Raw genomic sequence first — 57,671 nt, forward strand, 5'->3', positions numbered from 1 at the left:
TCGTCAGCTAACTTGCTGGCGATTATTAATGATATTTTAGATTTTTCGAAGTTAGACGCTGGAAAAATGGTGATTGAAAACATTCCTTTTTCAATGCGAGAAGCCGTTGAGGATACATTAACATTATTGGCACCTACCTCTCATAAAAAAAATATCGAGTTATCTTTACGTGTTAACCCGCAATTACCTGATGCGCTTATTGGTGATGCGATGAGAATTAAGCAGGTATTAATCAATCTAACCAGCAACGCAATGAAGTTCACCGACAAAGGCTCTGTTGATATAGATGTCGACAGCGAGCGTATTGAAAATAATATCGCTATTTTAAAAGTAACGATAAAAGATACAGGGATTGGCATGAGTAACGAGCAGCAAAAAACTATTTTTGACGCTTTTGGTCAAGCAGATAAGAGTGTTACTCGTCTTTATGGTGGCACGGGGCTTGGCTTGGTTATTTCTCAACGCTTGGTTAATGAAATGAACGGTAATATGGGCTTTTCCACAGAGCAAGGCCAAGGTTCAACCTTTTGGTTTACTTTCCGTTGTGAAGTTAACCCTATTTCTCTTGGTAATATTTTTGATAACCATGAGCTTTCTGGAAAAAGTGTGCTTTATTTTGAACCTCATACGCATAGTCGTATTGCGACCAGTGAAATTCTTACCGATTGGGACTTGGACGTTCATCCTGCTCAAAACTTAGCGCAAGTAAACGATTTGCTTAGCGAAAAGTCACACTTTGATTTTGCCCTTATTAGTCATGATATCACGCCAACAGCGTTAGTAGAGTTGAAGGAACTTATCGCAACACTTTCAACCAACGTGACTCAAATTCATTTAGCAATAAACAGTAACTCTCCTAATTTACAAGAAGCACTGATTGCGAGTGGGGCCAAAAGTTGTTTAAGTAAGCCTATCACACCAGAACGATTAAATAAGGTCTTACTCCCTCAAAACCACCTACTTGGTAACACTACATCAACCACTGAAGAAAATAAGATCCCTATAAAAATATTGGCAGTTGATGACAACGAAGCTAATTTAAAACTCATTAATGAACTTTTGCTTGAACAAGTTAACGAAGTAACCACCGTTTTAAACGGTCAAGAAGCCGTAAACATTTGTAAAAATGAAAAATTTTCAATGATATTTATGGATATTCAAATGCCAATAATGGACGGGATTTCAGCCCTAAAAAGTATTAAAGCGATGACGTTTAATGACAATACTCCCATCATTGCAGTAACGGCTCATGCCCTTAAAGAAGAAAAAGATAAACTGTTAAAGCTTGGCTTTGACTCTTACATGACTAAACCCATTGACGAAGCGATGCTGCGCCATTGTATTTATGAATATTGTGATTTAACACAGCCACCACATGTTACAACAATAAAAAATAACAGCCTAAATCGTACTCATTTACATAAAAACATAAATGAGACTAAAAAATCAACGATTGAGCCAGCACATAATAATAATAAAGTGATTGACTGGCCTTTAGCATTAAAGCGAGCAGGCAATAAAGAAGAGCTCGCCAAAGAAATGCTCAAAGGTTTAGTACAAAGCCTACCTGAAACTAAACTGAATATTTCTGAAGCGCTTACTTCACAAGATGTAGAACAATTAAAGATACTCATTCATAAGCTCAATGGTGCTTGTTGTTATTCAGGAGTACCAAGCCTAGGACGTGTCGTTCATCAGATTGAAACAGAGCTCAAAAGTGATGTCACCATTGATGATTTAGAGCCTGAATTTTTTGAGTTTTTTGAACATATCGATAATGTAATAAATCAAGCGCCTGAAATATTTAATCATTCAACAAAAAACAAGCACTAGATACACTTTATTATTATAGATAATCAGTTAATGATCATTAACTGATATAGCTTTAGCCATTTTTAGAACTTAGATAATTTACTGAATACTTGATCAAAGCAGTAACTGGGCAATATCTTGCACTAAACTTTTATTAGGTCTTTCAATGATCCGTCCTAATTCCTCTTTTTTAATTTCATCTCGGTAAATGATAATAGTGGGTGTGTATTTGATATTATTATTTATTGCCAAGTCCTGAGGATCTGTTTTTTGATAATCAAGCGCAATAAGTGTTACGTTAATATGCTTATTTGCTTTTAATAGTTTAAGTAATTTAGGCACTTCCCGCTCACTGTCATGGCACCAAGTCGCAAAATAAATATCTATTTTTAGCGTTTTAGGCCACTGAGCAATAAGTTCTTGCTCTTGCTCGCTGACTGAAAATGCCTCAAAATTTGTCTCAAATACGCTAAAATCGTTCAACAGTTTAGCTTCACTGACCACACCCAATGCAAAATCATCGGCTTGCGCTGATAACGATAATAGGCTAATAAAAGCGGTTGATAACATTGTTAATAATAATTTTTTCATAGCGACTCTTGTTGGTTTGTATCAGTATATACAAAACTGTAAACGTCAAAATCGTTTAGTGTTTCTTTAATTCGTTAGCTTTTAATAACATGGCTTTGCTTTCTTGTAAAAAGATATCGGCATAATCACCAAACCAATCAGATACTTGTGAAAACATAGTAACAAAAGCATCTTTATCACCCATTTCAACATCTTCTAACAGTTCTAAAAACCGATAAGCGAAACGTTTCATCATCGCGACATTATCGTGATTTGAAAAAATTATATCGGTATAAAGCACTGGGTCTTGTGCAAACAAACGCCCAACCATAATCAACTCTAGACGATAGATAGGCGAACTCATTTCAACAAGTTGTGAAATATCAGCTCCTTCTGTCATCAAATGATAGCCATAAGCGATCGTTGAAAAATGTCGCATCACTTGCACCATCGACATTGCCTGATCGTGTGCTAAAGCATCTACGGGGTAAATTTTTGCCCCCCAGACCTGAAATTGTTTCAGCAACCAATTATATTGTTCAGGTAAGCGCCCTTCACAAGTAATAATGGTTTGTTTAATTAGCCCTGAAACATCGGGTCCAAACATCGGGTGTAAGCCAACAACAGGCCCTTTATGAACTTTCATCATTTCATAAAGAGGCATTTCTTTTACACTGGTCACATCGGCTAAGATACATTTTTTTGATAAAAAAGATAATTTTTGGATAATCATTGATGTTAACCGAATAGGTACGGCAACAATAACAACGCCTGCTCCAGCAAGAATATTATCGCTATTTGACCAATCTTCCTGTTCGAGTATTTCTACCTGATAACCAGAGCGCTCAAATAAGTCGACAAATACTTTACCTAACTGACCACTACCACCAATAACAACAATTTTACCACACTCAATATTAACACATTGATAACCACTCGCATCTTGGCTAATGTAAGAGTCACTCATTAATCGCCTTAAAATATCTTCGATTAATTCAGGAGACACCCCTGCTTCCATCGCTTGTTGTCTGCGCATAGATAACAATTTAGCTTCCCGCTCAGGTGCATAAATAGGCATACCTACTTTGCTTTTAAGCGCTCCAACTTTGGTCGTGACTCTCCTGCGTTTTGCTAATAGCTCGACTAATTGAGTATCTATTTCATCAATTTCATTTCTCAGTTGATCTAACTGAGGAGCTATACTTTTATTATCCATTGGTTTACTCATTTACTTTTAGTGGCCGTTGCCTTCACTTCGGTTTACATTAAACGGTTTTTTAAGGCATCATTAAGTTTATTGGTCGCATTGGCTAGTAAAAGCGCGGTATCGTTAAAATCAATACATGCATCAGTGACTGAAATACCATATTTCAATGACTCTTTTGGACCACTCGTACTCTGGTTACCCGCATGAATATTACTTTCTAACATTATACCTATTATTGACTTATTACCTTCAACGATTTGATCAAAGACATTTTCTGCCACTAAGGGCTGACGGCGATAATCTTTGCTTGAGTTGCCATGTGAGCAATCAATAACGATACCAGGCTCTAAGCCATGAACACTCAATTCTTTCTCACACAACCCGACATTAACAGCATCATAATTAGGTTTTTTGCCACCCCGCAAAATAACATGGCCGTCAGGGTTGCCTGATGTTTTAATCAATGACACTTGCCCTTGACGATTAATCCCCATAAAACGATGTGGAGATGCTGCTGACTGCAAAGCATTAATAGCAACATCTAAACTACCATTCGTGCCATTTTTAAAGCCGATAGGCATAGAGAGCCCTGAAGCCATCTCCCTGTGTGTTTGTGACTCAGTTGTTCTAGCACCAATCGCTGACCAACTAAATAATTCAGCTAAATATTGGGGGCTAATAGGGTCAAGTGCTTCGGTCGCTAATGGCAGGCCTAACTCAGTTAAATAAATCAATAATTCTCGAGCTTTACGTAAACCGGTTTCAACATCAAAAGTGCCGTCCATATGTGGATCGTTTATCAACCCTTTCCAACCTACAGTCGTGCGGGGTTTTTCAAAATATACACGCATAACAATGTAAAGGTTATCTTGATGCTTATCGTGAAGCGTTTTTAATTTTTGTGCGTATTCTTTAGCAGCTTCAAGGTCATGTACTGAACAAGGGCCTGAAATGACTAATAAACGATGATCTTTTTTATGAATAATATTCGCGATAACTTTTCGGGCAGCTTTAACAAAATTCCGTCCGGTTTCTGATAAAGGTAATTCGTCTCTAAGCTGATCAGGTGTGATCAGTACATCTTCAGAATTAACGTGAATATCATTAAGTGTTTTCACATGAGAATTTTTACTTGATAAAGAGTGAGACATTGTATTTTCCATTTATCGCAAGATTATTTATTAAGGTAAATATAGAACAAAAGACTAAGTGTGACTTAGCAAAAGAAGGGAATGTAATAATATCTTTTTTGTTGGATTTGCATAATAATTTTACCGACTGTAATTATGTAAAGTTAAGTTTACTATGTTTGTATAGAATATCTTACAGATTATTTTTTTGAAGGTACAGGTTTTTTAGTGTTTTTATTCTAGCTTATTTAATTTTTGTGCATAAAACCGCCTCTAATAGCTACCATAGCGTTCATCCGAAACATAAAAAGCGCCCTAAGGCGCTTTTTATGTTGACAGTAAAGACTACACTGATGGTTTAGCCAGTATGAACAATTCGGTTACTGATTAAATGATCAACTACCGCTGGGTCTGCTAATGTTGACGTATCACCAAGAGTATCAATATCATTTTCAGCAATTTTACGTAAGATACGACGCATAATTTTACCCGATCGTGTTTTTGGTAAACCCGGTGCAGACTGAATGTAATCAGGTTTGGCAAAACGACCTAGCTCTTTAGCAACAAATTCTGTTAAGTCTTTAAGCAATTCTGGAGACTCGCTCGCATTGCCCATTAAAGTCACGTAAGCATAAACGCCTTGCCCTTTAATCTCATGTGGATAACCCACAACAGCAGCTTCTGCAACAGCAGGATGAAGAACTAATGCACTTTCGATTTCAGCGGTGCCTAAGCGATGACCCGAAACGTTAAGTACATCATCAACACGCCCCGTTATCCAGTAGAACCCATCTTCATCACGACGCGCGCCATCACCAGTAAAATAATTACCTGGATATTGGCTTAAATAGGTTTGATAGAAACGGTCATGATCACCATAAACGGTACGTAGCTGACCAGGCCAACTGCCTGTTATCATTAACAAACCTTGATCAGCACCTTCGAGAGCATTACCTTCTTTATCAAACAATGCCGGCTGTACACCAAAAAATGGCTTACCGGCTGCACCCGGTTTCATATCAACGGCACCAGGTAATGAAGTAATTAAGATACCACCCGTTTCTGTTTGCCACCAAGTGTCAACAATTGGACAATTAGATTTACCGACAATTTCATAATACCAATGCCAAGCTTCAGGATTAATAGGTTCGCCAACAGTACCTAATATACGTAATGATGAAAGGTCTGATTGGTGAACTAAATCATCACCAACGCTCATTAAAGCCCGAATAGCGGTAGGTGCAGTGTAGAAGATATTCACTTTATGTTTTTCACAAACCTGCCAAAATCGTCCTGCATCAGGGTATGTTGGCACACCTTCAAAAACCAGTGTAGTGGCGCCATTAGCTAATGGGCCATAGAAAATATAAGAGTGGCCTGTGATCCAGCCAGCATCCGCGGTACACCAATAAATTTCACCATCTTTATAATCAAAAACATATTTATGGGTCATAGCAGCATAAAGAGAATACCCACCACAAGTATGTAAAACACCTTTTGGCGTACCTGTTGAGCCAGAGGTGTAAAGGATAAACAATGGATCTTCCGCATCCATCACTTCCGGCTCACAAACGGCTAATTGCTTGGCAACTTCGTCTTCATAATTAACATCAATCTTGTCATTCCAAGCAACATCACCACCTGTTCGGGCAACAACAATAACAGTATGTACATTAGGGCACTCTGCAACAGCGTCATCAACGTTTACTTTTAAAGGAATAACACGACCACCACGTAAACTTTCATCGGCGGTAATAACCACTTGGCAATCAGCATCAGCGACACGAGAACGAATGGCTTCAGTTGAAAAACCACCAAAGACAACAGAATGAACTGCGCCAATTCGAGCACACGCTAACATTGCATAACCAACTTCAGGGATCATCGGCATATATATACAAACACGATCACCTTTTTTAACACCTCGTGCTTTGAGTAAGTTTGCAAAACGGCAGACATGATCATGTAATTCTTGGTACGTAATTTTTTTGTCTTCGTTGGGATCATCGCCTTCCCAAATAATAGCCGTATCGTTTGCTTTAGTCGCTAAGTGACGGTCAATACAATTATAACTTACGTTTAATTTACCACCAGAAAACCACTTAATATCAGCCGTTTTCAAGTCAACATCACTGACACTGTCCCACGGTTTATACCAATCAAGAAATTTATCAGCTTGTTCAGCCCAGAATATGTCCGGTTGCTCAATTGATTGCTTATACATCGCATCATAAGTTGCACTATCGATATGCGTGTGTACCTTGGCTTGCTCTAAAACTGGATAACAGCTTTTCAATTTTTTCATCTTGAGTCCTTCATTGCTGACTTGACGTTGCTAACATTATTATTACTTAAATGGTCTTAAAATCCATATAAGCGGTAATAGATTTTGAGTTTTACTTTTAAAACAGTGAACAACATCATATAGGAAGTTAATTAGTGCGACTACTCAACTAAAGTCGAATACGACTGATTAATTTCATATTAAGCTGGAAAAAATTATTGTCCTTGCAATACATTAACACTGAAAACACCCAATGACAACGCTGTCATTAGTCAACTAAAAAAAAGCAAAAAAATTTGCACTTTATTATAAAATATAAACGGTAGTGATTATGGGTTAACGAATAGTAATTTCTGGTGAACCGTTAATTTCACCACCTTCTGTTATAATAACGGTGCCGTTATTATTCGATAGCACAGCGATACTTCGCCCCTCTTCATTACGTATAAAGAGTAATTCATAACCAAACTTACCTAAGCTACCCGCAGAAAATTTTTGAGCGAGTGATAACTTTTCCCACCAGACTGAATGCTCAGGAGATTTTTTTCTTCTCTCAGTAAAGGGTTGCTTTTCTAAACGCATAACATACCCGCCAATTAAGTAAAGACTGACTACATTCTCGTAATATAGGCTTGAACAATTGTCACACCTACTCTTAGTATAGGACAGATAGATCACCAAGGGACTTTTATTAGTTAACTAAGTAGAAAGTACCACAAACGCTGTGGCAAACAACGCTTCATCAGAGAGTGATATATGCCAAGTTTTAGCGCCTAATGCTGTAGCTAGTACTTCTGCTCGATCATATAAGTGCAGTTGAGGCTGGCCTGATGCTAATGATTTTATTTCAAAATGTTGAAATGAGACTCCATTGGCTATCCCCGTACCTAAGGCTTTTGATGCAGCTTCTTTTCCTGCCCAGCGTTTTGCTAAATAAAACACAGGATTTTTTAATGAGTGATATTTTTCATACTCTGCCGGCGTAAGTACGCGAAGCGCTAAACGGTCACGTACGTTAATGGCCATATTTTCTATACGGCTTATTTCAATAATATCAGTACCTATACCGACAACAGACATAATGAATCTCTTTTATAAAGCTTTCTTGTAAGCGCCACATTAACATTTATAAATACTTAGTTACGTTAAATAAGGCAGCAATGTGACACATCCTGCCTTCGATATACTCTAGCGTGAACTTCGAGCTTCTAACATTAACTGTTTCATATCACGAACAGCTCTATCTAATCCGTCAATAACGGCTCGCGCAATAATAGCATGGCCAATATTTAGCTCTATTATCTCTTCGATTGCCGCAATAGGTTTTACATTAAAGTAGTTTAAACCATGTCCAGCATTAACTTTTAAACCATTGGCATGCGCGTATTTAATGCCTTCAATTAAACGGTTCAGTTCAATTTTTTGTTCTTGTTCATTTTCAGCATCAGCATAATGCCCAGTATGAATTTCAATATAAGGGGCTTTACTTGCAATGGCTGCATCGATTTGATTTTTATCTGCATCAATAAATAAACTTGTTTCAATACCTGCTGCAGATAACTGAGTAACTGCACGGGTAATTTTATCTAAATTAGCCACGACATCTAAGCCACCTTCGGTTGTAAGTTCTTCACGTTTTTCAGGAACAAGACAACAAAATACTGGCTTAACTTCACAAGCAATTGCTAACATTTCATCAGTGAGTGCCATTTCTAAATTCATGCGTGTATGCAAAGTTTGCTTTAGCACGTGAATATCTCTGTCTTGGATGTGACGACGGTCTTCACGTAAATGTACCGTAATACCATCAGCACCAGCATGCTCTGCAACTGATGCAGCATAAACAGGATCAGGGTAATTTGTGCCCCTCACTTCTCGTAAGGTAGCAATATGGTCGACATTTACGCCTAATAAAAGTTCGCTCATTGTTTTTATCTCTTAAATTTATGAATTTTTTGTAAATAATTTCCGGCTATTTAACGGTTTACCATCGAGTAAATGGTTAATAATTTGCCGCATCAGTCCTTTATACGTTTGCATGACTTCTTTAGATGATAAATCTTCTTGTGCAATCGCTTTTAAATGCATTGAATTATAACCCGTTTGAACCAGCTTAGTGATTGCAGGCACAAACCCCTTCTCTGGAAGGTAATAATAATGACTATTATTTTCTGAAAATAGGGGTGAATAATCAATAGTCATTCCTAATTCTTCTAATAATCTATTTTCGAAGTGTCTCAATATAAATTCAATGGGACGTTGTTTAGATAGTTGCTTAATACTTTCTTGATATTGACAGTAAAGTTCATCGTAGGGGATATGTTCTCCCAATAAACGCACTTGTAGCTCGTTAAGGTAGAAACCACTGTAGAGGTAATTACCGCTGAGTTGATATGATTTCCTTGCTGGTTCAACCCGCTGTAAATACTTCAGATTACCTTTCCCTTTCAATACAATTTTTAGCGGAGAGAAAGGTTGCAGTAACGCTTTTTTATTAGATTTTAACGAATGACCTAAGTAAGAAATTGCAGAGATTTTCCCTTGATGGGATGTTAAGAATTCAAGCAATATTTGATTTTCACGATAGGGCCGTGAATGTAATAAAAATGCACTTTGCTCAAATTCTTCCATTATTTAGGGTCCAAAAGGCAGGTTAGCAACTAGCCAGAGTATTCATCCCCATAACCCAAGCTACGTAAAGCACGTTCATCATCTGCCCAACCTGATTTCACTTTTACCCAGGTTTCGAGAAAAACTTTCTGTTCAAAAAGTGCTTCCATATCACGACGAGCTTCTTGACCAATTGTTTTAAGGCGCTCTCCTTTGTTACCTATAACCATGCGCTTTTGGCTTTTTCGTTCCACTAAAATGAGCGCATTGATATGGATAATACCTTTTTCGTCCATTTTAAATTGTTCAACTTCAACCGTTGTTGAATAAGGCAGTTCATCACCCGTGAAACGGATAAGCTTCTCACGAATGATTTCAGACGCCATAAATCGACTCGAGCGGTCAGTAACGTAGTCATCCGGAAACCAAAAATCACCTTCAGGAAGTGAGTCAAGGCAAAGCTGACGAATAGTATCAACGTTATCACCTTTCGCTGCAGAAATAGGCACGATATCACTAAAGTTGTGCTTCTCGCCTAATTTTTGCAAGTGGGGCAACAACGATTCTTTATCTTGCACGTTATCTATTTTATTAATGACTAAAATACAACGAGCGCCTGATTTTTTGATTTTACTGAGTACAAGTTCATCATCTGTTGTCCAATGTGTCCCTTCAACAAGAAACACAACTAATTCAACTTCGGCAATTGAACTGCTGGCTGCACGATTCATTAAGCGATTAATCGCGCGTTTTTCATCTGAATGTAGCCCTGGAGTATCAACTAATACCGCTTGCTTATTTTTTTCGGTTAAAATACCTAAAATTCGATGGCGAGTCGTTTGTGGTTTACGTGAGGTAATACTAATTTTTTGACCTAACAAGCTGTTAAGCAATGTTGATTTACCAACATTAGGACGACCAACAATAGCAATTAAGCCACAATGTTTATTTTCACTTGTCATGATGATTTCGCTGAGTTATTTTTTATCAAAAATGAGCGCGAGTACTTGTTGCGCTGCGGCTTGTTCGGCTTTTCGGCGACTAGTGCCTTTAGTGATAACTTCAGTACTTATCACACTAGTTGTACATCGCACAGTAAATTGCTGGTTGTGAGACTGCCCACTTGTATGAATAACTTCATAAAGTGGCAAGGCAATTTTCCGTGCTTGTAAGTATTCTTGTAACCGTGTTTTAGGGTCTTTTTGCTCGTTACCTGGCTTAATGATATTTAAGCGTTCAGCAAACCAACTCAGCACTAACGCTTTAGCAGTATCGTTATCTGAATCTAAATATACGGCACCAATAATAGCTTCAACAGCATCTTCTAAAATTGAGTCTCGGCGGTGTCCACCACTCTTTAATTCACCAGGACCTAAAATTAAGTATTCACCTAAATTAAAGCCTCGTCCAATTTCGGCTAATGTTACACCACGAACCAGGCTAGAACGCATGCGAGTGAGGTCACCTTCATCATGAGAAGGGAATTGCTGATAAAGTACTTCAGCAATGACAAAGCCAAGGATAGAATCACCCAAAAACTCTAAACGTTCATTGTGCGTACCTTTTGCACTGCGATGCGTTAATGCTTGTAATAATAAATCAGTATTGTTGAAGGTATACCCTAAATTTTTACTGAGTCTTGTGATTGCAATTGCTGAGCTTTTCACCATTAATTAATCCAGCCTAAACGTGAGAAGCGCACATTAGTCGGCACCCATTTAGGTAAAAAACTGCTTTGGTCACGATCAAAGTCAAAACTCATCCAAATAGCGATAGCTTCGCCAACAAGATTTTCTTCCGGTACAAAACCCCAAAAACGTCCATCGAGACTATTATCGCGATTGTCACCCATCACATAAAAATGCCCCGCGGGTACTACAAATTCATCTTGCTGTGTACCTGATTGCTTATAATAATATTGAGTACGCGGCAGTATTTGGTTATCAATTAAAATATCATGGCTTTTGTTTGGCATATCAGACGTATAACGACTAAGTCCATACGAACCATCTGGTGACTCAGTTTCTTTTTTAAAAGTATGTACTACTTGTTCAAAGTCTGGACATTTAGCATCACTTTCTTGACAAGCAGATTTGATATAGATTGATTTATTACGATAAATAATTCTATCGCCTGGTAAACCAATGACACGCTTTATGTAGTCGATTTTTGGATCTTCTGGATATTTAAAAACAACAACATCACCACGTTCAGGTAAACCTATTTCAATAAATTTATTACGTACCACAGGATCACGTAAACCATAGTTAAATTTATTCACTAAAATAAAGTCGCCATCTAATAGCGTTGGCATCATAGAACCAGACGGTATTTGAAACGGTTCCCATAAGAATGAGCGTAAGATCAAAACAAAAGCGATTACCGGAAATATTTGCACAGCCGTATCAACAATTGTTGAAGGCTCGGCTAACTTAGCGGCAACGTCATCTGGCAGTGCTTCTTGGCATTGCGCTTGAGCGTTCGCTAATTTTAATTGACGCTGAGGGGCTAGATAAAACTTATCTGCTAACCATACAATGCCGGTGATCCCAGTAATAATAACCAGGAATATTGAAAAATAAACAGCCATAATTTCCTTACTAACTTTCTAATTTAAGTACCGCTAAAAACGCTTCTTGAGGTACTTCAACGTTACCCACTTGCTTCATACGTTTTTTACCATCTTTCTGCTTCTGCAGTAGCTTTTTCTTACGAGAAATATCACCACCATAACATTTTGCAGTAACATTCTTACGTAATTGCTTAACTGTCGTACGGGCAATGACGTTATTGCCAATCGCGGCTTGAATGGCAATATCAAACATTTGACGATGAATAAGTTCTTTTAGTTTATCCACTAACATACGGCCACGAGCAACTGAATTACCTCTATGGGTAATCATTGCGAGTGCATCAACACGATCACCATTGATCATTACATCAACGCGCACCATATCTGCAGGTTCAAAGCGAACAAAGTTATAATCAAGCGAGGCATAACCACGGCTGGTGGATTTCAATTTATCAAAGAAATCCATTACCACTTCTGCCATTGGTAACTCATACCTTACAGCCACTTGATTACCGTGATAAATGATATCTTTTTGAACGCCACGCTTTTCAATACATAAAGTAATAACATTACCTAAATGTTCTTGTGGCACTAAAATATTGGCTTCAACAATAGGTTCACGAATTTCATCAATATTATTAACGGCGGGTAAATCACCCGGGTTATCAATTGATAACACTTTGCCATCAGTACACAAAATTTCATAATTAACCGTTGGTGCAGTTGTTATTAAATCAAGATCATATTCACGCGCTAAACGTTCTTGCACAATCTCCATGTGTAACATACCAAGAAAACCAATTCTGAAACCAAAACCAAGTGCTGATGAATTCTCTGGTTCAAAAAATAATGATGCATCGTTTAAGCTTAATTTGTTCAATGCATCACGGAAATTTTCGAAATCCTCAGAACTTATAGGAAATATACCCGCATAAACTTGCGGTTGAACTTTTTTGAAACCAGCAAGTGCGGTAGTCGCTTCCTTCTTACTGATTGTGATGGTGTCACCCACTGGCGCACCATGAATTTCTTTAATGCCAGCGATAATGAAGCCTACTTCGCCGGTTTTTAAAATACCTGTTTCAACTTGCTTAGGTGTAAATATACCGACTTTATCAATTTGGTGAACTTGTCCTGTCGACATGACCACCATTTTATCGCCTTTTTTGACTTCACCGTTCATAACACGAACGAGTGAAACAACACCTTGGTAATTATCAAACCATGAATCAACGATCAATGCTTGTAAATTGCCTTTAGGGTCACCTGTTGGCGCAGGAATATTTTCAACAATAGTTTCTAATACATCTTCAATACCTATGCCTGTTTTTGCAGAACACTGCACAGCACCCGTAGCATCAATACCAATAATATCTTCAATTTCTTCACTAACGCGATCAGGATCGGCTTGTGGTAAATCGATTTTATTCAAAATAGGGAGAACTTCTAAATCCATCTCAAGCGCGGTATAACAATTGGCAACCGTCTGTGCTTCAACACCTTGACCGGCATCGACAACAAGCAAGGCACCTTCACAAGAAGCTAATGAGCGCGAAACTTCGTAAGAGAAATCAACATGGCCAGGCGTGTCGATAAAGTTAAGCTGATAAGTTTCCCCATTTTTAGCTTTATAATCAAGCGTAACACTTTGCGCTTTAATGGTAATGCCACGTTCACGCTCAATGTCCATTGAGTCTAGGACTTGTGCTTCCATTTCACGTTCTTGTAAGCCACCACAATGTTGGATCAAGCGATCAGAAAGTGTAGATTTACCGTGATCGATATGGGCGATAATTGAAAAGTTACGTATATTTTTCATAAATGGAAGTTCAAATAATGCTGTGGTTAATTCAATAGTGGCACGATTTTATCTAATTTAGCGCTCTGCGGCTATCTTTATGTTGTGTTAACTTGTGTATATGCTCGTTCCATTTCAAGATACGGCTTTCAGTCAGTCGTTAAAGGCATAAATACTCGGCAGTAATTGAAGATAATAACGATCGTATTGTCGACATTAATTAACGAGAGAGTGCCCTTTTATCGCCTTACACATTAGGCTAGAACAGATACACTCGTTTTAGTCAGTAATTTCGACAATATTTATTGATGAATGATTTATTCGAAGAATGCGTGGGATTAATAAATTACAATATTTACCACGCTTTTGCTGATATTTTGCTAAAGAAAAACCGATATAACCACCGAAAGCACCTAATGCTATTGCCAGTAATTCGTGACCGAATATTTCATTTTCAACAAACCATTGCCCAAGGGAAGATGCTATAACTAGCCCGAGCAAAGGCCATAAATAGACTTGCCAAGCGGTTAATAATAAATGTTTATCCGATAAACCTAAAACGACTGTATCGCCAATTTTTACCGGTAAATCAGTCTCTAGTTCTAAAGTAAGTTTGGGTTGTGGAAAGGCTTTAGCCACCTGCCCACTTCCGCAGTTATCAACTTGTTTACAGCCACTGCAACTTGATTTTATTTGGCTTTCAACCGTGACTTTACTTTTAATGGTTCGATCAGCACTTTTATTTTCCGCTGAATCTATTGACACAACGGTAGCATTTTCTTCAATCATGGTTTTGGCGGTTTTATCGTAATAGAGTCTGCAATAGCTTTTGCCGTTGTAGAAGGAATTTTTCCAACAACACTGACTTCAATACCTTCATTCACTTGGTTTAATGCCAACGTTGCTCCGTCCATAGCAAAATCAGCATTACGTTGCTTTTCTTGACTACCATTAACGTAAATTGAAATATCGACAAGGCCGTCACTCAATAGCATAAACTCAACTGGCTGTTTCGTGAGTGATATTTTATGACGATTAGTATTAATTTGAGTAAAACCTTCCGGCAACCAATTAACATTCCATTGCAACTCTTGCTGTTGATACTCTTGCGGAATATCAACTAAAACTGGTAGTTCAGTATCATTTAACTGTAATACACTTTCAGATGGCTTATCCGTTATCTCTAAATGTGTGAATTGAATTTGCTCTAATTGTTGCCCTTGTTTAGTAACAATAGACAATTTTAATAGCATACTCGATTGCTGATCTAACCACAGCCAATAAGCATAACGATGAGCATTTTTTGCTTCTATTCTGATCAGTTGTGCGGGTCGGCCTAAAACTCGGCTGCGGCCAACAGAAATAAAATCATATATGTTTTCTAACTGAGAAATATCGCCCGCTAAAATAGCAGGAATAGGCCCACTAATTTGTTGAGAGGTCACCGAATAAGGAGGAAGCTCTGGCTCAATGTAACTAACGGTATTGCCTTTACGAAGAATATCGCGACGCGGGCCATTGAGTAGAGAAAGTATTTCGAGTTCAGTGCCGGTATCATCTACACCATGAAACCAATGATATGGCTGTGCTTGATTGTTTTTGACGACAACAAAAGAAGTGCTAAAATTCAGTTTATTTAATGCGTTAGATAAACGTTCAAGCCAAGCTTTTGCTGGCTCACTTTCTTCACCAACCGCTGAAAAGCTTATACTTAACAGTAGTAAAACATAACTTAATAATTTCATTTATTACTTTCATTTACCTTTTTATCAACAATAGAATGAGTTTCATTTTGATCATCAGTGTTAGTATCATTAACAGCCAATGAACTTAATTTAACCTGTTGCTGATGATCAGAGAATAAAGCATGAAAACGACGCTGTTGATCAATAAAAGCTTGTTTCTGTGAAGCCCTATCAGGCTCTTGAAAGTTAAGGCTTACCGGTTCAGCAGTGCCAGCCATAGGAATAGTTTTTACTATTTGGCTCGGTAAAATAGTTTCATTATTTTGAGCAACATTACTTTGTACACCTAAAACCATTAAACCTGCAGCTGAAGCGGCAATCGCTAGTTGGCCAAAAGGTTTCGCAAACGCGACAACTTTTGCCTTTAATTTCAACGCGAAAACGTTATTATTTTTCGGCGCTAAAATGGTTGGCTCTGCTGCAATAGCTTGTGCTATTTCTGCAGACAAATCGAGTTGTAAAACATCTGGAGTGTCGTTGCGTAATACATCTCCAATTAAATGATAACGATCCCAAGTAGTCGACAAATGTTCATCGTTGATAATATCATCAAACGCGTTGTCATCATGTTGAAAATCATCAACACAAGACGACACTGTCTCAAACTTATTTTCACTCATATATACACCTTAAAAATTAACACTAACATTCGTGTGAATTAAATTAATTTTATCTTTAATACAACAAAGCTAACATTAATAACTAGTTTTGTAGTAGTGGCCTAATTTTTTTATCTACCGCGTCTCGAGCTCTAAATATTCTCGAACGCACAGTCCCAACCGGACAATCCATGATATGTGCTATTTCTTCATAACTTAACCCTTCTAGCTCTCGAAGGTTAATTGCTGTGCGCAAATCATTGGGTAACTGTTCAATGGTATCAAAAATAACTTTTTTGATTTCATTGGTTAATAATAACTTTTCAGGAGAAGCGTTTTCTCGTAAAGCTTCACCTGAGTCATAAATTTCTGCATCCTCAACTTCTATATCAGAACCTGGTGGTTTTCGATTGCTAGCAACCATATGGTTTTTTGCGCAATTAACGGCTATTCGATAAAGCCAGGTATAAAAAGCACTGTCCCCTCTAAAGTTAGGTAAAGCTCTATAAGCTTTAATAAATGCTTCTTGAACTATATCCGGTACATCACTGTGATTCTTTACATAACGCGACACTAAATTTGCTACTTTATGCTGATACTTTGTCACCAAAAGGTTAAAAGCAGCCTTATCTCCGCGCTGTACTCGTTCAACCAGTTTTTGGTCAACGTTTATTTCGCTCATTTGAGCCAATACTCCTAATTATCACTTACTTCTAAAATCCGGTTCAACATTTGGCTCATGGCAAACACATCAAGTAGGACTGCACTTATTTGAAAAAGTTCGAAAAAAGATCAAAATAATTCGTAAAACGATAAGAATTTATTCTTTTTTCGACATACACCCCGTTTTATCTGTTCCCACAGGTGAATAACCGTTAAGATTCCTGCTATATATATAGAATACATCAAAATCAGAATTTTATGAACAAACAACATAACTGCGACGTATTAATTATTGGTAGTGGTGCCGCGGGTTTAACACTTGCGTTACATTTAGCGAATAATGCCGATATTATTGTATTAAGCAAGGCGTTAGTTAATGAAGGTTCTACCTTTTACGCCCAAGGGGGTATCGCTGCTGTTTTTGATGAAAATGATAGTGTGGCAGATCACGTTAGCGACACGTTAATTGCCGGTGCTGGCTTATGCGACCAAGACATAGTGCAGTATACCGCTGAGAATGCCCGTGTATGTTTAGAATGGCTTATTGGGCAAGGTGTTAACTTTGACCAAGAAGAAGATGATCAAGGTGAATTACGTTATCACTTAACCCGTGAAGGTGGGCACAGTCATCGCAGAATTCTTCATTCTGCTGACGCGACCGGTCAAGCTATTCAAACCACATTAGTGGATCAAGTTAAAAATCACCCGCGTATTAGGATTTTTGAACGCTACAATGCTGTTGATCTAGTCTGTGAAACACCAATTGATGACAACAATCAACAAAAGCGATGTATTGGTGCTTATATCTGGAATCGAAATAATGAATGTGTAGAGCGTATTTTTGCTAAGAAAACAATTTTAGCAACGGGTGGAGCAAGTAAGGTTTATCAATATACTTCAAACCCCGATGTTGCCAGCGGTGACGGGATAGCGATGGCGTGGCGAGCAGGTTGTCGTGTCGCTAATATGGAGTTTAATCAATTCCACCCCACTTGTTTATTTCATCCTGATGCTGGAAATTTTTTATTGACGGAAGCATTACGTGGTGAAGGTGCTATTTTACGCCGTCCTGATGGTAGTCGATTTATGCCAAGTTTCGATGAGCGAGCTGAGCTTGCCCCGCGTGATATTGTTGCTCGCGCCATTGATTTTGAAATGAAGCGCCTTGGCGCTGATTGCATGTATCTAGATATTAGCCACAAATCTGCTGATTTTATTAAACAACATTTTCCTAATATTTATGAGAAAACTCAATCTTTAGGTATCGACATTACCAAACAGCCTATGCCCGTTGTACCTGCTGCCCATTACACTTGTGGTGGTGTGATGATCGACAAGCAAGGGAAAACGGATGTTGATAGCTTATATGCTATTGGGGAAGTTGCTTATACCGGTTTACACGGTGCTAATCGCATGGCAAGTAATTCATTATTAGAATGTTTAGTCTTTGCCCGCGCAGCAGCTTTAGATATAGAACAGAAAATAGATCTTCAGCAAAGTATTGTCGTATTACCTGCCTGGGACGAAAGTCGTGTAACAAATTCCGACGAAGAAGTTGTTATACAACATAACTGGCATGAACTACGATTATTTATGTGGGACTATGTCGGGATTGTTAGAACAACAAAACGTTTAGAAAGAGCATTGCACCGTGTTGAATTATTACAAAGAGAAATCGATGAATATTATCAAAATTTTCGGGTCAGTAATAATTTATTAGAATTAAGAAATTTAGTACAAGTTGCTGAATTAATTATTCGGTGTGCAATGGAACGTAAAGAAAGTCGTGGCTTACATTACACACTCGACTATCCTGAATTAAGGCAAGCAGCGACCTCAACCATTTTAACCCCCTAATATCAGGTATTAGCTATCCGCGTTATTACTTAACTTAATAATAACGCGGCATAATCTTGCATATTGCTTGGCTGACAAACTCTTTTGAGCAATAAAATAGCTGGGTAAGCTTAGTTTTACTAGCCACTTTTTTAAGGGAGATTGTTGAAGCAGATAAGCATTTTCAGATGAACGACTTTCAAAGACCAACCAACATCCCCAAAAACCTATTCGACTTTCAGAACTTAATTGCCTTTTATCGTCAACCGAGAAATGACACTCCCCCCTTATATTAAGAGTAAAACTAGCGGGTTGAGTATAAATAATACGCATAAAGTTTATTTTATTATGCGTATCTATAACATCTATATTAAACTTTAACTCGCTTGAGGATGCACTGCACCATGGCGTTAAGTTCTTTGTCTTCACAGACCTTATGCCCCATAAACCAAGCAAATAACTCAGGGTCTTGCTCTTCCAATAAACGTTCGAAAGTTTGCTTGTCTTTTTCTGACAGCAAATCATAAGCCTCTTCAACGAAAGGCATAAAAAGTATATCTAATTCAAGCATTCCACGACGGCAAGCCCATCTTAAACGCGGTTTATTATCGGTTAGTGACATACAACACCCTGTAAAATAAAATATGCACTTATTCTAGCAAAGTCATTTGCCATTACAAAATTGTTTATCCGATCCAGAGAAATAAACTAACGAATCTCACCAGCACCTTGAATTTTCCAAGAAAGTCCTCATTAATTAACCTAACAATAAAACAACAATGCTAACTTAATTATGACAACCTCTGTTGAAAATACCCTACCTAGTTACGATAACCTCCCTGATGCTTGTGCCATTAGTTTAGCTGAATATGGTGCAATTGCTTTGCATGGAGCAGAACAAAGTAAATATTTACAAGGACAAGTCACTTGTGATGTAAACACGCTTGCAGATGATAACTTATTATTAGGGGGTCATTGTGACGCTAAAGGAAAGGTACTTTCTGTTTTTCGTTTAATTAATCGTCAACAAACACATTTATTATTGCAACCGACAGCAAGTATTAGTAAGTCACTCGTTGAATTGAAAAAATTTGGCGTATTTGCCAAAGTCACTATTGAGCAAACAGCAGGTTTAGCGTTTTATGCGGTTGCCGGAAAAAACGCAACTGAGGTTTTGCATCAGCAATTTGTTGAATTACCTAATAGCTTAACCCCCGTTTTGCAGGTTGGCAGTACCACGATTGTGTATTTAGCGGGCAAGCTAAAACGTTATCTTATTATTGATGAAGCGAAGATTGCAGAGAAAATAATCAGTGATTTTTCATTAGCTATTTACCCACATGCGCTGTGGAATTTAATCGAAATTAACGAAGGTTTTCCTTTACTCGCTCCAGAAACAGTTTCTTCATATGTACCTCAAATGTTGAATTTACAAGCGATTCACGGCATAAGTTTTACTAAAGGCTGTTACTTAGGACAAGAAACTGTTGCGCGTATGCAATATTTAGGGAAAAACAAACGCGCTTTATTTTCGTTAAAAAGCCCTTCAGCCAATAATGAGTTAATAACCTTGCAAGCAGGTGATATTATTGAGCAACAGTTAGGTGAAAACTGGCGTAAAGCAGGTGACCTTCTAGCCAGTTATATCAGTGGTGATGGTATTTATTATCTGCAGGCTGTTTTAGCCAGTGATATCGATAGCACCACAAACTTACGAATTAAAAACCATGAAAACTCTGCTCTAAGCTTGGTTGAATTACCCTATAAATTAGTGGAATAGTCGCTAGTTATATTTATTTAAAATTTAGGATATATAATGAAAATTTCAGAAAATAAAGTTGTCGTTTTACACTATGCCGTATCCGACAGCGAAGATACACTCATCGACAGCTCTTATGACCACAGCCCTTTATCTATTATTCACGGTACAGGTTATCTCATTCCAGGCTTAGAAGATGCCTTAACAGATCATGTTGTTGATGATAAATTCGAAGTCGCAGTAAGTGCTGAAAATGCTTATGGTGATCGCCATGATGAGTTTGTGCAAACCGTACCCAAAAGTATGTTTGAAAGCGTTGAAGATTTAGCGGTTGGTTCACAACTACGCGCTACAACCGACGATGGCGAGCAAACTGTTATTGTTATTGATGTAACAGATGATGAAATAACCGTTGACGGAAACCATCCATTAGCGGGTATTGATTTAAAGTTTGATGTTGAAATTTTAGAAGTCCGTGATGCTACAGAAGATGAATTGAAACATGGACACGTCCATGGTGAAGGCGGTTGTGGCCACAGCCACGACTAATCACCATAAAGAATGAGTTCGAAAAATAAAAAAGCGAAATATAAGTACATTATATTTCGCTTTATTAATTCATTATTTGCTGCTAATTCTTCATGACACTGATCACTTTTTCACGTACTTCTTGATAACGAATATTTTCGCAACAGCCAAAGCCGGGTAACTGTTTTATTTTATTACGGCTAAAAAGCGGCACGGTTAATCCGGTTAAAAATCGGCACATCGTTTCTAAAGATAATACACCTTTGTACTTGGTCGACATATGTTCGATAAGTGTCGTTAGCATGTCAACTATCACGGCGTCATCTGGCAAAGTACTTTTTTGTGAATAGCTTAGCTTAGCAAAGTTTCCTCGGCATACCGAACAATGCCCACAATGTTCAGGGGTGTTTTTATCATTAAAGTACAAGGATAAATTTCGACTCAGGCAAGACGCTAATTCAAAGAAGCGCACTAGTGTCGCAATACGTTTTATTTCTTTTTCTTCTTTATCAACAAAATAATCATGCAATGACTTAGCAAGGTTTTCAGCCGACAATAACCTTTTATTGACACTAAATACTTCAGTAATTTTTTTTGTTTCCAAGGTGATCAATTGTTTCTCTTGTAGGTATTCCAAAGCAACAATCACTCGACCACGATCACAGCCATAATGCTGAAATAACGCATCAAAATCTGGCTCTCCCCATACTTTCTTAAAGCCACTGTAGCTAAAAATAGTCGCAAGGAAGTCTTTGCGCTCACCTTCAAAACAATTTAATACATCATCTTTATTGGTGGTAAATTTATATTTGAAATCAGCGAAATATGAAAACAACGGTTTAATAACGCCCTGTAGCTCTAACTGAACAAGTAATGTTCTCATCGGTAGTTGGCGAATATTACTGATATTTGACAACGACAAGCCTTGTAATTCCCAGCGTTCATTAAGGCATTCTTGTTGAATATTGTTTATGACACATTCGATACCACTCAGTTCAGGTGTGTCACCAAAAACAAAATTTTCAACGGTATTTAACCCATCTAAATTTGCCAAAGTAATACAATTTGACGCTAAACCATCACGTCCTGCACGGCCAATTTCCTGACTGTAATTTTCAATTGATTTTGGTAAATCATAATGAATAACAAAGCGGATATCTGCTTTATCTATACCCATGCCAAAAGCAATAGTCGCCACGATGATTTGTACTTTTCCCGACATAAAGTCTTCTTGGATCTTCTGCCGTTTTTCGCTAATAAACCCAGCGTGATAAGGTTGAGCATTCAAACCTTGCTGTGACAAAAAGCTTGCTACATACTCAGCGCTTTGTTGTAGAGTCACATAAACAATACCACAACCGGTTTGCGCGTTGATGTTCGTTAGCAATTGTTGATTTTTATCTTTGCTTGAAACCGCTAACACTGTTAAATCTAAGTTGTTTCGATAAAAACCCGTTTGCACAATATGCTCGGGTAAAATGTCGAATTTAGATGCCATGTCCTTTTTTACTTTTTTTGTCGCTGTAGCGGTTAATAAAAGTACCAGCGGAATATTCAGTTCTTGGCGATAGTTAGGTAGTTTTAAATAATCGGGGCGAAAGTTATGACCCCATTCAGAGATACAATGCGCCTCATCGACAACCAACATTGAAACATTAACGGAATCAATAAATTGGCGAAAACGTTCATTTTTAAAACGCTCGACTGACACCATAAGAATCTTTATTTTACCGCTGCGAGTATCCGCCATCACTTGCTGATTTTGCACAGGCGTTAATGTCGAATCAATACTTGCCGCCGCTATACCTTTCGTCTCTAAAAAGGCTAATTGGTCTTTCATTAGCGCCAGCAAAGGAGAAACAACAATAGTTAAGTGAGGAAGTTCTATAGCCGCTAACTGATAACATAATGATTTACCTGAGCCAGTCGGAAATATTGCAAGAGAAGATTGGCCATTGAGGAGCTGTTCAATCGTTTGTTGCTGCCCATCACGAAAGGCATCAAAGCCAAAGGTTTGCTTGAGTGAGTTAACAAGAGGTGACACAAGAAGTACCTATTAAATAAATGAGTTAAAAAAACGAGTACCAACAGACAATTGAAAATCACTGTTGATACTCGTTTTATAATACCAGAGTTATTTAAAAGGTTTTAATCACTTTAACTTTATCACTAACTTTAGCAGCATCAATATAACCAATGGCATCAGGGTTAGCCGCAACAAAACTTAAAACCTCAGCATCGTTGTCAAATTCTGCTAAAGGTTTGGCCTTACCAGAGAAAATTTGCTTAGCCCAATAAGATTTAACTTGGTAGCTAGTCTTTTTCAACACTTTACTTTCAAACTCTTCTCGAGCCGCACTTTCATCCTTTAAATTTGCTGCCATAACAGAAGCACCGTTAGCAAATTTCTTATTTTTACCTAAAAAAATCCGAGAGATGTCTCTGTCGGTCAGCGCACTAGAATTAGCCGGGTTAACAATAACAGCAATATCGGCAGAAGCCGTTAAACTAAAGCCTATTGAAAGTAAGATCGCAGTGACTTTTATATATTTCATCATCAATCCCCTAAAAAACAGTAACAAGTGAAGTGCGGAATAAACCAGCATCATTGACACCATTAAGGTCATCATTAAAACCGGTATATTCAAACTTTAATGACGCTGAGCTATGAAAATCCCAACGTAAACCAACAGTAACATAGCTTGAGTCATTTTTTTGATCAGTTATAGTCTTTTGTGTTGGCAATTTTAAAGCGTCAAGAGGAGTTCCTGACGGTATAACGCTAGTAAAATCGTTCGCCGCAGTGTCTTCATCAACACCGTAAGTAATGTGTACTAAGTAATTATCAAAGCGCTTACCTAGCATCACATAATAAGACTCTTCTTCACCTAATATCGTATTATCTATTTTAAGCGTTGTATATTCGCCAACAACTAAGATGCCTTCATAGTCAATTTGAAAGCCAAGTTCAGTGAACGTTGCTTTGTCTTCAAAAATACTAGTATTGCCTGCAAAGGTTGGGTAACCATTTTCACTCCAAAGCTTAGCAAGTCCATCTAATTCAGTTAAAGGTATTGATACATCAGCATTAAAATAAGCCGCTCTTAAGGTTAACCAATCTCTGTTAAAGGTAGCAGCGCCACCTAAGATATTATCCATGCTAGGCTTTGTTTTTTCACCAAAGACTTCGATTTCATCGGAGTTATTACCCGCAATAAAATGGTAAGTCGTATCAAATTCTCCAAGAGTACTACTGTATATACCGCTAAGACCGTCAAAGGTATTAAAAATTAAATCGTAAACACCTTTTGGTGGTGTTATCCACGGATAAGCATACGAAACATCTAAAAAGTCTGAGTACATAAAGAAAGGTGCTCGTTGACGCCCAGCCAAAACCCTAAAGTTATCGTTTACGTTATAGCTAACGTAGGCCCATTCAAATTCAGTATCCCAATCATTATCACCGCGAGAAACAATTTGTGCAGTAATATCAAGACCTTCACCTATATTACTTGATGCTTGAATTGCCAGTAATGAACCATTTTTAAAGTCAAAAGTATCATTAAAGCCATACAGTTTTTCATCACTCGATGTAGTGATACCACCTGTTATTGAAGCGAAGCCACTTAAATTGATATCTGCTTGAGCCGTATAGGAAATAAAGCTACTAGCAATCGCTAGTACCGCTATTTTACTTTTCATATTATTCACCTTAGAGTTTATGTTCTTATGTTCTTATGTTCTTACTGTATTGTTAAAATAAAGTTGCTTTAATAAAAGCTAACCCAATGAAGTATAGATGAATATTATAAAAGTGTCATACAAGAAAAGCAAAAGGATAACAGATAAAGAAAAAAATAAAATACCAGCCACTTTTGAGTAAAAATAACTTTTTAAATTGAGGCATATGTCGTTAAAATCAACATATTTCATACGTATGTATAAAATATGTTAAGTTAACTGAACATTTAAATACTGATTATATCTCTGCAGCGATTACCGATATTTCAATGAGTAATGCATTTCGTGCCATACCAGCTTCGACACAAGCTCTTGCCGGAGCAAAACCCTCGGGGATCCAGTTATCCCAAATGTTATTCATTTTTGAAAAGTCACTCATATCTTTTATGTAAATTGTTGCCGATAAAATATGCTTTTTATCACTACCTGCTTGCTCTAGTAATTCATCAACCTTCTCTAACATTGAATGTGTTTGTTCTTCAATGCCAAAGCTCGCATCTTTGCAAACTTGCCCGCATAAATAAATGACACCGTTATGTTTAACAATACGGCTCATTCTTGTTTTTGTTTCTTGTCTGATAATAGTCATTTTTATTCAGTAATTATTGATTTTGTTAAAGTATATACTCTACCTACAGCAGAATGTAGCTTCGATACAGATATCATGAATAAACTTTCACCGATGAATATTCAAATAACTCTTATTCGTTGAATCTTGCAATTAAACATTCACAAACAGGGTAATTAAAGATAAAGTCTTTAATAGATGTAATACTTATTAAAAAGGAATACTGATGAACATTAATCAGTGGGTTGATGAATTATTTGAAGTTTTCGATGAAGACAAAGATGGCGCGATTAGTCGTAGTGAGTTTGTTGAACTGATTGAATGCCTTTTACAAGATAAAGGCCTTCGTATGTGTGAGAGCATTTTTAACAAATTTGATGTCAATCATAACAACTCTATTTCTAAAGAAGAACTCAAAGCGATGGTTATTGAATTAGCGTTGTAATGCCTATCATTAAAAATTTATGATGAACTAAAAATTTATTCTGAAAAATAAAATAATTATTTTGTCTAATCAAGAGCTTACCCAAGCTCTTTTTTTATATCAAAAACTCCTTGGTCTGACCTCTTGTTTCAACTATTTTTTATGTTATTATTTCAGTGTACACGTGTGCACTGAAAAGCAAAAAAACATAACAGGATAATAAATGACAAGCCAAGCAAGTTACAGTAAGAATGAAGAAATCGCCAATACGTTGACTCACGCACTAGGTGCCATATTGTCTATTATTGCCTGCTACATGCTATTAACCGCCGCTATTGTCGACAATAGTTTAATAAAAATAATTAGTTTCTCTGTATATGGTGCCAGTTTAATTTTATTGTTTAGCGCCTCAACTTTTTATCACTCTTTTCAAGATATTCATAAGAAAAAGCTTTTTAAATTACTTGACCATTGTGCTATCTACTTATTAATAGCCGGCACTTATACTCCATTAATGTTAATTTCATTGAATGATCAACTTGGGATGATTATGTTAATGATTATCTGGACTTTAGCCATACTGGGTGTGTTCTTTAAACTAAAGTTTGGCCACCGTTTTAAAAAAACATCCTTGATCACCTATTTAGGTATGGGACTCATATCAATAACAATTATTGAACAGTTGAATGAAAAACTATCAAGCGAAGGGTTAACACTGCTGGCATTAGGTGGGGCTATTTATTGTTTAGGCGTTATTTTTTATGTGCAAAAGCGGATTCACTTCAATCATGCTATTTGGCACCTGTTCGTACTAGGGGGCGCTATTTGTCATTTTTTTATGATCTACTTATACCTGTAAGCACAAAGACGAGTTGCTGTTCGCCCATAACTATTGATTATAAAAGTAGATAATTGATCAAATATATACAATGAATGAATTTTTACGTAACACCAACGTAAAGTTGACTATACCGGTTTATCAACAAAGCGTTGTAATGACTGTAATATCACAGGAAAGTTTTCCCCGCCAAGTCCTAAACGAAAATAAGACCCTGATAGCCCAAATAAACAGGCTGGATAAACGAATATTCCTGTTTGCTCGGCAAGTATTTCAGCCCAGTTAAGTATCGGTATTTCGGTATGACATTTAACTAATGTCAGTAAACCTGCTTGCGGAGGATGCCAACTAAAATATGCATTGTTTTTTTCGATAAACAACTGAAATAAAGTAATATTTTTTTTGATAATAGCATTATTTTTTATAATTATTTTTTGATAGTTTTCCAGAGCAATTTCTGCCAATTTTTCATCTACAATAGAGGTGCAGATCGACCCTTGTGCTTTTACTGCTAAGAGTTTTTTCAAAAAAGACTTACTTTGAGATATTGCCCAGCCGATACGAAGACCCGCCAAGCCAAAGCTCTTTGATAACACCGACACAACAATAGCGCGATCATAATCTAAATAGCGATGGGATAAGTCAATATTATTATAGTTACTCGCTTGGGATACATCGTCAGCTAAAAGGTAGCAATTGAATTGCTTTGCTATCGCTAAAATTTGCTCAGCGAATTTAGTCTCTATTACGCTACCGGTTGGATTATGTGGTGAATTGAGGACAATTAATCGAGTCTTTTCGTTTACTAAGGCTAAAAGTTCTTGCTGATTAATCTGCCAGCTTTGTTGAAAGTCAACCGTTAGGCACCTGACAGTTATTCCCATCTGCTCTGCCATTGTGACTAAAGAGGGATAACACGGTGTGATCACCACAATTTCAATGGCTGATTGTTGCTCAACACTATTACAGTTTGTTATTTCATCTTCAAGCAGTACTGTTTGATAAATAGCAGACAACGCTTCTTGGGCACCACAAAAGGTTAAAACATTGTCAGCCGAGAGTTCCGCTTGATGATGATTATAATCTTGATGAAAAGCAGCAATAAGTGATCGTAAACGGTGGCTTCCATTTATCGACGCATAAGATAACGCCTGATCACCCAGCAATACTTCGAGGCTAGTTTCACCTAAAAGACAAAGCTGGGCAACAGATAAACTTTGCCCACAAGAGTTGCTCAAATTGTGTTCTACAGTCACTTTTTGATTGCTCGCTAGGCGTTGACCAAAAGCAATATGTGCCGGTAAAAGGTTCTTCATCATTTACGACTTTTTACGCTGCCAAACTGACATTTCCGTGGTTGTCACCGTATAAGTACATTGGTTTTTCTTAATCACTCTCGTTAAGGGCTGTGCACCTAAAAAGCAAAAATCTTCCGCTAGCTTTTCTTGTAAGCCATCAAAACCAATAACATTTTCACCATTGACTTTCAGTCCGCCTAACCAACTTTCTTTTTCAGTATATTGCGTTGTGTACTGATGATCTGTTAATACAAACAATAAACCTTGCTCATTCAATCGCTGTGATAGTGTGGCTAACAACTGTTTAGGCTGATAACTTTTTTCTAAAGCATGTTCCACTAAAATAGCATCATAGCCATTAAACATCGGCTTTAAATTACTGGCATCACCTTGGCTAAATAAAATATTTTCAGCAAAGCCTTCCAACGCTAACGTCTTAAGTGACACTTCATGAAAACTCTGTATATCACCTGAAATAACGTTAGTGTAACGGAGTGTTTTTTGTTGTTGAAGTTGCACACCGTATTGAATATAACGGGCAGAAAAATCTACGGCGTCAATATGCTGGAAGTGTTCAGATAACTCAAAAGCAGTGCGGCCAACACTACAGCCTACATGCAATAATTTGTTGGTATTAGTCGCCAGTTCTTTGACTTTGCTTAATAGCAATTGACCCACTTGTTGTGAGTAATTAGCAATACTTAAATGTTCTTCACCGTAATGGCTTTCAAGTTGCTGACATACTTCAATATCAGTTTCATAACAATTAACCGGTGTTAATGGTATTTTACCGTCAGTGTTTTCAACGTAACGAAAACCCGCATGCTGAGTAAAATGACGTCTAAAAGCATAACGAGACGATTGAATAGTCTCGTTGCCTGTTGAGATCCATGACCCACCTTTAATTAGGTTATGTTTTCCATCAAAAGTGGGTGTAGAGAAATCGTCATAAAGTGGATGAACTTTAAATCCCTCATAACCATCAATTGCAGACTCACTCCATTGCCAAACATTACCCGTAACATCATAAAACTTTCCGGCTGAAAACTCATCAACAGGGCATGACGAAGCATAGTGGGCTAAGTTGATATTCCCTGATGGGGCTTGCTCATTCCCTTGATTATCACTGGTACCTTCTCGTAAGCAATGCCACTGAGCTTCGGTAGGCATAGCAATGTTTAACGTTGTTTGCTCACTTTTCCACTGGCAAAAAGCTTTTGCTTCTAAGTAGTTAACTTCTGCAGGCCAATTTAAAGGTAAAGGAATCTCGTTAAGTAAATTACGTTGCAAGTATTCTCCACTGTTATTGCGCCAAAAACGTGGCATCTCAGCTTTAGTAAAGCTTAACCATTTTTGACCTTCCTCAGTCCAATAATGAGGTTTTTTATAACCACCTGCGTCGATAAAAACTAAAAACTCTTGATTAGAAACTAAATATTTAGAGGCTGAAAACGCACTAACATCAACTGATAATTCACCATATTCGTTATCCCAGCCATAAGTTTCATCACTTAATTTTTTACCTAAAATAACAGATTGTTCAGCAACCGCTAATAATTCATTATTAGGTGCCGCAGAATAATGAGTACAGCTTGCCCATTGGCTAGCTGTCTCCGTTGGCGGTGTTAAGCAATTTAATGGCAGCATACGCATGATCACCGATGATGTTTCTAGATGTATGCGTTCATGCTCACAGCCCATCAGTATTACCCAAGCTAATGAGTCTTGTTTAATGGGTAAACTTAGTTCCATCGTATCAATGAGGTTATTAACCAAAGCGAAAACTTGCTGGCGGTATTCTCTTACTTCATCAACATTAGGCCAGTCGTAATGCTCACTGTTAAGATCATCCCAGCTCATTTCATCAACACCAACAGCGCAAACGGCTTCTAACTTGGTATTAACGCGCTTATTAATGTATTTACCCAAGAGTAATTTATTAATAAAGAAGGTAGCCGTATGGCCAAAATAAAAAATAAGGGGGTGGCGTAATGTCTCAGGCCGCAAATAGTATGCTTGGTCGTTATTGATTAAAGCAAATAACGACTCGTAGGTCGTCCATGTATTATGAAAGTAACTTTTCAGCTCTGCGCGCTTATCATCTATAGATAAACCATTAAGCTGAGGGGTAATATTTTGATTATTAATAAGAGTCATATTTTATTTTTAAATTAATTATAATGTATGAGTGAGAATAAGTTTCTGTTGGTATGGCGCTAAAATCATTTGCTTTATTTTATCACCTAATAATAACTGCTCTGACATCTGTTCACCACATGAACGAGTAAATATCTTATTTAAACGTTCACTAAACCAGTGATCATTATCAAATAAGGATATTGCACCTACGCATTTTGTCAAAGTATTATCATGCAATGATGAAGGTAAATTTTGCTGATGAACTTCTTTACGGAGCAATCTTCTGCAGTTATCAGTGTTATATACTTCAAGTGCATCAATTAAGTTCAATAAAGAATAAATAATATTAAAATAAGCATTATATTGCAGACTTGAAGCGCCAATCCTATGTTCGATACGCGCGGTTTTTTGCCAATTGTGCTGCTTAACTAAGACTTTATTATTATGATCATAAAGTAAGGGTTCTTCGCCCATAGCCTGATTATGTTTTCCTACTTCTTTGTACAAAGCAATACTGCCCTGGTGCCCACCTGAAATATCGATAGGTGAACATAACTCAGCCGCTAAGCCATATTTACTTTTTAATGCTAAACGCTCAAAAGCTTCTTCTTCAGGTAAATATATTAAACAACAGTTTAAACTCGTATCAAGAAAACATTGCTGCAAATACTCACCAAACCCGCGTTCAACAATAATGTTTTTACCTTCGCTATCAAGTGCACTAATATTCATTTGTACTGCATTAGGAATGTGTACAGCACGTGTTTCAGTGGTGAATATATCGCCGCTACCACTGGCTAACTTACCTTTGTCCCCAGACCATACAACCGGTTTAATTAATGTTGTACTGATACCTTGTTCAGCAAATAGTCGCGGTAAAAACTTTATTGCTTGGCTTAAATTATCCGCTTCTTTTAAAGGTGACTGGCCGTTAAATAAAGAAACATACTCCCACTGACTATTCCAATACTCAGGCACTAATTCGCCATCAATTCCTGCACGAACTAACTGGCGATTAATTCTTTGGTAGTCCAATGAGAATTTTTCTATTTTACTGTCGAATTGATAACAACCTTCTAATTCAAAATGAATTACGGGGGTAAAACCAAGCTGTTTTATATAACTTTGTAATAAGAGAATAGCTTGAACAGTTAATGGTGTTGTATTATTCATAAGAGGTAATGGCTTTCTATTGATATATAACCACATTGTTTTTACCGTTATGCTTTGCCTGATAAAGGGCAGCATCGGCATGTAGGTATAATGCTTCGCTCGTAGGGCTAATTGGGGACAAGGAAGCAATACCGATACTCACCGTAATTTGCAACCCTAGATTTTCTGTAAAAACTTGCTGTCTAATTTTTTTCAAAAGTCGTTCAGCAATTACTTTACATTGCTTTTCATCAGTCCGTGGTAGAATACATAAAAACTCTTCTCCCCCAATACGACCAATGACATCTTCAGTACGAAACACATCATGGCAAAGATCAGCTAATTTTTTAATAACTGAATCGCCAACCGGGTGGCCAAATTTATCATTGACACTTTTAAAGTCATCAATATCAAACAAAATAACCGATAATTTTGTTTTTTCAACAAAAACATCTTTACAGTAATTTGATAAATATTCGAAAATATAGCGACGGTTATATAAATTTGATAAAGGGTCTTTAATGGATATAGCATACATTTTTTTATTATTTTTATATTGAATGGTTATCACCGTAATAACAATTACACCGCCACATAGAATAAATATCAATAAATAAATATTCTGTTGTTTTTGTTGATTAAGTGACTCATTTTCTAACATAGAAACTTTTTCTCGTTGTTGAGTCAGTGCATTTTCAATGTACATTCGCTCGTTTTCCATTGCTGCACGAGCGCTCGTTAAGCGCATGCTAGAATTTTTCACCAGTAATTTGTTATATTGTTGATAATACTGTCGAGATAATTGAAACGCTTCACTGTCATTATTTCTTGCATGAGCAAGCTCTGAGCCAAGCTTTATTACTTCAAGTTGCCATTTAGTTCCTACCAATTCAGGCAACGACATAAATATATTTTCAGCTTTAGTCAACGATGCTTGAGCTTGTTCCAGTTTACCTAATTGAATAAAACAATGAACTTGTTGCTTGTATAGCTCAGCGTTATAGTCAATTAATCCATTGAGTGTTAATGCGCGATTAATAACAGTGATGGCTTGTAAACAATCGCCTTTTTCAGCAAGTGTCATGCCTAAACCATAGGCAGAGAAAAAAGAAATCTCGGTATTAGGAGTATAAGCAATTTTTTTTTGATAAAGCTCAAAATACTGAATCGCTTGATCATATTTTTGCCAGTAACGATAAGTTGCAGCGATACCATAAATAGCCTCTGATACATGTGCGGGATAATTTAAACGTTCATAAGTATTTAGCGCTTTTTGATAATATTCAATCGACTTTTCATAATCATCTAAATAACCATAAATAGCACCGTAAGTTTCATTGATGACGGCAATCAGAAAATATTCTTTTAATGCATAAGCTTCCAAATAAGCTTCCTGCATTTCATTTAACGACAACTCATAAAGTTCAGTGATACTTTTTGTATAAGCAAGCTCTTGCTTAGCAATAATGAATAGATAGGTTAAGTTGCTTTTCTTAGCTATAGTCATCGCTTTACGAAGAATAAGTACAGAATTAGCATACTGCGCATCTCGGCGATAAATAAGACCTTGGTAAATATAAAGACTACTTTGAATTTTGAGTGGTGTATTAGCATCAATAAGTGCAATGGCTTGGGTAACCGTTTGATTAAAATCTTTATAGAAGTAAAGTAAATTTTCTGCTTGCGCCTTGCGTAATAACCACCAAATTTGGTGTAACTTAGGCATATCAGAAAAAACATTTTCTAAGGCTAATAATTTTTGATATGTCTGCAAAGGCCGTCGGCGTATTTCATCATCCATGTCTAGCTGGCTAAATGGCACATCGACTTGGGCTACTGATAACCTATTGTTATCTGCCAGCGATTGACCACATAGAGAGGCAAACATAATAAAGGCAAACGAAAGAAATCGACAACAATCAAACTTCATGACACATCCGTGATCAATGATATTTTTATATCTGTTACATAATTTAACTTTAGCATAACCATTTTTTTAAAACGAGTTAAAGCAATTTATTTGCATGAGCATTAATATAGTAAACGATAACGCTGCAAATTAATCATTGTAGAGTTTGTTAAAATCGCTTAATTTGAAACCTTGCAGGTATTGCTCGCCAACCTTTATTACTGGCACAGATCTAAAGTTTGCTCGGCGAAACTCTTTTTGTCCCGCCGCCGTTTTTACATTACATAAACGATATGAAATGTTATTTTTTTCAAAGTACGTTTTCGCCACAACACAATGCGGACAGTTGCTCATACTATATAAAACAATTTTTTTCACGAGGTTAAATTCCTTTATGGTTGATGCAAAGGGTTATTATCAATAACACGATTTTTGAAAGCATACTCTTGATACGTTTTTTGACTACTGTACTTGCAAGTTTACATCAATTGACCTTAAAAAAAACACTCACAATTAATGCTCAGGTAGTTTTACTTGTTCGTCATACCCCATTCTCTTTATAAAGGGGTAAGTATTACAGACACTTTAATTATCGTACCACCAATAATAGGGGGAGTGGCCACTTATCATTAGCGAGTTATAAATCTTTCAGTTATGATAAAAGTACCGGTAAAACGTTAACCAATAGAAAGAGTAATAGACATGGAAGTAAACCAAATAAACAAGAGTTCACCTTTAATAAAAACGTTTGTTTGGAGTAGAAAAATTCGCTTATTTCATTGGTTAAATGTCTTGTCAGTATTACTGCTTATTGTTATTGGCACTATTATTTATTTTAGTAAAGATTTAGGCGTTTCTACTGAAGGTAAAGTCCTCCTGAAAACAATTCATGTTTGGATTGGTTACATTTTTTCAGCAAATTTAATTTTTAGAATTATCCTAGGTTTTGTGGGTAAAGGCTTTGAACGTTGGGGGCAAACACTGCCTTTTAGTAACGTATTTAAGAAAGAGCTCGCTGATTTTAAGCATGATAAAAATAAAATCTTTAAAGGTCATAGTCCACTTGGAAAACTGATGGTTGGTGCATTCATGATAAGCTTGTCTGTGCAAATGTTTTCTGGTTTAGTCATTGCTGGTACCGATATTTATTACCCGCCGTTTGGCCAATATTTTGCTAGCAGTATTGCTCAAGATAAAAGCCAGATGACATTAATTAAACCTTACAGTAAAGAAAATATTGATGCTAATGCGTACAAAGAAATGCGTAGCTTTAGAAAACCATTTATAACGGCACACGTTTATAGTTTTTACATTTTATTGCTCTTGATCCCACTACATATTTTAGCCGTATTCTTTGCTGAGCGACGTGAGAAACATTCTATTGTTTCTGCAATGATCCATGGTTATAAGTATTTACCAAAAGATAAATGATCTCCTTGAGCTTCGCTAAATAGCGAAGCTCAAATTTAGCCATTAGGTGCAATAGGCATAACATATTAATGATGTTGATTTCACTCATAAAAATAAGCTGCCATACCACTGACGAGCGCCATCAAATAAGCACTATGATCACTGCTACAATTGTTATTAAATTGTCTCTGCATCATTAGCATACTCCTCAAGTTTTAAGGACAGTATCTCTCTAAAAGGTAATACACGGTTAAAGAATAAAACAAACGCTGTATAAAAAACCAGTTATTGTGCTAAGCTTATTTTAGTGGACAGTGTTGACCCATGGAAAATCTATTGAAACTATATATCGCCGAAAAACCAAGCTTAGGACGCGCAATTGCCGCAGCCCTACCCAAACCTCACAAAAGTCAAAAAGGCTATATTGAGCTTGGCAATGGTGACGTGGTCAGCTGGTGTATTGGTCATATCCTTGAGCAAGCAGATCCCGAAGTTTATAACGATGACTTTAAGAAATGGCGAATGGATCACTTACCTATTATTCCTGAGCAATGGCAGTTAACGCCAAAAGCACAAACACGTTCACAACTTTCCGTACTACGTAAGTTGGTTAAGAGTGCAAGCGAAATTATTCATGCTGGCGATCCCGACAGAGAAGGTCAATTACTGGTTGATGAAGTTATTGATTTTTTAAAGGTCTCTAAAACTAAAAAACAGCAAGTTAAACGCTTATTAATCAGCGACTTAAACTTACCTGCTGTAAAAAGGTCGCTCAACGCATTAAAAAGTAACCAAGATTTCATGCCTTTATCTATTTCAGCACTGGCTCGTTCTCGAGCTGATTGGTTATACGGTATAAATCTGACTCGGGCTTATACCTTACAAGGACAAAAAGCAGGTTTTAATGGTGTACTTTCAGTGGGTCGAGTACAAACACCACTGCTAGGTTTAGTCGTAGAAAAAGATCGTCAAATAGCACACTTTATTCCTCATGATTATTTCGATGTTTATGCAGATATAATTACACCTGCCGGTGAGAAATTCATCGCTAAATGGCAGCCTAGTGATGCTTGTGCACCCTACATGGATGACAATAAAAAAATTATTAACAAAGCACTCGCAGAAAACGTGGTTGGCCGTATCGCAGAAAAACCCGCAAAGGTGACCTTAGTCACCGAACAAGATAAAAAACAATTTGCCGCACTTCCCTATAATTTGTCTTCATTACAAATTGATGCCGCCAAACAGTTTTCTATGAACGCAAAGCTAGTACTTGATGTTTGTCAGGCCTTGTATGAAAAACATAAATTGATTACCTATCCGAGATCCGACTCTAGATACTTACCCGTCGAACATCATCAGCAAGCGAGCTCTATTATTAAAATATTAGCTGACTCAAAAAACAAATACGCGGAATTTGCTAAAGGTGCTGACTGTAACATTCAAAGTAAGGCTTGGAATAACAGTAAAGTAAGTGCTCACCACGCCATTATTCCAACAGAAAAGTCAACCAATAATATTGCACTTAATTCTTTTGAAATAAACATTTATCAGTTAATTGTTCGCCAATATCTTGCACAGTTTTATCCTCCTTATTGCTACCAACAAACGCAAGTAGAACTTGATATAGCCCAAGGAAAATTCACAGTAAATGCAAAGGTACCACAGCAACTAGGTTGGAAAGTAATGTTCCAATCAAGCAAAACAAAAAACAACCTGTCGTCTAATAGCGAACAAGACGTATATTCAGAACAACTTTTACCTAAATTAAATAAGGGTGAAACTCTACATTGTGAACAAGGTTTAATTGCAGAGAAGGTGACACAAGCACCAAAAGCTTACAACGATGCAACACTACTCAGTGCGATGACAGGTATTGCTCGTTTCGTTCAAAATACAGAAATTAAAAAAATTCTTAAAGATACTGATGGCTTAGGAACAGAAGCGACTCGAGCGGGTATTATTGATTTACTTTTTAAACGCGGTTTTTTACAGCGTATAGGAAAGAATATAACGGCTACAGATATTGGCACATCACTAATAAACGCTTTACCTAAAATGGCTACAACACCAGATATGACCGCACAATGGGAAGCAACACTTACTGATATTAGTGAACGAAAAAGTAACTATCAAAATTTTATTATGCCGTTAACAGCAACGTTAAAGAGTATGGTGGCTGAAGCTGGGCAGCAATCTTTTGATCAACTGCCAAAGGTACCTTTTAAACGCAAAACTAAAAGGAAACCTCGCTTTAAAAAGGCAGGATAATTTCTCTACTATATTTATACTTTCACAGCAAAGCTCCTGTGAAAGTATAAAGAGGGTGGCTAATTAAGAATACCCGTTAATATTAGTACCGAAATCACGGCCAAACATAACAATAGCGTACGCTTTGCTAATCTCACTAATAAACAAGGCTCGGCAGTACAATCATCAGCGTCGACCATAAAGTCTTCAGATTTTTGCGCCACACTGATCAGTATTTGATTAGGTTGTTTATTGATATCAAAAAAGTTTTCTAGCCATACTGCTATTGCTTTAGAGAAGTGTCCTACTAGCATGTAACCAAAAGCCACAAGGCGAACCGGTAACCAATCCACCCAAAATAATATATCTTTTAATAATGGCGTTTTATTTTTTTCAATAAAATCTATTGGTGTAGCTTCGGCTTTACTTTCGACATTTACATTAATATCAGCTTCATCACTTTCAGTATCTACACTCTCTTCTTTCGTCACGTTTTCGAATATTTCAGGCGATTCATTCATGGTAACCAATAAACGATAAAATAGTGCGCCTGCCGGTCCAAAAACAACAAAGAAAATCATAATAGCGATAAAGTATCGGTAGTTTAACCACACCAATAGTTGACCAAAACTCATTGGCGCACTGCTGGTATCTTGTTGCAGTTGCCTATGGTGTAATCCACAGGTTGTCGGTTCACCTCGAAAAGCTGACAATAAGTAATCTTTATAGCACTGTCGAGTTTTAACACAACCAAAACAAACAATTAAGATGAGAGTTGAAAAGACCAGATAAAGTAAGCCATCATCAACAAGTTCGAGTAATAAATCGCAAGCAATTACAGGTATGGCAATAAAAATCAATTGAGACACAATTGACTGCTTCGCTAAATGCATTAGTTTAGAGCGTTTAAATAGACCAACATAAGCATGAAAATAAGTTTTAAACTGCCATGATGTTGTCGACAAATAACGTTCAGCAGCCAATGCAATAAGTAAGCTAATAAGACTCATAAAATTTTCCTAATTTTTAATACTCTTTTTAAATGAGTATATACCTTTTGCTATTGAATTAACTAGACTTTAAACAATGATGAAAATACTGCCAATTAAAAGCATTGCCGGGATCTGTTTTTCTCCCAGGAGCAATGTCACTATGCCCTGCTATATTATTTTTAATACTCGGGTAATTTTGCTGAAGCGTTTGGGTTAATTGTGCCAACGAATAATATTGTGCAGCTGTGTAAGAAATATCATCAGTCCCTTCTAATTCAATACCAATAGAAAAATCATTACATTTGTCTCGTCCTTGATATGAAGATACACCAGCATGCCAAGCTTTATCGGCGAATGAAACATATTGAATAATTTGCCCCTCTCTGGTGATCAAACAATGGGCTGATACTTTTAATTGAGCAATTTCATCAAAATACGGATGAGCTTTTACATCTAACTTCCCTAAAAAAAAGTCAGTAATATATCCGCCGCCAAATTGCTTTGGCGGTAGTGATATATTGTGGACAACCAACAAGTTTACTGTATCGGTTTTCTCTCGCACGCTAAAATGTGGCGATTTTTGCTGCTCTTCATTAACAAGCCAGCCAAAACTGATGGGCATATTGCATTTATGCTTTATTGCTAATTTATTTTTAAAGTCTTTCGTCATACAATGGCGTTACTATTTGATTTTCAAGATCTGTGTGTAGAGTATGACTGAATTTGATCCGACAAACAAAATGGGAAAAATATTTATTTGGCTAGCTTGGTTATTTGCCTTAGCATTATTGGTATTTTTTTTTCAAGATGTACTTGATAAGCAATGGGATCCAAATAAAGACCCTAAAATGAATTTAAATAGTCAAGGTAAAGCTGAAGTAACACTGCAGCAAGACCGCCAAGGGCATTATGTCGTTCATGGTGAAATCAATGAATTGCCGGTAGTTTTTTTACTTGATACCGGAGCAACCCAAGTGTCAATTCCTGCGCGCATTGCCGAAGAATTACAGTTAAAGGGTTATGGTTCATCACGCGTTAACACGGCAAATGGCACGACTACTGTTTATCAAACAAAATTACAACAACTGAGTATTGGTAATATCTATTTGTATGATGTAGCCGCCCACATCAACCCCAGTATGCAATCAAATCAAATTCTATTGGGCATGAGCGCACTAAAAAGGGTAGAATTCAGTCAAGTAGGTAAGCAACTTATTTTACGTGAACGATAACTTACCAACGAAGATCTACTCGCTATTAGCAACCAACTGAAAACTGACTTAATTACTTACAAACAAGAGAATAAAATTCAATGCTTTGTGTGCAACTACAACATGATATTCAAAAAACAGTAACGTGGGCATTATGTGAAGACTTGGGCGTTGATAACGCTGATGCATTAAAAAATAGCCAAGACATTACGGCTGAACTCATTCCTGCTCAAAATATCGCGGTTGCTAATATCATTACCCGCGAAAATTGTATCGTTTGTGGTGTTGCTTGGGTAAATGAAGTTTTTGCACAACTCGATGCTATTTATCGTACTCAAACTCATATCACTTGGTTTGTTAACGATGGCGAGAGTGTTAAGGCCAATACCACCTTATTTGAATTGTCGGGTAACGCACGCATTCTGCTTACCGGCGAACGTAGCGCTTTAAATTTTTTACAGTCGCTTTCTGGTACGGCAACATTAACCAGTACTTATGTTAAAGAGTTGTCAAACACAAATACGAAATTGCTTGATACCCGTAAAACGATCCCAGGTTTACGTAGCGCGCAAAAATATGCGGTTAAATGTGGTGGCGGTGTTAATCACCGTATTGGTTTATTCGATGCTTTCTTAATTAAAGAGAATCATATTGCTGCGTGTGGTGGTATTGAAAAGTCTATTCAAACCGCTCGAAAAAATCATCCAAACATAACTGTTGAAGTCGAAGTTGAAAGTATAGACGAACTCAACCAAGCGCTAAATGCTGGCAGCGATATTATTATGCTTGATAACTTTAGTCATGAGATGATTGAACAAGCGGTAGAAGCGACCGCTAAAATATCTCAAGGGAAGACCAAATTAGAAGTTTCTGGCAACATGACCATTGAAACATTAAAAAGCTACGCAAAATCAGGTGTGGATTTTATATCAGTTGGCGCGTTGACTAAACATGTTACCGCTATCGACCTGTCTATGCGATTCGTTTAGTCATTAATAAGAATAAACTAAGTTAAAAAGTCGTTAATAACTAACAACTTTTAACTTTTAAAAAAATAAAGACAAAAAAAGTGTCACAAAATTTTACATTTCCTGATTTTTGTCGCAAGATGAATCCAGCCCCCGTAATTAAGTATGGAAATACCTATTATGAAAAACGTAAAATTTTTAAATACTAAATCTGTAAACAAAGCAAAGGGTTTTACCCTTATCGAATTAATGATCGTTGTTGCGATTATCGGTATTTTAGCCGCTGTTGCACTACCTGCTTATCAAACTTATACGCTTAAAGCTAAATTTTCAGAGGTTGTATTAGCAACAAGCCCTGCTAAAATTGCTGTTGAAATTGGCAGACAAACAGGTGTGGCTCTTGTCGATTTAGATGATGGCTCAAATGGTGTTGTAGCAGCAGGAGCAACAGATAAGGTTGCATCTGTGGTAACTACTGATGGTGTTATAACAGCGACTGCTACTGCTGCAGCAGGATCTGCGACGTATATTTTAACGCCAAGTGCTGGTATTCCTGTAGAGTGGACAAAAACTGGAACATGTATCGCTGCAGGTTTATGTTAATAATATAGCGATAACTTGTTAGCTGCTTAACATAACTAACTAGTTTGCATAAAAAAGCTCCTACATTAGGGGCTTTTTTTATGCCTAATTTTTTCAACTCTTTATTTTACAAAACTCAAAATGAATTAAGCTATACTTGCAATAAACATTGTGAGTAAATAGATTATATTATTCCTACCGCGAAAAGGTTGCCATGAAAGGTCATCATAAACAATCAAGTGTTTTAACTGCACTTTTAAAGCATGATGTTGTCGACAAGAATATGGTCGATAGTATTGGTGCTGAATTCCTTCAGCAATCAAAACCTTTCATACGATTTCTTATTGAAGACAAAAATTTAAACGCGGATAGTATCGCCACCATACTGGCACGCAGTTTTGGTTATCCAATCATAGACCTTAATGCTTTTGATACGGCGATGATCCCCGATGGTATTCGCAACGAAAAATTAATCCGTAAACATAATGCTCTTCCCTTATTTTTACGTGGCAAAATTTTATTTGTCGCGATGTCTGACCCAACCAATCTAGATGCTTTAGAAGATATACAATTTAACACCGGGTTTCCTACCGAATTAGTGTTAACGAATGATCAAAACTTACAAGTCTTTATTGATAAAATTCTTGAAGAAGAAAGTGACTCTTTAGATATTACCGATATCGATGCTACAGAATTGGCTGGAATAGATGTTGAAGAAGAGCGCAAAGAAGATGATAGCGCTACCGGTGATAAGGAAGATGCACCGATTGTTGTCTATATCAATAAAATATTACTCGATGCAATTCGCAAAGGCGCTTCAGACTTACACTTTGAACCTTACGAAAAATCTTACCGTATACGCTTTCGTGTTGATGGCATTTTAACTGAAATGGCAAAGCCACCAGTATCACTTGCCTCTCGTATGGCTGCCCGTTTAAAAGTAATGTCAAAACTCGATATCGCTGAAAGGCGAGTCCCCCAAGATGGGCGGATAAAATTAGCCTTATCCAAGAAAAAATCGATTGATTTTCGTGTCTCAACCTTACCAACAATGTGGGGTGAGAAAGTTGTAATGCGTATACTTGACTCTTCAAGTGCGATGTTAGGTATTGAAATGCTGGGCTATGAGCCGGCACAAAAGCAAATTTACATGGACGCTTTAGAGCAACCACAAGGTATGATATTAGTCACTGGACCTACAGGTTCAGGTAAAACAGTTTCTCTTTATACGGGGTTAAATATTCTTAACACCGCAGAGCGTAATATATCAACAGCAGAAGATCCGGTAGAAATAAATTTAGATGGAGTGAATCAAGTACAAATTAATGTGCGCGCTGGCTTAACTTTCCCTAATGCACTCCGCTCTTTTCTTCGCCAAGATCCCGATATTGTAATGGTAGGGGAAATTCGAGATCTTGAAACTGCTGAAATAGCCATTAAAGCCGCGCAAACAGGTCACTTAGTGTTGTCCACGTTGCACACAAATTCAGCATCAGAAACCCTGACTCGATTATTAAATATGGGCGTTCCTTCATATAACGTGGCCAGTTCGGTCAGTATTATTATTGCTCAGCGTTTAGCAAGACGTTTATGTAGTCGCTGTAAAGTTGAGGATGTTATACCTAGACCTGAACTAGAAAAACAAGGTTTTACCTCTGAACAACTTAGCGAAATAAAATTATTTAAACCCGTAGGTTGCGATCAGTGTACGGGGGGCTATAAAGGTCGTGTTGGTGTTTATGAGGTAATAAAAATCAGTGAAAAAATGTCTTCTATTATTATGGAAGGTGGTAATTCTATGGATATCGCTCAACAGTGTCAAAAAGAAGGTTACAATAACTTACGGCAATCAGGCTTAGAAAAAGCACGTCAAGGTATAACGAGCTTGGCGGAAATAAACCGTGTGACTACAGCTTAGTCAACTATTATTTTTATAGAAGTTGACTAGTATTAAAATTATGAACAATTTAACTTTTACGGGTAACCAATATAATGGCAAGTTCAGGGGCTAAAAAACGAAAATTACCACAAGCTAAAGCTCTTGATATTTTTATATGGCAGGGTGTGAACCGCAAAGGTAAAAAGGTCAATGGTGAGCTTCCCGCAGCAAGCATGATTGAATTAAAATCTCAGCTACGCAAACAAGGTATCACCCCTGGTAAAGTAAAGAAAAAGGCAAAATCAATTTTTGGTAGTGCCAATGATAAAAAAATATTACCCGCTGACATTGCCATTATTACCCGACAAATAGCAACAATGCTGGGCGCTGGTGTTCCTTTAGTTCAAACGGTTGAAATGATTGGTAAAGGTCATAGCAATGGTAATATGCAACGATTGTTAGGAGACATCAGTAATAAACTTCAATCTGGTATTCCTTTATCTGAATGTTTACGCGACCATCCTAAATATTTTGATGACTTATATTGTGATTTAGTTAATTCTGGCGAGCAATCAGGGGCACTTGAGGCCATTTATGATCGAATTGCCACCTATAAAGAAAAAGCTGAAGCGTTAAAATCTAAAATAAAAAAAGCAATGACTTATCCTATCTCTGTTTTAGTAATAGCATTCATTGTAACCTCGATATTATTAATTTTTGTTGTGCCTGTATTTCAAGATATTTTTGCCAGTTTTGGGGCTGAACTACCCGCTTTCACGATGTTAGTCATCGCGATATCTGAATTTATGCAAGCATATTGGTATTTAGGTTTAGCGGGAATATTTATAGGCAGTTACTTTTTTAAAAAAGCCCACCTTAATAGTCAGAGTTTCAGAGATAGTATTGATAGAAAAATACTGAAAATTCCTGTTATTGGTTCGCTACTCGAAAAAGCAGCGGTTGCTCGTTACGCAAGAACACTTTCCACCACATTCGCAGCGGGTGTTCCTTTACCTGACGCCTTAGAGTCTGCAGCAGGGGCTTCGGGTAATGCAGTATTTCGTGATGCGATATTAGACATTCGTGCCGAAGTATCGTCAGGTATGCAAATGAACTTAGCAATGCGTAACTGTAATATTTTTCCTGACATGGTCATACAAATGGTCGCCATTGGCGAAGAGTCAGGCGCCGTCGATGATATGCTATCAAAAGTAGCAACTATTTATGAACAGCAAGTCGATGATGCAGTAGACTCTCTAACCAGTTTATTAGAGCCGATGATAATGGCCGTTCTCGGCGTTGTTATTGGTGGATTAATTATCGCTATGTATTTACCTATTTTTGAGATCGGTAAAATAGTTTAATTTGTCGTACTAACGGTTCCTAATAATGTTCAAATATACTATTTAACAATAACAACCAAAGGATTTATTTTGTCTGAATTCATTCAACTATTAGAAAGTAATTCATTGTTTTTTTATGGCTTAGTTTTTGTTTTATCGTTAATGATAGGCAGCTTCTTAAATGTAGTTATTTATCGTTTCCCAAAGATGCTAGAACAAGGTTGGTACTATGAGTGTCGAGAGTTTCTTGCCGACGAGCTTAAAGATTCGTCCTCAAAAGAAGTAACCACTCTGACCTTGTCAACGCCCAATTCTACCTGCCCACATTGTCAACACAGTGTTCGTGTTTACGAAAATATTCCAGTGATCAGCTGGTTGTTTTTAAGAGGAAAATGTAGCCAATGTAAAAATTTAATTTCAGTACGTTATCCGTTGATTGAGATATCCACCGCCTTATTAAGCTTAGTTATTGCTCAACAATTTGGCGTTACTCTTATTACCTGCTACGCCCTGATACTCACTTGGGGGTTAGTGGCCTTAACGATGATCGACTTTGACCATATGTTACTACCCGACCAAATTGTTTTACCTTTATTATGGATCGGATTAATAGCCAACTTATCAAATGGACTTGTGCCGATTGAAGATGCGGTTATAGGGGCAATTGCAGGTTATAGCAGCTTGTTTATTATTTTTTGGTTATTCAAATTAGCAACTGGCAAAGAAGGTATGGGGTTTGGTGACTTCAAGTTATTTGCACTCTTTGGCGCTTGGATTGGTTGGCAATTACTTCCCTTACTTATTTTAATGGCTTCAGTAGTAGGGGCGATTATCGGTATCAGTTTAATGCTTTTTAAAAATCATCAAAAAGAACAAGCAATACCATTTGGCCCCTATCTTGCGATTGCGGGGTGGATCACTCTTTTATGGGGAAACAACATATGGTCATGGTACCTTCAACAGGTATTATAATCGTATGAGCATAAATATTACTCAAAAAATCGTTATTGGTGTAACTGGTGGTATAGGTAGCGGTAAAACCACTATCGCCAATTTTTTTAGTGATCTCGGAGTCGACATTGTTGATGCCGACATAGCAGCGCGCACAGTTGTCGAGCCTGGCAGCATTGCGCTTGCTAAAATATCACATCATTTTGGTCTGCAGTGTATTCAACCTGACGGCACACTTAATCGACCTTTACTGCGTAGCCAAATATTCAGCAATGAACAAGACAAACATTGGCTAAACAATTTATTACACCCGCTAATAAGACAAACAATGCTAGAAGAAATACAGCAAAGCCAATCTCCATATTGCTTACTTGTTGCTCCGCTACTTATAGAAAATAATTTACAAGATTTAGTCGCACGTATTTTAGTGATTGATATTAAAGAATCTGAGCAAGTTAAACGAGCTGCTTCAAGAGACCCCAGTTCTGTTGATGAAATTAAGCGTATTATAGCGAGTCAAATATCAAGAGAAAAACGTCTAACATATGCAGATGATATTATAAATAATAGCGAAAGTGATTTAAGTATTATAAAAAGTGATGTCATAAGGCTTGACCAAAAATACCGAAATTTGGCATCAAATTAGTAAATTTGTACAAATTTCAGTGTTTTTGGTAAAAAAATTCGCCATTTCTGTTTGGTGTAGTTAGTATGGAAAATTAATCACCAAACTTTAGTGATGACAATAAATTAATGACAAAAATTTTATATGAACATCCGCTTAACGAACGGATACGTAACTACCTTAAACTCGAGCATTTGTTTACTCAAGCAGAAGATTGTTTGCAACGTAAGATTTCAGTGAGTCATCAGGTTTTCTTTAACGCGTTATTTGCCATTATTGATACATTAGAACGAAATGATGTGCGCGGTGATCTCATAAAAGATCTGGAAAAGTTAGAGCAAAATCTGGTTATTTGGTCACAAGCACCGGAAATCGACTCAAGTGTACTAGCTGATAACCTACAACAGACTGTAGAGCTTATTTGCCAACTAAAACCTAATACGCCGCAATGGGCTCAACTTAAGCATGATAAGTTCCTAGCGACGCTAAAACAACGCTTTGCCATGCAAGGTGGCAGTTCAAGTTTTGATTTACCACAGTTACAGTTTTGGTTACATCAAGACAGCGAAATACTCGCTGAAGATGTACAAGGTTGGCTAGCTTTGTTAGAACAAATTAAAAGCGCTTTAGCTATTATCTTAAAATTTATTCGCCAACGAGCAAATTTCAGCCAAATTGATACTGAGAGCGGTTTTTACCAAGACAATGGTGAAGGTATTTTATTACTTCGTATTAAGGTCGACCAAGCATCACTTTATTACCCAACCGTTAGTGGCAGCCGTTTACGCTACTCAATTCGGTTTATGTCACCTTGTGATAAAACCGGCCGTAAGTATTCGAACAAAGCCACTTCATTTGAATTGGCGCGCTGTTAGTATTTTTATTATTTATTTTGTATAATCACCTAACTACAGTATTTTATTACAAGCCATCATTATGCCCCTAAAAGTATCTTGCCCAACTTGCCAGAAAGAAGTTATCTGGCAACCAGAAAGTCAATTTCGTCCCTTTTGTTGTAAACGTTGCCAACTGATTGATATTGGTGAATGGGCCGATGAAGGACATAAAATTTCACAGCCATTGCAAGGTGATGTTCAATTAACCGAAGAGATGCTTGATGCACTTGAAGGTGAGTTTTTACAAAGTAATAAATTTTTTGTTGAACCTGAGTAGTGACTAGCACTTAATTTTTAATGCTTCAACAATTGCTGCATTAGCCGCAGGAAAATCTAGCTTTATTAATTCATCTAAAGTAAACCACCCTGATTGTTGCCCTTCTTGGGCGACAGGCTCTTGCTGAAAGTTGTCAACAACATAAACATCTAATCGTACTTTTTTATCACCATAGTCATGGTCGATTTTAATAAGTGGATAGCAACTAAGAATATCTATCGCAATCTCTTCCTGTAATTCTCTATGCAAAGCTTGAGCGACTGTTTCATCTTTCTCTACTTTACCACCTGGAAACTCCCATTTTCCGCCTTGATGTGCGCTATCAAGACGCTTAGTCAAAAAATACTCCTGATCTCGAACAATAACACCTACAGCAACATGCACAATTTTTTGCATTTTATTCCCTAAATCTTTTCAATTAAACGATTAATCCCCACATTTGTTCTATCGGTAAATACAAATTTATAAATACAGTGACAGATGGATATATGCAATAGATTTGGCCAAAAAAAACGCCAGTTAATAACTGGCGTTTTATCATATCAACAGACAATAACGACTATGTTAATTTACCGTGACATTGCTTATACTTTTTCTTTGAACCACAAGGACAAGGCTCATTACGACCAACACGAGGCATTTCTGGTTTACTTTCTGCATTACTTACTGATTCATGCTTATATTCTTTAGGTACATCTTCAGCTTTACGATGTTGCTCTTCAACAGCTTCAACATCAGATTCGGCACGAATTTTAACTTTGCTTAGAATGCTAATAACATCGTATTTTAGGCTTTCTAATAATTCACCAAACAACTCAAAAGATTCACGCTTAAACTCTTGTTTAGGGTTTTTCTGTGCATAGCCGCGTAAATGTATACCTTGGCGTAAATGGTCCATCGCCGCTAAATGTTCTTTCCAATGTGAATCTAAGCTTTGCAGCATAACTGCTTTTTCAAATTGGCGAATAACATCAGCACCAACTTGTTCTTCTTTCTCAGTGTAATTGGTTTCAACTTCTGCGAGCAGTTTTTCACGTAAGGTTTCTTCGTGTAACTTACTGTCTTCTTCAAGCCATTTTGCAATAGGGAACTCTAATGATAACTCACCTTTAAAACGCTCTTCTAAACCTGAAATATCCCACATTTCTTCCATAGATTGCTTCGGAATATGCTGGTTTATAATACCTGTTATAACGTCCGTACGAATATTTTTGATCACATCAGCAATATCTGCTTCGTCCATTAATTCATTACGCTGTTCATAAATAACTTGGCGTTGATCATTAGAAACGTCATCAAACTCAAGCAACTGTTTGCGAATATCGAAGTTACGACCTTCTACTTTACGTTGAGCATTTTCAATACTGCGAGTCACCCATGGATGTTCAATGGCTTCGCCATGTTCCATTCCTAATTTACGCATCATATTAGAAATACGCTCTGAAGCGAAAATTCGCATCAAGGCATCTTCCATTGATAAGTAAAAGCGTGTTGAACCGGCATCACCTTGACGACCTGAACGACCACGTAATTGATTATCGATACGGCGAGATTCATGACGTTCAGTTGCTACAATGTGTAAACCGCCTAGCTCTAATACTTTATTGTGCTGTACTATCCATTCTTCTTTCGCTTTAGCGATGCTTTCTTTACTTTGATCTTTTAATTTAGCAACAATCGCATCAAAATTTCCACCTAATACAATATCAGTACCACGACCAGCCATATTAGTTGCTATCGTTACCGCCCCCACTTTACCGGCGTCAGCTACAATCTCAGCTTCTTGCTGGTGAAACTTAGCATTCAATACTTTATGCTTAATTTTTGCTTTCTTTAAGAAATCAGATAAAAACTCAGATGTTTCAATGCTAATCGTTCCAACAAGCACAGGTTGTCCGCGTTTAACACAATCTTTAATATCTTCTAAAATTGCTTCAAATTTTTCTTCGCCAGTTAAATAGATTAAATCGGCTAAATCTTTACGGATCATCGGTTGATTCGTTGGAATAACAACAGTCTCTAAACCATAAATATGATTAAACTCAAATGCTTCAGTATCAGCTGTACCTGTCATTCCTGATAATTTTTCGTAGATACGGAAAAAGTTTTGGAAAGTAATTGAAGCTAAGGTTTGATTTTCGTTTTGAATATTCACCCCTTCTTTTGCTTCAACGGCTTGGTGTAAACCTTCAGACCATCGACGACCTTCCATTGTACGGCCAGTATGTTCATCAACAATAACGATTTCGTCATCTTTAACAATATAGTCAACATCTTTCTGAAAAAGCTTATGGGCACGTAATGCCGCCATAACATGATGTAATAATGTTATATTGGTTGCAGAAAACAAAGAGTCTCCATCTTGAATAAGACCTTTCTCATTCATGATTTCTTCGATTCTTATTTGGCCATGTTCCGTTAAATAGATTTGTTTAGATTTTTCATCAATCGTGAAGTCACCTTCAACGAAGTCTTTCGATTGACCTGTATCTTTGTCTTTATCTTCTTCACTTTGCAGCACTAACGTTGGCACAACTACATTTATTTGGCGATAAAGTTCAGAGCTATCTTCCGCTTGACCCGAAATAATCAATGGTGTTCTAGCTTCATCAATAAGGATTGAATCGACTTCATCAATAACAGCAAAATTTAATGGCTTTTGAGTACGCTCTTCAGGCGAAAAGGCCATGTTGTCACGTAAGTAGTCAAAACCAAATTCGTTGTTTGTTCCATAAGTTACATCTGAATTATACGCAGCTTGCTTTTCAGCAGGCGCTAAACCAGCAATGTTGCAGCCTACCGTCATATCTAAAAATTCAAATAATGGTCGACACCAATCAGCATCTCGTGTTGCAAGGTAGTCGTTCACGGTAATTACGTGAACACCCTTACCAGTTAATGCATTGAGGTAAGAAGGAAGTGTTGCGGTAAGCGTTTTACCTTCACCCGTTCGCATCTCAGCAATTTTCCCGTCATTGAGTACCATTGCACCTATCATTTGTACATCAAAGTGGCGCATACCAAAGACACGTTTACTGGCTTCACGTACGACAGCAAATGCTTCTGGTAAGATACTTGAAAGTGATTCTTCGTTGGCTAAACGCTCTTTAAATTCTGCGGTTTTTGCTTTTAGTTCTTCGTCAGACAGAGCTTCAAGTACAGGCTCTAGGGCGTTTATTTTTAAAACTTCTTTATTCATTTGTTTAATTAATCGATCATTACGACTACCAAACATTTTTGTCATTAACTTTACAAACATCTTGTTAAACCATATAGCTATTAGAAGAAACTCTTCCACTGAAAATAAGGTGACCATTGATGATCACATAAATTGTTTTTATTTTGCTTTTCTATACACGAACTTTATTGGATCTATTTGTGCATTATTACGTAAAATTTCGTAATGGATATGAGGTCCTGTCGAGCGCCCCGTACTGCCCATACGTGCAATAATTTGTCCTTTGCTTACCACTTCTCCTACTTTAACTAATAATTCTTTGTTATGACCATAACGAGTTTTTAACCCTTTACCATGATTAATCTCGATAAGCTTCCCGTATCCGTAGCGGTCGCTTGCCCATGTAACAACCCCCGAACCCGTCGTTATTATAGCGGTACCTTCTTTACCTGCGAAGTCTAAGCCCTTATGTACTGCTGCTTTACCACTAAAAGGGTCTTTGCGCACGCCATAATATGAAGAAAGCCAACCACCTTTTATTGGTCGACCAGATAAATAACTCGTATTTTCTATATGGTGACCCAAAGTCACAGATTCAAGCGTGGTCAATTGATTTTCTTCATGTTGTAAACTTTCTTCTAATACTGATATTTCAATCAGCATCTCTGCCAATGTTTTTTTATGGCTAGTTTGACTTTGTAACATTGGACCACCGGAGGGTGGTAATTGTTGAAAATTAAATTCATTTTCTGGGATCGATGCTTCACTCGCTAGCCGATCACCTAGTGCATTTAATCGTAATACTTGGCTTTGAAGTTCAGCAAGTTTCATGGTTAATGCCATTAATTGTGGTTCACTTAACTGATTAGGATTTATTTTAGCGGGTGAGTTGATCGCAAAAGGTACCGTTTGAGGTACATCATTAGCAGAAAAAAGTAAATGAATCACAAAACCTGAAATTAGTGCAAAAACAGCCATCGCAGACAACCAATGCAACTTATTCAGTGTCATTGAAAATCTAACGTTCTTTCCACGATATAGTAGTGTTAAACTCATATTTCTTAAATACTATTCCAAAGTAGAGTGGTTAATGGCACGGAAAACAAGAAAACCTTCAGATATGTCAGAGCTCTTTCAATCATCGAAAGGCACTTTGGCACAAATAGCGGCAAAAACCAACTCTTTAACTATCTTGTCAGACATTGTACGCCAAACATGCCCTGACCTGCCAGCAGATGTCTGGCATATTGCCAATTTTAAGCAAAATTTTTTAGTGATTGAAGTCACTTCTGCCGTTTGGAGCCAACGATTACAGTTTGAGCGAATGAATATTTGTCGAAAACTCGCTGTTGCCACTGACAATGCTTATAATCAAATTGAAATTAAAGTATCACCTTACCGTAATAAGGTTGTATATCAATCTGAAGAAAAACCTGCAGAGCCTTTACATATCTCTCAAAATACCGCGAATCAATTACTTGCGATTGCCAAAAATGCCCCTGAGAGTTTAAAGAAAAAACTAGAAAAATTAGCAAAGCACGCTGAAAAAATTAAATAAGATAATTTTCCACTCTAGTCATATTAAGACCACTTATTTTGAAATAAAAAACCAGTCATTCGACTGGTTTTTTTGTATTCATCGTAAGAAATATTAATTAAAAAGCGGCAGCTGTCACTTCTTGATATTGAATAGGAGACGGTGTTTCGTCTTCATAAGTCACCCATTCCCAACTTTCTTTTTGTTTAAACACTTCTCTTAACAGCAAATTATTTAAGCCATGTCCAGATTTAAAGGCGTTTAACTCGCCTAAAATGCTATGGCCACACATGTATAAGTCGCCAATAGCATCAAGTATTTTGTGTTTAACAAATTCATCATCATAGCGCAGCTCATCTTTATTAAGCATGCGATATTCGTCAAGTACGATAGCATTTTCTAAACTGCCACCTAACGCTAAATTGTGTGAGCGGAGTAACTCGATATCACTCATAAAGCCAAAGGTTCGTGCTCGGCTAATTTCTTTAATAAATGAGCAGCTTGATAAATCCATGCTCATGGTCTGACATGTTTTTGAAATAACTGGGTGCTCAAATTCGATAGCAAAGTTGATCTTAAAACCATGGTGAGGTTTTAACTCTGCCCATTTGTCACCTTCTTCAACACGGACTGTTTTCTTTATGCGAATAAAACGTTTTGCTACTGCTAATGTTTTGATGCCTACCGACTGTATTAAATAGACAAACGGTAATGCACTACCGTCCATAATTGGGATTTCAGGAGAGTCAATTTCAACAATCAAATTGTCAATCCCTAAACCTGCGGCAGCCGATAACAAGTGTTCGACGGTGGAAATCTTGACACCTTGCTCATTGACCAAGCACGTACACAAAGTTGTCTCACCCACAGCTTCAGGCGTTGCTGAAATTTCAACAATCGGATCTAAATCTATGCGGCGAAAAACAATGCCGGTATTTGCCGGCGCAGGACGGAGAGTCAACTGCACCTTTTCACCTTTGTGCAAACCAACACCAACGGCGGTTACACTGTCTTTTAATGTACGTTGTTTAATCATAAATGCCTTATTAAGCTTTTACTCACCTTGAAATGCACCGTCCACTTTTGACGGGCGCACAATATAGCAGAAAAACATAACAAAATCAAAATATCAGCTTTTAGCTTTATTTTATTTTACACATAACTGTTCAACCAGTAATGTTCTGATAACAAGTCAATGGAATAATAATAGACCTGGTGATCACAACTTTTATTCACTCATTGCACAAATAAGCCTTTTGATTAATCCGCTTGCTTACGTAAAAATGCAGGAATATCTAAATAGTTTTCGATATCGGCTGCAGTTTGTACTTGTGCGTTACTATCTTGCATAGTTATGGGTGCTGGATTTACTTCTGCCTGTGGACTAGCAATATAGTCTTGTCCAACAGCAATAGGTGCCATTGAAGGTGCAGGATTTACCAACGTTATATCTGGCTTACGATCTGCACCAATACCCGTAGCAACGACGGTTACTCGCAGTTCATTACTCATTTCAGGATCAATAACCGCACCGACAACAACAGTTGCATTTTCTGATGCAAAAGCTTTGACGGCATTACCCACTGTTTCAAATTCGTCAATACTGATGTCCATGCCAGCAGTAATGTTAACCAAAATACCACGGGCACCGGCTAAGTCTACATCTTCAAGTAACGGACTAGAAATGGCAGCTTCTGCAGCTTCTTCAGCTCGGTCTTCACCTGATGCTGTACCTGAGCCCATCATCGCAGTCCCCATTTCTGACATAACGGTGCGTACATCGGCAAAATCGACGTTAATTAGGCCTGGGCGTGTAATAAGCTCAGCAATACCCTGTACAGCGCCTAATAATACGTTGTTAGCGGCTTTAAAAGCGTCAAGTAATGATGTGCCAGGGCCTAAGACTTTTAATAGCTTTTCATTGGGAATGGTAATTAACGAGTCAACACTTTTTGACAATAACTCAATACCTTGATCCGCATAATTCATCCGCTTTTTGCCTTCAAATGGAAACGGCTTAGTGACAACAGCCACTGTTAATATACCCATTTCTTTTGCTATTTCAGCAACAACTGGAGCAGCGCCTGTTCCTGTACCACCACCCATACCCGCGGCAATAAATATCATATCAGCACCTTGCAAGGTCTCTCTGATCGTTTCTCTGTCTTCTTCAGCACTTCGACGACCAATTTCAGGATTGGCACCAGCACCTAAACCTTTAGTGACGTCAGCGCCAAGCTGCAAAGTAACATTGGCTGCTGAATTACGTAAAGCTTGTGAATCTGTATTTGCAGTAATAAATTCAACACCTTCAATAGTTTGGCAAACCATGTGTTCAACTGCGTTACCGCCACCGCCACCAACACCAATGACTTTAATTACTGCTTCTTCGTTATGATCTTCCATTAGTTCAAACATTTAATACTCTCCGATTTCTATTAGGTTTTGTTCCACCAAAACACGATTTACTTATTAACTTTTACTTAGCTCTTTAGGACTGTTATAAAAGTATCTTTACCATTCTTTTACTAGTTGCCATGGTAAGCGTTTAAAACTCACCTTTAAACCAGGCTAAAATTCGTGAGGTAATGCTAGCAATACCTTCACTTTTATTACCCTGTGTACTTTGCTGTTCATTTGCTTGCATACCGTAATGCAATAAACCGACAACCGTTGAATATGTTGAATCATCAACGTATTCTTTTAAACCACTCATACCTTTAGGTTTAGCAACACGTACCGGCATTTGAAACACTTCTTCAGCGAATTCAACAACACCTTCCATTTTAGCTGTACCACCTGTTAATACATAACCCGCCGCTATTTGATCTTCTAAGCCTGCTTCACGTAATTCTTCTTGAATAAGCTCAAAAAGCTCTTGATAACGAGGCTCTACGACTTCTGCTAACGTATGACGAGACATTGATCGAGCAGGACGACCACCAACACTTGGCACTTCGATATTCTCCTCCATACTCACCATTTGACGAAGCGCACAAGCGTACTGCACCTTAATGTCTTCAGCGTGGCTTAATGGCGTTCTAAAAATTTTGGCAATATCGCTGGTTACCTGATTACCCGCCACAGGAATAACCGCGGTATGTCTTAAAGCCCCGCCGGCAAATACAGCGATGTCCATCGTGCCTGCACCCATATCGACCACACAAATACCGAGTTCTTTTTCATCATCCGTTAATACAGCATAGCTAGAGGCTAACGCTGAAAAAATCAGTTGGTCAGCTTTTACTTCACAGCGCTCGACACATTTAACAATATTTTTTGCCATATCGTTTGCGCAAGTAACAATATGCACTTTTGCTTCCATACGCACACCTGACATGCCGATAGGACTTTTTATCCCGTCTTGACAGTCGATGCTAAATTCTTGTGGTAGCACATGCAACATGCGCCGTTCAGCTGAAATAGGCACAGAACGTGCGGTATGTATTACGTTATCAACATCTTCTTGAATAACTTCTTTGTCGTTAATTGGCACCATACCGTTTTCATTTTGACAACTGATATGCTTACCTGAAATGCCTAAATATACCGAACTAATTTGGCAGTCAGCCATTAATTCTGCTTCATTGATGGCACGCTGAATTGATTGAATAACTAAATTCAAATCATTAACACCCCCTTTATCCATACCACGAGCAGGCTGATTCCCAACACCTACGATGCTTAATTGATTGTCTGGTGTTATTTCACCCACAGCAACAGATATTTTCGACGTTCCTATATCTAATCCTACTACTAGGTTTCTTTCGTTTACTTTTGACATTAAAGTTAAGCTCTTTGTTTTTTCTCTGCGGTTTTCCAACCAACAGCGAGTCCAGTGTCATAACGTAAATCAACATAATCTACTTGCTGATTTTCTTTTTTTGTTTTTATTATTTGTGGATAAATATCCATAAAACGTTGTACCCGCTCAATCTTGTTTTCTCGGCCTAAATTGAGCGTTATGCCGTTATTAAGCGTTAACTGCCAAGAGTGACGCTCAGTAAGCAGCAGTTCATCAATTGATAAATCACTGAATCTCAGTAACTTACTTAAATTAACAAAGTTATCTAATGCAAGATTTTCACTACCTTCTGGGCCAAAAAATGCAGGTAACGCAGACAGTAATCGTGATGTATCTGCTTGAAATGCTTTACCGTATTCATTGATCAGAAAATCTTCATTCCACAAAGCAATCGGCGTTTGATCAACAACATAAATTTTCAGCTCATTAGGCCATTTTTTTCGTACAGAAACTGAGTACACCCAAGGTAGTTCAGCCACTTTTTGTTGTACATCGTTAACATCAACGTTAAAAAAGTTACCTAAATTGACGCTTTCAATAGCGTTTTCTATATCTTGTCTAATAGTGAATGGCATCTCGCCACCGATAACAATAGAGGTCACCGGAGTTGATTCTTCAGATGACATCTTATTATTTAAAAACCAACTGAAGGAAATAATAGCGACTATCACCAGCACAAAAAATGTTACACCTAGCCAAAATGACCAGTGTAATTTTTCTTGCTGCGCTGCCATTGATGGTGCCAATGACGTTTGATTATGGCTATTTTTTGTCATTATTTATTGACCAGTGGTCCTGTACTTATTTCAACTATTTTTGTTACCAGTTCACTAAAACTTAAACCATGTACTTTTGCTGATTTAGGCACAAGTGATGTTTCTGTCATGCCTGGTACCGTATTTACTTCAAGTAACTGCCATTGATTTTTATTATTTCGCATAACATCGACACGACCCCAACCTTTTGCTCCCGTTGCTTTAAATGCTTTAAGCGCTAAAGCTTGCAGTGAGTGCTCATCTTCCTCACTCAAACCCGCGGGGCAATGATATTGCGTTGTGGTTGATTGATATTTTGCTTCATAATCATAGAATTCACGGGGTGTTTCCATATGAATAGCCGGTAGAGCCTCTTCACCTAAAATAGCCACGGTATATTCCGGGCCATTGATCCATGCTTCTACTAAAATTTGTTCATCGTATTCAAAAGCAGCCGTTAGTGCTTGGTGTAACTCATTAGCGGTTTGCGCTTTAGCCATACCAATACTCGAGCCTTCGTTCGCCGGCTTAACCATCACCATCCCACCGAGTGCATCAAGGATATTGTGCGCTTGAGTTTCTTGATAATCATTTTTTTCCACAATAGCAAAAGCGGCGGTAGGTAAACCATGAGCTTGAAAAATTTGCTTACTACGAATTTTATCCATCGATAATGCCGATCCTAAAACATCAGAACCAGTGTATGGAATACCCATATACTGCAAAGCACCCTGCACGCACCCATCTTCGCCACCTCGACCATGTAAGGCGATAAACACACGATCAATATTACGCGTTGTTAAATCAGTTAAACAAAAACCTTTTGTGTCAATAAGCTCAACGTCAAAACCTGCTTGTCGTAAGCCACCTGCAATGGCTTGTCCAGAATTAAGTGAAACGTCTCGTTCTGCTGAATCTCCGCCATATAAAACCGCCAATCGTTGGTCTTTAAGTGCTTTCACTTTTCAGTCCCTTTTAAGTCAACATTTAATAACGGATTTTTAATGATTTTTCGTGCAATGACGCCAATCGTTCCAGCCCCTTGTGTGATCACCATATCGCCATCTTGCAGTTGCGCGTGCAATAACTCGGCTAACTTTTCAGCATCGCTGACATAAATAGGCTCAATTTGACCACGTTGGCGAATACTTCGAGCTAAACTTTTACTGTCAGCACTGATGATAGGTGTTTCACCAGCGGCGTAAACATCAAGTAAAAATAAGCAGTCAACTTCAGATAACACTTCAACAAAATCTTCATACAAATCACGAGTACGAGAATAACGATGTGGCTCAAAAACCATCACTAAACGCTTTTCAGGCCAGCCGTTCCTCATCGCTTTAATGGTTGCTTTGACTTCTCGAGGGTGATGTCCATAATCATCAACTAAAACCATTTCACCTTTATCGGTTGCTAAATTAGCAAGCTGTTCGAAACGTCTACCAATACCCGCAAATTTTTCTAAAGCACTAACAATAGCCTCGTCTGCTACACCTTCATCGGTCGCAACGGCAATACTCGCTAAGGCATTGAGCACATTATGCTCACCGGGTAAGTTTACGGACATATCGATATCAGCAAAGCCTTCACGTTGCACGGTAAAATGACTAACTCCACCATTTTGTTGAAATTCTTTCGCGCGCACATCGGCATCTTCACTAAAGCCATAAGTAATTACTTGGCGACTCATTCGTGGTAATAATTCGCGCACTACCGGGTTATCAAGACAAACGACTGCTAAACCGTAAAACGGTAAGTTATGTAAAAACTCAATATAAGTATCTTTAAGTTTTTCAAAATCACCTTGGTAAGTTTCCATGTGATCTTCGT

The 57,671-nt window shown here is 37.5% G+C and carries 56 protein-coding genes (2 of these 56 running past the window's edge); 18 read left to right on the forward strand and 38 right to left on the reverse strand.

Annotated features, from left to right (window positions below; all coding sequences use genetic code 11):
* Positions 1–1,833: the 3' portion of a two-component sensor histidine kinase BarA gene (barA, locus tag H4J52_RS11360; protein ID WP_182223639.1), read on the forward strand. The gene continues 996 nt to the left of window position 1, outside the view; 1,833 of the gene's 2,829 nt are visible here — the last part of the coding sequence; its start codon lies beyond the left edge, outside the window; the stop codon is at positions 1,831–1,833.
* A gap of 93 nt (positions 1,834–1,926) precedes the next feature.
* Here barA and H4J52_RS11365 read toward each other — a convergent pair whose 3' ends face one another.
* The 16 genes from H4J52_RS11365 to rpoE all read right to left on the reverse strand — a co-directional run bounded on the left by H4J52_RS11365 (position 1,927) and on the right by rpoE (position 17,009).
* Positions 1,927–2,403, reverse strand: coding sequence for a thioredoxin family protein (locus H4J52_RS11365; protein WP_182177060.1), 477 nt, complete (start codon positions 2,401–2,403; stop codon positions 1,927–1,929).
* Positions 2,404–2,458: 55 nt separating this feature from the next.
* Positions 2,459–3,598, reverse strand: coding sequence for a bifunctional chorismate mutase/prephenate dehydrogenase (tyrA, locus tag H4J52_RS11370; protein WP_182177061.1), 1,140 nt, complete (start codon positions 3,596–3,598; stop codon positions 2,459–2,461).
* Between the two features lie 44 nt (positions 3,599–3,642).
* The gene (locus H4J52_RS11375) at positions 3,643–4,740 is read right to left on the reverse strand and encodes a 3-deoxy-7-phosphoheptulonate synthase (protein ID WP_182177062.1); all 1,098 of its coding nucleotides are present in this window, start codon (positions 4,738–4,740) and stop codon (positions 3,643–3,645) included.
* Positions 4,741–5,077: 337 nt separating this feature from the next.
* On the reverse strand, positions 5,078–7,024 hold the full coding sequence (acs, locus tag H4J52_RS11380) for an acetate--CoA ligase (protein ID WP_182177063.1): 1,947 nt from the start codon (positions 7,022–7,024) through the stop codon (positions 5,078–5,080).
* Between the two features lie 315 nt (positions 7,025–7,339).
* Positions 7,340–7,585: a hypothetical protein gene (locus tag H4J52_RS11385; protein WP_182177064.1), complete on the reverse strand. Its 246-nt coding sequence runs from the start codon at positions 7,583–7,585 to the stop codon at positions 7,340–7,342.
* 117 nt (positions 7,586–7,702) lie between these two features.
* A complete protein-coding gene (acpS, locus tag H4J52_RS11390) occupies positions 7,703–8,083 on the reverse strand; it encodes a holo-ACP synthase (protein ID WP_182177065.1) in 381 nt (126 codons plus the stop codon).
* A gap of 108 nt (positions 8,084–8,191) precedes the next feature.
* Complete coding sequence (pdxJ, locus tag H4J52_RS11395) at positions 8,192–8,929, reverse strand: pyridoxine 5'-phosphate synthase (protein ID WP_182177066.1); 738 nt, start codon at positions 8,927–8,929, stop codon at positions 8,192–8,194.
* A gap of 18 nt (positions 8,930–8,947) precedes the next feature.
* Positions 8,948–9,634 (reverse strand): DNA repair protein RecO, encoded by a 687-nt coding sequence (gene recO / locus H4J52_RS11400; protein WP_182177067.1) that lies wholly within the window; start codon positions 9,632–9,634, stop codon positions 8,948–8,950.
* Positions 9,635–9,663: 29 nt separating this feature from the next.
* Complete coding sequence (gene era, locus H4J52_RS11405; RefSeq protein ID WP_182177068.1) at positions 9,664–10,575, reverse strand: GTPase Era; 912 nt, start codon at positions 10,573–10,575, stop codon at positions 9,664–9,666.
* 15 nt (positions 10,576–10,590) lie between these two features.
* On the reverse strand, positions 10,591–11,283 hold the full coding sequence (rnc, locus tag H4J52_RS11410; protein WP_182177069.1) for a ribonuclease III: 693 nt from the start codon (positions 11,281–11,283) through the stop codon (positions 10,591–10,593).
* On the reverse strand, positions 11,283–12,203 hold the full coding sequence (lepB, locus tag H4J52_RS11415) for a signal peptidase I (protein WP_182177070.1): 921 nt from the start codon (positions 12,201–12,203) through the stop codon (positions 11,283–11,285). Before lepB ends, rnc begins: the two co-directional genes overlap by 1 nt.
* A 10-nt stretch (positions 12,204–12,213) precedes the next feature.
* Positions 12,214–14,004, reverse strand: a complete 1,791-nt coding sequence (lepA, locus tag H4J52_RS11420; RefSeq protein WP_182177071.1) for a translation elongation factor 4 — start codon at positions 14,002–14,004, stop codon at positions 12,214–12,216.
* A 258-nt stretch (positions 14,005–14,262) separates the two neighbouring features.
* Entirely contained in the window at positions 14,263–14,772 is a 510-nt protein-coding gene (locus tag H4J52_RS11425; RefSeq protein WP_182177072.1) for a SoxR reducing system RseC family protein, read from the reverse strand.
* Positions 14,769–15,728, reverse strand: coding sequence for a MucB/RseB C-terminal domain-containing protein (locus H4J52_RS11430; protein ID WP_182177073.1), 960 nt, complete (start codon positions 15,726–15,728; stop codon positions 14,769–14,771). Before H4J52_RS11430 ends, H4J52_RS11425 begins: the two co-directional genes overlap by 4 nt.
* Positions 15,725–16,348 (reverse strand): sigma-E factor negative regulatory protein, encoded by a 624-nt coding sequence (locus H4J52_RS11435; RefSeq protein ID WP_182223637.1) that lies wholly within the window; start codon positions 16,346–16,348, stop codon positions 15,725–15,727. Before H4J52_RS11435 ends, H4J52_RS11430 begins: the two co-directional genes overlap by 4 nt.
* Positions 16,349–16,430: 82 nt before the next feature.
* Entirely contained in the window at positions 16,431–17,009 is a 579-nt protein-coding gene (rpoE, locus tag H4J52_RS11440) for an RNA polymerase sigma factor RpoE (protein ID WP_182177075.1), read from the reverse strand.
* A gap of 239 nt (positions 17,010–17,248) precedes the next feature.
* Here rpoE and nadB point away from each other — a divergent pair, with 239 nt between their 5' ends.
* Positions 17,249–18,847 carry an L-aspartate oxidase gene (gene nadB, locus H4J52_RS11445; RefSeq protein WP_182224732.1) on the forward strand — a complete coding sequence of 533 codons (1,599 nt, stop codon included), beginning with the start codon at positions 17,249–17,251 and terminating at the stop codon, positions 18,845–18,847.
* A 9-nt stretch (positions 18,848–18,856) separates the two neighbouring features.
* Here the strand turns inward: nadB and H4J52_RS11450 are convergent, their stop codons facing one another.
* Complete coding sequence (locus H4J52_RS11450) at positions 18,857–19,159, reverse strand: hypothetical protein (protein WP_182224734.1); 303 nt, start codon at positions 19,157–19,159, stop codon at positions 18,857–18,859.
* 37 nt (positions 19,160–19,196) lie between these two features.
* The gene (locus H4J52_RS11455) at positions 19,197–19,448 is read right to left on the reverse strand and encodes a succinate dehydrogenase assembly factor 2 (RefSeq protein WP_182224735.1); all 252 of its coding nucleotides are present in this window, start codon (positions 19,446–19,448) and stop codon (positions 19,197–19,199) included.
* Positions 19,449–19,619: 171 nt separating this feature from the next.
* Between H4J52_RS11455 and ygfZ the strand changes: the two genes are divergently transcribed.
* Both ygfZ and H4J52_RS11465 read left to right on the forward strand, forming a co-directional pair.
* Positions 19,620–20,606 (forward strand): tRNA-modifying protein YgfZ, encoded by a 987-nt coding sequence (ygfZ, locus tag H4J52_RS11460; protein WP_182224737.1) that lies wholly within the window; start codon positions 19,620–19,622, stop codon positions 20,604–20,606.
* A gap of 36 nt (positions 20,607–20,642) precedes the next feature.
* Complete coding sequence (locus H4J52_RS11465; RefSeq protein ID WP_182177080.1) at positions 20,643–21,134, forward strand: peptidylprolyl isomerase; 492 nt, start codon at positions 20,643–20,645, stop codon at positions 21,132–21,134.
* Positions 21,135–21,216: 82 nt separating this feature from the next.
* On the opposite strand, the gene H4J52_RS11470 is transcribed toward H4J52_RS11465, so the two are convergent.
* From H4J52_RS11470 to H4J52_RS11485, 4 genes are all read right to left on the reverse strand, one after another.
* Entirely contained in the window at positions 21,217–23,157 is a 1,941-nt protein-coding gene (locus H4J52_RS11470) for an ATP-dependent DNA helicase RecQ (RefSeq protein ID WP_182224739.1), read from the reverse strand.
* Between the two features lie 94 nt (positions 23,158–23,251).
* A complete protein-coding gene (locus H4J52_RS11475) occupies positions 23,252–23,668 on the reverse strand; it encodes a phosphate ABC transporter substrate-binding protein (protein WP_259367851.1) in 417 nt (138 codons plus the stop codon).
* Between the two features lie 10 nt (positions 23,669–23,678).
* Positions 23,679–24,815, reverse strand: coding sequence for a porin (locus H4J52_RS11480; protein WP_182177083.1), 1,137 nt, complete (start codon positions 24,813–24,815; stop codon positions 23,679–23,681).
* Positions 24,816–25,092: 277 nt separating this feature from the next.
* Positions 25,093–25,443, reverse strand: coding sequence for a RidA family protein (locus tag H4J52_RS11485; RefSeq protein ID WP_182177084.1), 351 nt, complete (start codon positions 25,441–25,443; stop codon positions 25,093–25,095).
* Between the two features lie 205 nt (positions 25,444–25,648).
* Between H4J52_RS11485 and H4J52_RS11490 the strand changes: the two genes are divergently transcribed.
* Positions 25,649–25,867: an EF-hand domain-containing protein gene (locus tag H4J52_RS11490; protein WP_182177085.1), complete on the forward strand. Its 219-nt coding sequence runs from the start codon at positions 25,649–25,651 to the stop codon at positions 25,865–25,867.
* A gap of 202 nt (positions 25,868–26,069) precedes the next feature.
* Positions 26,070–26,705: a hemolysin III family protein gene (locus H4J52_RS11495; RefSeq protein WP_182177086.1), complete on the forward strand. Its 636-nt coding sequence runs from the start codon at positions 26,070–26,072 to the stop codon at positions 26,703–26,705.
* A 107-nt stretch (positions 26,706–26,812) separates the two neighbouring features.
* On the opposite strand, the gene H4J52_RS11500 is transcribed toward H4J52_RS11495, so the two are convergent.
* The 5 genes from H4J52_RS11500 to H4J52_RS11520 all read right to left on the reverse strand — a co-directional run bounded on the left by H4J52_RS11500 (position 26,813) and on the right by H4J52_RS11520 (position 33,560).
* Positions 26,813–28,003: a pyridoxal phosphate-dependent aminotransferase gene (locus H4J52_RS11500; RefSeq protein WP_182177087.1), complete on the reverse strand. Its 1,191-nt coding sequence runs from the start codon at positions 28,001–28,003 to the stop codon at positions 26,813–26,815.
* Positions 28,004–30,139, reverse strand: a complete 2,136-nt coding sequence (ovoA, locus tag H4J52_RS11505; protein ID WP_182177088.1) for a 5-histidylcysteine sulfoxide synthase — start codon at positions 30,137–30,139, stop codon at positions 28,004–28,006. It lies immediately after the preceding gene.
* Positions 30,140–30,157: 18 nt separating this feature from the next.
* A complete protein-coding gene (locus tag H4J52_RS11510; RefSeq protein WP_182177089.1) occupies positions 30,158–31,294 on the reverse strand; it encodes a hypothetical protein in 1,137 nt (378 codons plus the stop codon).
* Between the two features lie 16 nt (positions 31,295–31,310).
* Positions 31,311–33,203, reverse strand: coding sequence for a diguanylate cyclase (locus tag H4J52_RS11515; protein WP_182177090.1), 1,893 nt, complete (start codon positions 33,201–33,203; stop codon positions 31,311–31,313).
* Positions 33,204–33,332: 129 nt separating this feature from the next.
* Positions 33,333–33,560, reverse strand: a complete 228-nt coding sequence (locus H4J52_RS11520) for a glutaredoxin family protein (RefSeq protein ID WP_182224741.1) — start codon at positions 33,558–33,560, stop codon at positions 33,333–33,335.
* Between the two features lie 324 nt (positions 33,561–33,884).
* Here H4J52_RS11520 and H4J52_RS11525 point away from each other — a divergent pair, with 324 nt between their 5' ends.
* Both H4J52_RS11525 and H4J52_RS11530 read left to right on the forward strand, forming a co-directional pair.
* The gene (locus H4J52_RS11525) at positions 33,885–34,613 is read left to right on the forward strand and encodes a cytochrome b/b6 domain-containing protein (RefSeq protein WP_182177092.1); all 729 of its coding nucleotides are present in this window, start codon (positions 33,885–33,887) and stop codon (positions 34,611–34,613) included.
* Between the two features lie 315 nt (positions 34,614–34,928).
* Positions 34,929–36,863, forward strand: coding sequence for a DNA topoisomerase III (locus H4J52_RS11530; protein ID WP_182177093.1), 1,935 nt, complete (start codon positions 34,929–34,931; stop codon positions 36,861–36,863).
* A gap of 59 nt (positions 36,864–36,922) precedes the next feature.
* Here H4J52_RS11530 and ampE read toward each other — a convergent pair whose 3' ends face one another.
* Together ampE and ampD are read right to left on the reverse strand one after the other, a co-directional pair.
* Positions 36,923–37,852 (reverse strand): beta-lactamase regulator AmpE, encoded by a 930-nt coding sequence (gene ampE, locus H4J52_RS11535; protein WP_182177094.1) that lies wholly within the window; start codon positions 37,850–37,852, stop codon positions 36,923–36,925.
* Between the two features lie 58 nt (positions 37,853–37,910).
* The gene (gene ampD, locus H4J52_RS11540; protein WP_182223684.1) at positions 37,911–38,456 is read right to left on the reverse strand and encodes a 1,6-anhydro-N-acetylmuramyl-L-alanine amidase AmpD; all 546 of its coding nucleotides are present in this window, start codon (positions 38,454–38,456) and stop codon (positions 37,911–37,913) included.
* A gap of 91 nt (positions 38,457–38,547) precedes the next feature.
* On the opposite strand from ampD, the gene H4J52_RS11545 reads away from it, so the two are divergent.
* From H4J52_RS11545 to yacG, 9 genes are all read left to right on the forward strand, one after another.
* The gene (locus tag H4J52_RS11545) at positions 38,548–39,066 is read left to right on the forward strand and encodes a TIGR02281 family clan AA aspartic protease (protein WP_182177095.1); all 519 of its coding nucleotides are present in this window, start codon (positions 38,548–38,550) and stop codon (positions 39,064–39,066) included.
* An 89-nt stretch (positions 39,067–39,155) separates the two neighbouring features.
* Positions 39,156–40,034: a carboxylating nicotinate-nucleotide diphosphorylase gene (nadC, locus tag H4J52_RS11550; protein ID WP_404851832.1), complete on the forward strand. Its 879-nt coding sequence runs from the start codon at positions 39,156–39,158 to the stop codon at positions 40,032–40,034.
* A gap of 159 nt (positions 40,035–40,193) precedes the next feature.
* A complete protein-coding gene (locus tag H4J52_RS11555) occupies positions 40,194–40,616 on the forward strand; it encodes a prepilin-type N-terminal cleavage/methylation domain-containing protein (protein ID WP_182177097.1) in 423 nt (140 codons plus the stop codon).
* A gap of 193 nt (positions 40,617–40,809) precedes the next feature.
* Complete coding sequence (gene pilB, locus H4J52_RS11560; protein WP_182223632.1) at positions 40,810–42,513, forward strand: type IV-A pilus assembly ATPase PilB; 1,704 nt, start codon at positions 40,810–40,812, stop codon at positions 42,511–42,513.
* A 74-nt stretch (positions 42,514–42,587) separates the two neighbouring features.
* On the forward strand, positions 42,588–43,838 hold the full coding sequence (locus H4J52_RS11565; protein WP_182177099.1) for a type II secretion system F family protein: 1,251 nt from the start codon (positions 42,588–42,590) through the stop codon (positions 43,836–43,838).
* 69 nt (positions 43,839–43,907) lie between these two features.
* Complete coding sequence (locus H4J52_RS11570; protein ID WP_259366604.1) at positions 43,908–44,789, forward strand: A24 family peptidase; 882 nt, start codon at positions 43,908–43,910, stop codon at positions 44,787–44,789.
* Positions 44,790–44,793: 4 nt separating this feature from the next.
* On the forward strand, positions 44,794–45,414 hold the full coding sequence (coaE, locus tag H4J52_RS11575; RefSeq protein WP_182177100.1) for a dephospho-CoA kinase: 621 nt from the start codon (positions 44,794–44,796) through the stop codon (positions 45,412–45,414).
* A 107-nt stretch (positions 45,415–45,521) separates the two neighbouring features.
* Entirely contained in the window at positions 45,522–46,268 is a 747-nt protein-coding gene (zapD, locus tag H4J52_RS11580) for a cell division protein ZapD (RefSeq protein ID WP_182177101.1), read from the forward strand.
* 61 nt (positions 46,269–46,329) lie between these two features.
* Positions 46,330–46,566 carry a DNA gyrase inhibitor YacG gene (gene yacG / locus H4J52_RS11585; protein WP_182177102.1) on the forward strand — a complete coding sequence of 79 codons (237 nt, stop codon included), beginning with the start codon at positions 46,330–46,332 and terminating at the stop codon, positions 46,564–46,566.
* 3 nt (positions 46,567–46,569) lie between these two features.
* Here yacG and mutT read toward each other — a convergent pair whose 3' ends face one another.
* The 3 genes from mutT to H4J52_RS11600 all read right to left on the reverse strand — a co-directional run bounded on the left by mutT (position 46,570) and on the right by H4J52_RS11600 (position 50,755).
* On the reverse strand, positions 46,570–46,962 hold the full coding sequence (gene mutT, locus H4J52_RS11590; protein WP_182177103.1) for an 8-oxo-dGTP diphosphatase MutT: 393 nt from the start codon (positions 46,960–46,962) through the stop codon (positions 46,570–46,572).
* Positions 46,963–47,125: 163 nt separating this feature from the next.
* Positions 47,126–49,825 carry a preprotein translocase subunit SecA gene (gene secA / locus H4J52_RS11595; protein WP_182177104.1) on the reverse strand — a complete coding sequence of 900 codons (2,700 nt, stop codon included), beginning with the start codon at positions 49,823–49,825 and terminating at the stop codon, positions 47,126–47,128.
* Between the two features lie 78 nt (positions 49,826–49,903).
* Entirely contained in the window at positions 49,904–50,755 is an 852-nt protein-coding gene (locus tag H4J52_RS11600) for a M23 family metallopeptidase (RefSeq protein ID WP_259366603.1), read from the reverse strand.
* 79 nt (positions 50,756–50,834) lie between these two features.
* On the opposite strand from H4J52_RS11600, the gene H4J52_RS11605 reads away from it, so the two are divergent.
* On the forward strand, positions 50,835–51,302 hold the full coding sequence (locus H4J52_RS11605; protein ID WP_182177106.1) for a DUF721 domain-containing protein: 468 nt from the start codon (positions 50,835–50,837) through the stop codon (positions 51,300–51,302).
* 97 nt (positions 51,303–51,399) lie between these two features.
* Here H4J52_RS11605 and lpxC read toward each other — a convergent pair whose 3' ends face one another.
* From lpxC to murC, 6 genes are all read right to left on the reverse strand, one after another.
* The gene (gene lpxC, locus H4J52_RS11610) at positions 51,400–52,317 is read right to left on the reverse strand and encodes a UDP-3-O-acyl-N-acetylglucosamine deacetylase (RefSeq protein WP_182177107.1); all 918 of its coding nucleotides are present in this window, start codon (positions 52,315–52,317) and stop codon (positions 51,400–51,402) included.
* Positions 52,318–52,541: 224 nt separating this feature from the next.
* A complete protein-coding gene (gene ftsZ, locus H4J52_RS11615) occupies positions 52,542–53,699 on the reverse strand; it encodes a cell division protein FtsZ (RefSeq protein WP_182177108.1) in 1,158 nt (385 codons plus the stop codon).
* Between the two features lie 130 nt (positions 53,700–53,829).
* Positions 53,830–55,065, reverse strand: coding sequence for a cell division protein FtsA (ftsA, locus tag H4J52_RS11620; RefSeq protein WP_182177109.1), 1,236 nt, complete (start codon positions 55,063–55,065; stop codon positions 53,830–53,832).
* Positions 55,066–55,070: 5 nt separating this feature from the next.
* Positions 55,071–55,862, reverse strand: a complete 792-nt coding sequence (locus H4J52_RS11625; RefSeq protein ID WP_182177110.1) for a cell division protein FtsQ/DivIB — start codon at positions 55,860–55,862, stop codon at positions 55,071–55,073.
* Positions 55,862–56,803 (reverse strand): D-alanine--D-alanine ligase, encoded by a 942-nt coding sequence (locus H4J52_RS11630; protein WP_182177111.1) that lies wholly within the window; start codon positions 56,801–56,803, stop codon positions 55,862–55,864. The genes H4J52_RS11625 and H4J52_RS11630 overlap by 1 nt, the downstream gene beginning before the upstream one ends.
* Positions 56,800–57,671: the 3' portion of a UDP-N-acetylmuramate--L-alanine ligase gene (gene murC / locus H4J52_RS11635; RefSeq protein ID WP_182177112.1), read on the reverse strand. Its footprint extends 589 nt past the window's final position; the window shows 872 of its 1,461 coding nt (coding positions 590–1,461); its start codon lies off the right edge, out of view — the gene reads right to left on this strand; the stop codon is at positions 56,800–56,802. The genes H4J52_RS11630 and murC overlap by 4 nt, the downstream gene beginning before the upstream one ends.

It is taken from the genome of Colwellia sp. MB02u-14, from assembly GCF_014076915.1.
Classification (GTDB): domain Bacteria; phylum Pseudomonadota; class Gammaproteobacteria; order Enterobacterales; family Alteromonadaceae; genus Colwellia_A.

Bases quoted from the DNA above. Each gene is read 5' to 3' on its own strand.
- H4J52_RS11425 (WP_182177072.1), bottom strand. From the start codon at position 14,772: ATGATTGAAGAAAATGCTACCGTTGTGTCAATAGATTCAGCGGAAAAT.
- H4J52_RS11545 (WP_182177095.1), top strand. From the start codon at position 38,548: ATGACTGAATTTGATCCGACAAACAAAATGGGAAAAATATTTATTTGG.
- H4J52_RS11385 (WP_182177064.1), bottom strand. From the start codon at position 7,585: ATGCGTTTAGAAAAGCAACCCTTTACTGAGAGAAGAAAAAAATCTCCT.
- H4J52_RS11475 (WP_259367851.1), bottom strand. From the start codon at position 23,668: ATGAAATATATAAAAGTCACTGCGATCTTACTTTCAATAGGCTTTAGT.
- H4J52_RS11500 (WP_182177087.1), bottom strand. From the start codon at position 28,003: ATGATGAAGAACCTTTTACCGGCACATATTGCTTTTGGTCAACGCCTA.
- H4J52_RS11605 (WP_182177106.1), top strand. From the start codon at position 50,835: ATGGCACGGAAAACAAGAAAACCTTCAGATATGTCAGAGCTCTTTCAA.
- lepB (WP_182177070.1), bottom strand. From the start codon at position 12,203: ATGGCTGTTTATTTTTCAATATTCCTGGTTATTATTACTGGGATCACC.
- H4J52_RS11515 (WP_182177090.1), bottom strand. From the start codon at position 33,203: ATGAAGTTTGATTGTTGTCGATTTCTTTCGTTTGCCTTTATTATGTTT.
- zapD (WP_182177101.1), top strand. From the start codon at position 45,522: ATGACAAAAATTTTATATGAACATCCGCTTAACGAACGGATACGTAAC.
- H4J52_RS11480 (WP_182177083.1), bottom strand. From the start codon at position 24,815: ATGAAAAGTAAAATAGCGGTACTAGCGATTGCTAGTAGCTTTATTTCC.
- coaE (WP_182177100.1), top strand. From the start codon at position 44,794: ATGAGCATAAATATTACTCAAAAAATCGTTATTGGTGTAACTGGTGGT.
- ftsZ (WP_182177108.1), bottom strand. From the start codon at position 53,699: ATGTTTGAACTAATGGAAGATCATAACGAAGAAGCAGTAATTAAAGTC.
- H4J52_RS11450 (WP_182224734.1), bottom strand. From the start codon at position 19,159: ATGCGTATTATTTATACTCAACCCGCTAGTTTTACTCTTAATATAAGG.
- H4J52_RS11565 (WP_182177099.1), top strand. From the start codon at position 42,588: ATGGCAAGTTCAGGGGCTAAAAAACGAAAATTACCACAAGCTAAAGCT.
- yacG (WP_182177102.1), top strand. From the start codon at position 46,330: ATGCCCCTAAAAGTATCTTGCCCAACTTGCCAGAAAGAAGTTATCTGG.
- H4J52_RS11495 (WP_182177086.1), top strand. From the start codon at position 26,070: ATGACAAGCCAAGCAAGTTACAGTAAGAATGAAGAAATCGCCAATACG.
- H4J52_RS11525 (WP_182177092.1), top strand. From the start codon at position 33,885: ATGGAAGTAAACCAAATAAACAAGAGTTCACCTTTAATAAAAACGTTT.
- ovoA (WP_182177088.1), bottom strand. From the start codon at position 30,139: ATGACTCTTATTAATAATCAAAATATTACCCCTCAGCTTAATGGTTTA.
- H4J52_RS11465 (WP_182177080.1), top strand. From the start codon at position 20,643: ATGAAAATTTCAGAAAATAAAGTTGTCGTTTTACACTATGCCGTATCC.
- secA (WP_182177104.1), bottom strand. From the start codon at position 49,825: ATGTTTGTAAAGTTAATGACAAAAATGTTTGGTAGTCGTAATGATCGA.
- acpS (WP_182177065.1), bottom strand. From the start codon at position 8,083: ATGTCTGTTGTCGGTATAGGTACTGATATTATTGAAATAAGCCGTATA.
- H4J52_RS11430 (WP_182177073.1), bottom strand. From the start codon at position 15,728: ATGAAATTATTAAGTTATGTTTTACTACTGTTAAGTATAAGCTTTTCA.
- rpoE (WP_182177075.1), bottom strand. From the start codon at position 17,009: ATGAGCGAAATAAACGTTGACCAAAAACTGGTTGAACGAGTACAGCGC.
- rnc (WP_182177069.1), bottom strand. From the start codon at position 11,283: ATGGTGAAAAGCTCAGCAATTGCAATCACAAGACTCAGTAAAAATTTA.
- pilB (WP_182223632.1), top strand. From the start codon at position 40,810: ATGAAAGGTCATCATAAACAATCAAGTGTTTTAACTGCACTTTTAAAG.
- pdxJ (WP_182177066.1), bottom strand. From the start codon at position 8,929: ATGAGCGAACTTTTATTAGGCGTAAATGTCGACCATATTGCTACCTTA.
- acs (WP_182177063.1), bottom strand. From the start codon at position 7,024: ATGAAAAAATTGAAAAGCTGTTATCCAGTTTTAGAGCAAGCCAAGGTA.
- ampD (WP_182223684.1), bottom strand. From the start codon at position 38,456: ATGCCCATCAGTTTTGGCTGGCTTGTTAATGAAGAGCAGCAAAAATCG.
- H4J52_RS11375 (WP_182177062.1), bottom strand. From the start codon at position 4,740: ATGTCTCACTCTTTATCAAGTAAAAATTCTCATGTGAAAACACTTAAT.
- lepA (WP_182177071.1), bottom strand. From the start codon at position 14,004: ATGAAAAATATACGTAACTTTTCAATTATCGCCCATATCGATCACGGT.
- mutT (WP_182177103.1), bottom strand. From the start codon at position 46,962: ATGCAAAAAATTGTGCATGTTGCTGTAGGTGTTATTGTTCGAGATCAG.
- ygfZ (WP_182224737.1), top strand. From the start codon at position 19,620: ATGACAACCTCTGTTGAAAATACCCTACCTAGTTACGATAACCTCCCT.
- ampE (WP_182177094.1), bottom strand. From the start codon at position 37,852: ATGAGTCTTATTAGCTTACTTATTGCATTGGCTGCTGAACGTTATTTG.
- H4J52_RS11625 (WP_182177110.1), bottom strand. From the start codon at position 55,862: ATGACAAAAAATAGCCATAATCAAACGTCATTGGCACCATCAATGGCA.
- tyrA (WP_182177061.1), bottom strand. From the start codon at position 3,598: ATGGATAATAAAAGTATAGCTCCTCAGTTAGATCAACTGAGAAATGAA.
- H4J52_RS11600 (WP_259366603.1), bottom strand. From the start codon at position 50,755: ATGACACTGAATAAGTTGCATTGGTTGTCTGCGATGGCTGTTTTTGCA.
- H4J52_RS11435 (WP_182223637.1), bottom strand. From the start codon at position 16,348: ATGAGTGAAAATAAGTTTGAGACAGTGTCGTCTTGTGTTGATGATTTT.
- H4J52_RS11365 (WP_182177060.1), bottom strand. From the start codon at position 2,403: ATGAAAAAATTATTATTAACAATGTTATCAACCGCTTTTATTAGCCTA.
- H4J52_RS11555 (WP_182177097.1), top strand. From the start codon at position 40,194: ATGAAAAACGTAAAATTTTTAAATACTAAATCTGTAAACAAAGCAAAG.
- lpxC (WP_182177107.1), bottom strand. From the start codon at position 52,317: ATGATTAAACAACGTACATTAAAAGACAGTGTAACCGCCGTTGGTGTT.
- nadB (WP_182224732.1), top strand. From the start codon at position 17,249: ATGAACAAACAACATAACTGCGACGTATTAATTATTGGTAGTGGTGCC.
- H4J52_RS11485 (WP_182177084.1), bottom strand. From the start codon at position 25,443: ATGACTATTATCAGACAAGAAACAAAAACAAGAATGAGCCGTATTGTT.
- era (WP_182177068.1), bottom strand. From the start codon at position 10,575: ATGACAAGTGAAAATAAACATTGTGGCTTAATTGCTATTGTTGGTCGT.
- H4J52_RS11510 (WP_182177089.1), bottom strand. From the start codon at position 31,294: ATGAATAATACAACACCATTAACTGTTCAAGCTATTCTCTTATTACAA.
- H4J52_RS11455 (WP_182224735.1), bottom strand. From the start codon at position 19,448: ATGTCACTAACCGATAATAAACCGCGTTTAAGATGGGCTTGCCGTCGT.
- H4J52_RS11490 (WP_182177085.1), top strand. From the start codon at position 25,649: ATGAACATTAATCAGTGGGTTGATGAATTATTTGAAGTTTTCGATGAA.
- ftsA (WP_182177109.1), bottom strand. From the start codon at position 55,065: ATGTCAAAAGTAAACGAAAGAAACCTAGTAGTAGGATTAGATATAGGA.
- recO (WP_182177067.1), bottom strand. From the start codon at position 9,634: ATGGAAGAATTTGAGCAAAGTGCATTTTTATTACATTCACGGCCCTAT.